Origin of the sequence: Pseudomonas sp. AP19, from assembly GCF_001728855.1 — a bacterium.
GTDB lineage: Bacteria > Pseudomonadota > Gammaproteobacteria > Pseudomonadales > Pseudomonadaceae > Aquipseudomonas > Aquipseudomonas fluorescens.
In genome coordinates this window covers 1-57,671 of sequence record NZ_LXJP01000009.1, presented here as the reverse complement: position 1 = coordinate 57,671, position 57,671 = coordinate 1, and the positions used below count along the sequence as shown (strand labels likewise).

Sequence of the window (57,671 nt, the reverse complement as noted above, 5' to 3'; positions counted from 1 at the left end):
TGGGTCAACCGCTGTGCATGTACTACTCCAGCCGCCGCCAGTCACAGCCGGGGTTGCGCCAATTGATGGACATGATCCGCCTGAAAACCATCGGCTCGTCGCTGATGGAGCAATACATCGAGCCTGCGCCCGCAGGCTGGCCTGGAAGGAGCGAAATATAGGGTAACCACATAATCGGCGGGCCAAGGGAATCAATCTGCGTTGGGCGTTACGCAAGGGCAATGCTTCGTTAGCCGCTAAGGCCGAGGCTGTGTTTCCATACGCCATAGGACTGCCCCATGCACCGTATATCCAATCAACTCATCGCCGCCCCTAACCCTGCTCCAGCCCTGCCTCTACTGCCGCCGCTTTCAAGACAAAAACGCGACACCGCTGCCCCGCTGGAAGAAGAGGCCACCACGCGTGCCGGCGGAGACCGGGCGTTGGCAGCGCAATACGCGATGGCCCTGAACCTGGCCGGCCGTCGTATCAAGGTTGATGACTTCGATTACATTCCTGCCCATTCCACCTTTGGCCAATGGTGGCGGCACTTACATGACACCTTCCAGTCACCTGACGTTCAGCAGTGGATTCGAGCCGAGGGTATCGACACCAGCACAATAAAAATCGACCCGGCGTCAGCTCAAATAACCTTCTGCCTGGAACGTTCCCGTGACCCGCAACGCACATTACACACCCTGGGCCAGGACGACAGCCAGTGGGCCGCTATCAGCGGGCCTATCCTTCAAGCAGCCCAGCTCATCGGCCTCAATTCGCACATTGCGCCTCCGGTCAATAGCCCGGACGTACCGGTGCCCTGGTGGCTAGTCGGGCGTTTTTATCAGGAATCGCAGACGCTGACCCTGGCTGGCATGCTCAAACGCGGCAACGAAATCAGCCGCAACCCTAACTTTGATCGCCTCGATCCAAGCCGCTGCGCGGATCAGATCAAGTCGACCAGCGAGGACGCCCTCCAGAATCAGCAAGCGATTCTGGGCGACATCCACAACCGCTACCGGGCAGGCGCTGTGCTGCAACGCCTGGCGATGGCGCTGGAAAATGGCAGCGCAGCGGTCGAGCAACTCCAGGCCGAGCTGCAACAAACGATCCCGCTTGCGGCCGTCAGTACCTACCGGTCAGGGGGCATTACCGCCGCCAATGAAGTCAGCCTGCAGCAATTTCTGCAGGACCATGGCTGGGACGTCCCCACCACCCCAGAGCAACTGCAGAATCTGGCCAGCGCCCTCCTCAGCACAGACCTCAAAGCCGCCGCCCATGGCAATCTGGGCGGCGCGCTGACGTGGCCCGAACCGCTTGCGCATGACCACCAGGCACAACTGAGGATGGCTATACGCGAAGGAACATTCGGCGACCTCACGCTGAAACCCTTCAAGCATGTCCTCGACTATCTGCTCAACGGCAGACCGATCAGCGCTGAAGAACAGCTCAACCCGCGGCCACTCATCGACAGTTTGGTCAGCTCCCCCAGAGGCAAGGCCCTGGGCGAGGCGATTCAAGCCACATTCGAGGCGCGCTCGGTAAAAGGCAGCGCCACCGACTGGTTGCTGGCGGCCTTGGGCGTGGGGAAATACAGCGACAGCCGCGGTGAAGCAAGTATTGACGGCTACCCACTGGTCTCAGCCAATAACAGCCACCAATCGGCATCTGCGGTGGTCAAGGCGCTGGAGGAGCATCTCTTCGCCAACGGCCTCGCCTCCTCCGTGCCGGCAGCATCAGTACAGGCCTACCTGATGCTCGCCAGTCGCGCGCCGCAGTTTCTGGTCAAGGGCATCCCGAAACAAGTGACGATCGGTTCCCACAGCTGGGTCAGCTTCACCACGGCGGTTGCTCGCGAGGAAGCCAAAGCGCCAGGCTCGACAGCCCTCCGGGACTACGCGCAAATCATGCTGGCGGCCAACGCGGCACCGATCTCGCACGAGGAACGCCAGATTGAATATGCCGCCCAGAACGAGGCGATCAAAGCCTGGGCCGTTCCCAATGGTCTGGGCTATCCGACAACGGATACCGCCCTGTCCGAGGTGCGCAAAGCGTTCGACCAGCATGTCAGCGAAATGAGCGAAGCGGCCGCACTGCCGGACCCCGAGACGCCGATGACGAAAAAGATTGCCCTCGGGCATTTGAAAAAAGCCTTCCCGACCATTGACCCCGCGCTGTTCGAGAACAAGTGCATCACTTCGCAACCCTACACCCACTGGTACCCCGGCCCCTATTCACTGTTGGACCTGTACATCGATGGCAGAGCGCTCAGGTCGCCGCCGCCCGATTCCGATACCGGAAAGCCTGGGGTCTGGGTTTCATCATCCGACCAGATAGATATCAACGACGTGCTGCCAAGGCTCAAACCCTTGCCGGATCCAATCAAGCAGTTCAATGAGGACTTTCGCAATTACGCTGACGCGGTCAAAAAGATCACCGGCGCGCAACTCAAACTATTGATTTCCAAACTGCCGCTGGAAGACCGCCAGAATCTGGAGTTTGGCGAAATCGCCGTGCGCAGAGAAATTGACTACGACAGCCCCGATCAACCCCTGCGTACTGAAGCCGGCGTGCTGCTGGTCGAGACCCGGCGCACCGTCAACGGCCGAGTCAGCGTCATGACGTATGCAATCGACCGACTGCAGGGCACTGTCACCCGGCGACCGGGCAAGGTCTATAAAGAAAACCGGCCGACCGAGGGTTGGTATCCTGCACGAGGTAAACGATACGACAGGATAAAACCCGAAGGTCAGTACCCCGCTGGAATCACCGATGAAAGCCAGGCTGGCAATGGTGTGCCGAAGAGCGTTGCGAGTGCCAGAACCCAGTACCTGGTCGACGCAATGATCATGGACATGGAACTGCCTGCGGTGGGCGCCTATGCCAGGGGCACCACGACCTATCAGACGGAACACGCGACATACGAAGCCATCGGCGAGGCTATTCTGGGCCTGATCCCGTTCAGGTCCGCGATCAAGAATTTCAGCGAGGGCAAGACGGCTGGCGGTGCGGTCGACCTGGCGTTCGATATTTTTGGTTTTCTGGTCGGTGTGGGTACCGCTGCCAAGGCCGCAAAAGGCGCCTTGGCGGGTGCTTCCGCGTTATCAAAAGCGGCCCAGGTGCTAAAGATTCTAGGGCGCGCGACCATTGGTGCGCTGAACCCGTTGGGCGGTATTGATGACCTCGCGCTGGGGGCCGCCAGGGGCGTAAAGTTTGTCGCCGGCAAGGCCCATAAAGGGGTCAATTACCTGCGCGGTTCGTACCGCAGTCTCAACCTGTTGGAATTGGCAAAAAAGGCCGATATCGCGGAAGGAACATTCAGGGCGCTCAACAGCACGCGCAGCAGCAAGGCCCTGGCTAAGTTCGATGAGGCAACCCATCAGTGGTACGCCTTGGATCCGCACACCAAACACGCCTACGGCAAACCACTGGAGAACTTCGTTCCGGATCTACCCAAGCCGGGCGACGCGAACAGTTTGCGCGCAATCGCCAGTGACGACGCAATCCAGACTGCAAGCGAACAGCACGGCCTGGCGGCAACCGGCACGGTCAAGGTGGGGCAAGAAACAGTCGAGCGCCAGGCGGTTATGTTTCAGGGCAATTGGCATGAATACGATACGGTAAAGAAACGTGCCATTGGCCCGCCCCTGAAAGACTTTAACCCCAACCGCATTGCGGCCAGTGGAGAAGTTCGCTCACTGGACGATCTACACGGCTATGAAAGCCGCTACATCGCGACCGATGAACTATCGCCCAAAGGCTTGCAGAACAACGTGTTTGTGGGCCGCAGTCGAAAGGAATATGTGAAGGTTGATGGCAGGCTGTTTGAGTCGCAGGTAAAGGACGGCCAGCGCGTCATCTGCCATCCGAAAGGCACGAGCCCCGATATACCTGTCACCGACCTGGGTTCGTCCGGGTGGGCACCCTCCTCCCGTGCCGAACGTCTGTTGGGCGGTGCGGGGGCTCCACCGACGCCTTTCAGGTTAGGGAATAGCACCTACGTCGTGCCGATGGATGATATCAAGCGTGTGGAAACCTCAGGCAGTCCATTCAGGATCAACTACAAAGGCGCCGATCAGGACGTTGCCTTCGACAGCGTGGCCGGCGCATGGAGAAGTACCGACGAACACGCTCCGCAGTATTTCTGGCGAAGTGGCAACGGCAAATGGCAAGGGGGAACACTTGAGGAATACAAAAAGGCTAAAAAAGTCAGCGCCCACCACTATCACTTTGTTGAGGTTTCCTCGATTCCCAGAATTCCAACACAGTTGGCGCCCGTGCCCAAGACCCTGAACTATTTTTGGGCAGGCCAGGAGCTGCCAGACAACCTGATCGATAACATCGCCAAAAACGCCACCCGCGCCCCCGCGTATAAATCAGTCCTGCACGTGGACGCCGACAGCCCGGCTGTGTTTGAACAGATAAAAAGCACACTCAAGGATAAAGTGCCTGGCGTGACGGTGCTCAACCTGAATGAAGATGCCGCATTCAAGCAGCTCATGAACGGCGAAATGTACAGCTACTTCCGACGCGGGCAAGGACAAAATCTGGCTGCAGCTTCGGATGTAGCCCGCTACCCAATCATGAATAAGCACGGTGGTTTTTACCTGGATACCGATGATCTTATCCAATCCAACGTCGATGCCGTCGCTGTAACTGCGGGCGCCGACGACGTGCTGCTCGGTGCGTCAGTGACGCACCACGTGACTGACTATAAATCCTTTTATAACACCAGCAACTTTGCTACTCGCCCCGCCAACCCAGTGCTTGACGAGGTGATCAAGGAGATGGCTAAACGGTTTGAGGCTAACAAAGCCTACTTTGCCGCCCATCGGCCAACGGCCACTCGAGGCCCGGATGGCGCTGTCCAATACACCCCGGAGTTCACAGAATATGAGGCGAACATATTCGATACCGTGGGGCCGAACCTGTTTAATGACATCCTTAGAACGAAAAGACCCGACATGTACGACCTGGGTTTGGATGGCCTCGGCAAAGAAGCAAAGCGCATCGATGGACAACTCGTCTCGCAGGGTCCGATCGTCAACATTGAACACAGCATGAGAGAGGCGTATACGCGTCAGGGCCTTGTGCCGCCAATCACACTGCGCTATCAGTTACTGAAGACCAAAGAGCATTACTTCCCGCTTAACTTAAAGTTCAGAGTCAAAATTGGCGCTAATCATTCCTGGGCCGATAAGTGATCGAACCCGATTGAACCTGCACCGCGCCGTGGTCCTCCAACGGAGATAAACCACGGCCTGGTGCACGCTCGATGACTTTTATTCTGTGGATGGCCGTACTGGGCACTGTGTTGCTCACGCTCGCCCTCACCTCTTCCTATTTGCGCTGGATGCCGGTGACCACCTCAGCGGTGTGCCTGTTGCTGGGCGTAGCCATCGGCCCGCTGGGTGTGGACCTGTTGCACCTGGATATCAAAAACTCGGCGCGCTGGATGGAACACCTGACCGAAGTGGCGGTGTTGTTTTCCTTGTTCGTCAGCGGTTTGAAACTGCGCCTGCCTCTCAGGCATCGCACATGGCGGATCGCGTTTGGTATGGCGGGCCCGGTGATGCTGTTGACCATCCTCGGGGTGTGCCTGGCACTGCATTACGTGTTCGCGTTGTCCTGGGGCGTCTCGTTGTTGGTGGGTGCGATACTCGCGCCGACCGACCCGGTGTTGGCGGGGTTGGTCCAGGTCAACAATGCGCAGGACTATGACGCACTGCGCTTTGGCCTGTCCGGCGAAGCCGGCTTGAACGATGGCACCGCCTTTCCCTTCGTGATCTTTGCCCTGCTGTTCATGCAGCACGCCGGGTTTGACGGTGACTGGTTCGGTGGCTGGGTGCTGAAAAACCTGCTGTGGGCGGTGCCGGCCGGGCTGTTGATCGGCTACTGGATGGGCCGTGGCATCGGTCGCGTGACGCTATGGATGCGCATCAGCAATGAAGACAGCACGCTGTCCCCGAACGACTACCTGACCCTGGCGTTGATTGCGCTGGCCTATGTGGCCGCTGAGGCGGTGGGCGGCTATGGCTTTCTGTCGGTATTCGCCGCCGGGCTGGGCTTGCGCCAAGCGGAGTTCAGGTCCACGGGCCACTCGGTGACCCCATCGGAACATCTGGCACTGCCGGTGGTGGGCCACCTGGAGGTGGCGCCTGAGCGCGCCCTGCAAGGCGATGTCAGCGAACTGGCGGATACGCAGATCGCCGCTGGCGTGATGATGGGCGACATGCTCTCGTTCGGCAGCCTGGTGGAGCGTTCGATGGAGGTGTTTCTGGTGACGGTGTTGGGCATTGTGCTGATCAGTCACTGGGATTGGCGCGCACTGCCGGTGGCCGCGCTATTGTTCTGCGTGATTCGCCCCGTGAGCGTGCTGGCGATGCCTTGGGGCCGTTTGATCGATTACCGACAACGCGGTTTGATCGGCTGGTTCGGCATTCGCGGGATCGGCAGCATTTACTACCTGTTCTACGCGCTCAATCATGGGCTGGGCGGCACCAACAGCGCGGTAGCGGTGAACCTGACAGTGTCGGTAATAGCCTTGAGCATCGTCGTTCATGGGTTGAGCACGCAGCCGATGCTGGCGTGGTATGAACGACGAGCCAAGGTGCACGCTGAATAGGCAACCGCTCAGCCAAGATGTTCGGTTTCGGTGTTGCCCACATCCGCCGCATCGTCCAGGTCATTGAGCGGCACTTCTGCATCATCCATCAATGAACCCGGGTCTTCGTTGCCCGGGTCATTGAGTTCTTCATCGTCAAGGTCTTCATCGTCGTCCAGTACGTGTGACATGACTGTCTCCTCTAACCGCCTTGGGTGTCGATATCAGCGTCGGTTTCAGGCTTGGGCTCGCGCTCGGGCTTGAAGTCTGGACTGTAGTCGTTTTCCTTGGCCTTGGGGTCGCTGGCAGGCTTCGGATCTTTCGGCGCGTCAGCCGCCGTGCCGGGTGCGGGCTCACCGCCGTCGATTGCCGGATCGTTACGGTTGCTGACTTGGGGATCGTTGCTTGTGCTCATAGGTCACCTCTCTTGAAAAACACCGCCTGTATAAAGGTAAGGTCTCGCGCAGGACGCTGAAGTTCCGCCGATTTAACCGGCGATGCTCAAGAGATCGGGTTATCGACCTGGATGTAAAACGCATACGCGCCGAGCAATACCCAAAACACCATAAACAGCCACGGCGCGCGCATGGAGAACAGCAGCGACTTGCGATAGCCCTTGTGGGACGACTCGGTCTCACAGAACAGCGGTGAATCGTCATAGGCCATGCCCATCACCGGCTCGCTGCGCAGCAGTTCACTCTGCTTGTAGTGCCAGTGGTCAATGATTTCATACGCCGCGCGAATGCCCGGCCAGGCATTCAGCGAGCTGAGCACACCGAGCATGACCAGGAACACCGGGACCACCAGGGTAAACAGCTTGCCCCACTCCGGGTTCAAGTTGCCCATGCCGGAGACGAAGGCGATGACCAGGAACGACTGTGCGCTGAGATAGGCGTCGGTGCGGTTGGCCAGAATGGTGGTTTCGTACTGAATTTCGCGGCGGTAGAAGTCAAGACGGTCCTTGGGTGAACCGAAAATCTTGGCGTTGTGTTCACTGTGTTCGTCCAGCGACGCTTCTGGCGTGTTTGGAGAGATGATTCTGGGCACGACGATGCTCCACAAGGTGACAAGCCTTGTTAGAAGAATCGGGGCTGAGTGAAGTTCAAGTTTGTTCATGCACCATTGTGAAACACGCGCCGCACTGTTGTGGTCATCGCATGAGGCGGGCGGGTGCTGGCGCGCGCAGCCCTCGGGCTTTTTTCGGCCCATTGCTCAGCCGGGCGTGCGTTGACTCGCTCGCCAGCGGGTCATTGGTCTGTTAATGACGGGTTTCGGCACAGGCATTGCTTAAACCATTCATCTGCCCGGATACAGGAGCATTCGTTACCCCCCGACCCAGAGCCGACCCCATAAGAAAGTAAGGACCAGGCTTGTTGGCACCCTCAGCCACAGGCTCATAAAACTATGCGTTTTTCAAAGCGGCAGTGCCACCCGCGCAACCCTCGGCACTGACAAGGTACTGGAATGGCTCGATCTTTCTTTGATGAAATGAATGACGCACAAGGCGCTTGCCGTGCGCACTATCAGGAATTCTCCCGCTGGCTGGCCAACACGCCGCCGGAACTGCTGGCCCAGCGCCGCCGCGAAGCGGATTTGCTGTTCCACCGGGCCGGAATCACCTTCACCCTCTACGGCGACGAGCAAGACACCGAGCGCCTGATCCCGTTCGACATCATCCCCCGCAGCATTCCTGCCAGCGAATGGAGCGTGATCGAACGCGGCTGTATCCAGCGGGTCAATGCGCTGAACATGTTCCTCGCCGACATCTACCACGACCAGCGCATCATCAAGGCCGGGATCATTCCGGCGGATCAGGTGCTGGGCAACGAGGGTTATCAGCAGGCGATGGTGGGCCTGGACCTGCACCGCGACATTTATTCGCATATCTCCGGGGTGGACCTGGTACGCGATGGCGACGGCACCTATTACGTCCTCGAAGACAACCTGCGCACCCCCAGCGGCGTGAGCTACATGCTCGAAGACCGCAAGATGATGATGCGCCTGTTCCCCGAAGTGTTCGCCAAACAGCGTATCGCGCCGGTGGACCACTACCCCAACCTGCTGCTCAAAACCCTGAAAAGCGCCAGCCGCCTGGACAACCCCAACGTGGTGGTGCTGACCCCGGGGCGCTTCAACAGCGCGTTCTTCGAGCACGCGTTCCTCGCCCGGGAAATGGGCGTGGAGCTGGTGGAAGGTGCCGACCTGTTCGTACACGACCTCAAGGTGTTCATGCGCACCACCGACGGCCCCAAGGCGGTGGACGTGATCTACCGCCGCATCGATGACGCGTTCCTTGATCCGCAGGCCTTCAACCCCGATTCCATGCTTGGCGTACCGGGCCTGGTGGCGGCGTACTGCGCCGGCAATGTGGTGCTGGCCAATGCAATTGGCACCGGCGTGGCCGATGACAAGTCGATCTACCCCTATGTGCCGGAAATGATCCGTTTCTATCTGGATGAAGAACCCATCCTGCAAAACGTGCCGACCTTCCAGTGCCGCAAACCCGATGAGCTGTCCCATGTGCTGGCCCATTTGCCCGAACTGGTGGTCAAGGAAACCCAGGGCTCCGGCGGCTACGGCATGCTGGTCGGCCCGGCCTCCAGCGCCGCCGAAATCGAAGACTTCCGCCAACGCATCAAGGCGCGCCCTCACGCGTACATCGCTCAACCGACGCTGAGCCTGTCCACCTGCCCCACCTTTGTCGAAAACGGCATCGCGCCACGGCATATCGACCTGCGCCCGTTTGTGCTCTCGGGCAAAGAGACCCGCCTGGTGCCCGGCGGCCTGACCCGCGTGGCGTTGAAGGAAGGCTCGTTGATCGTCAACTCGTCGCAAGGCGGCGGAACCAAGGACACCTGGGTGGTGGAGGGCTGAGTATGTTGAGTAGAACCGCCGCAGATCTGTACTGGATGTCCCGTTACCTGGAGCGCGCAGAAAACCTGGCGCGCATGCTCGAAGTCAGTTATTCGCTGTCATTGATGCCCCAGGCCGGGCGCAGTGATGGGCTGGATGAACTGGCCATGTCGTTGCTCAGCAGCGGCACCCTGGACAGTTACCTTGAGCGTCACAAACAACTGGACGCGATGCGCATGCTGCACTTCTTCGCCCTCGACGAAGAAAACCCCGCCAGCATCTATAACTGCCTGCGCGCCGCGCGGGGCAATGCCCACGCGGTACGCGGGCGGATCACCGCCGACATGTGGGAAAACCTCAACGCCACCTGGCTGGAAATGCGCAGCATCGCCGCCGGTGGCCTGGCCCGGCATGGCATCAGCCACTTCTGTGACTGGGTCAAGCAGCGTTCGCACCTGTTCCGCGGGGCAACCTCGGGCACCATCATGCGCAACGACGCTTACCGGTTTATTCGCCTGGGCACGTTTGTCGAGCGCGCGGACAACACCCTGCGCCTGCTGGATGCGCGCTACGAAATGTTTGGTGAGGAGTCGGAAGAGGTCAGCGACCTGTCGGCACGCGGGTATTACCAGTGGAGCGCCCTGCTGCGGGCCTTGTCGTCATTCGAGGCGTATACCGAACTGTACCCCAACGCGTTGAACGCGCGCTCAGTGTCCGAATTGCTGCTGTTGCGCAGCGACGTACCGCGTTCGTTGCACGCCTGTATCGAGGAGTTGAGCCACATCCTGGCGGACTTGCCCGGCAGTTATGGGCGTACGGCGCAGCGCCTGGCGGCCGAGTTTGAGGCGCGCCTGCGCTATACCGGGATCGATGAGATTCTGGAGGACGGCCTGCACAGTCGGCTCACCGACTTCATCGACACCGTACGCGAGCTGGCCCGGGCAATTCATAGCTCCTACCTGGAAGTGGTGTGAGTTCATTGCAGTCACTTAACTGTCAATTCGGGTGATTGACCCTGCTTTGTTACCGCTCTTATGTTGGCGAGGTGAACGACCTTTCCACCATAAGAACAGGTACACAGCATGTCCGAACTGAAACTGCACCCCGCCGCCGCCCATAGCCTGCAACGCTGGCATGCCATGCTGACGGCTCACGACCTCAAGCCGCTTCCTGAATTGCTCGCGCCCGACGCCGTCTTTCGGTCGCCCATGGCCCACACGCCCTACCCTGGCGCGCCTGTGGTGTCGATGATCCTCAACACGGTGTTCAAGGTGTTTGAAGACTTTGCCTATCACCGCGAACTGGCCACCGGTGACGGCTTGAGTGTGGTGCTGGAGTTCAGTGCGCGGGTCGGTGACAAACAGTTAAAGGGCATTGATTTGATCCGCTTTAACGAGCAAGGGCAGATTGTTGAGTTTGAAGTGATGGTGCGGCCAATGAGTGGCTTGCAGGCGTTGGGTGAAGAAATGGCGCGGCGGTTGGCGCCTTACCTGGCAAAAGCCAAATCCTGAACCGAAGTGGCGACGAAGGTCGAAGCGGGCGTGCTCGCGAAGGCGGTGTGTCCGGCACAGTATGAGTAACGGACCCACCGCGTTCGCGAGCAAGCGCACACCTTTTGGTTTGCGCTGACTATTGGTTTTTGACCAGCACCGGTTCTGCTCTGTATTGGTCCGGGAACAGTTTTTTCAGCTGCGCCACTTTCGGCAAATCATTGATCACGATGTACGGGTAGGAAGGGTTCTCGGTGAGGAAGTCCTGGTGATAGGACTCCGCCGGGTAAAACGCCTTGCCCATCTCGACCTTGGTCACGATCGGCCTGGTGAAGGCGTTGGCCGCGTCCAGCTGGGCGATATAGGCCTGGGCGACTTTTTGCTGCTCGGCATTCTGCGCAAAGATTTCCGAGCGGTATTGGCTGCCGCTGTCGGGGCCCTGGCGGTTCAGTTCCGTGGGGTTGTGGGCCACGGAAAAGTAGATTTGCAGCAACTTGCCGTAGCTGACCTGGCCTGGGTCGTAGGTCACCGACACCGACTCGGCGTGGCCGGTATCGCCTCCACTGACCGCCTCGTACTGGGCTGTGTCAGCCGCGCCGCCGTCGTAGCCGGACACAGCGTTTTTCACGCCTTGCACATGCTGGAACACCCCTTGTACGCCCCAGAAGCAGCCGCCGGCGAATACCGCCGTTTGCAGGTTGCCGGGCGCGGCAGGAAGGTCGAGGGCAGGTGGTGCGATCATTACCGCGTCTTCGGAGGCGCCAAAAGAGAATGCCGAGCTTTGGCCGACGAAAGCAGCGAAAGCGAGTGCGGGTAAACATTTGAGCAGTTTCATACCACTGACTCCAGTACTCGGTTGAAGGTGGCAGCAGGCAAGCCAGCGCCCACATTGACCGGGTTAACAGTTAATGAAGCGGTTAACCGAAGGTGAAGGCATAGGCCGCCACATGCGGGTCGAGAAATTCGATGCTGAAGGTGCGGTCCTGCACGGCGCCGCGCTGCCGCACCAACTGGTACAGGCGTTGTTCGGTCACCGTGCCGCGGCCATCCGGCGCCACATCCGTGCCGTGGGCATCGCCCGGGGCCTGGCCATCAATCGTCACCTTGAACCGCACCGGTTTGCCGTCAGCCGCCGGGCCCAGCACCAGGTGCAGGTCGCGGGCATGGAAGCGGTACACGATGCGCCCGCCGGCCTGGTCCAGGGTGGCTTGCTGGCCGCCGACGTTCCAGTGACCTTCCAGGGTCCAGTTGTTCAGGCCCAGCGGGCGGGCGGCCGGGTAATTCACCACGGTGTCGGTGGCCTGGGTGCCGGTGGTCACGAAGTGTTCGGCGCGCTGGAAGCCCAGGTAGGTTTCCGGCGACTGCACTTCATGCATGTCCGGCGCCTGCTCAACGCCCTTCGCATCCGCCTCGATCAACCCACCGGCGACATCTTTGGCCCCGGCTTCACGCAGCAATTGCTGGATCACTCGCTCCGACTCGGCGTAATCACCCTCGCCAAAGTGGTGGTAGCGAATCTGGCCCTTGGCATCGGCGAAGTAATGCGCCGGCCAGTACTGGTTGTTGAACGCGCGCCAGATCTTGTAGTTGTTGTCGATCGCCACCGGGTACGTGATGCCCAGGTCCTTCATGGCCTGGCTGACGTTGTTCACGTCGCGCTCAAAGGCAAATTCCGGGGCGTGTACGCCAATCACCACCAGGCCCTGGTCGTGGTACTTCTCGGCCCAGGCTTTCACGTAGGGCAAGCTGCGCAGGCAGTTGATGCAGGAGTAGGTCCAGAAATCCACCAGCACCACTTTACCTTTCAGCGCTTCGGCACTCAGTGGCGGGCTGTTCAGCCATTGCACTGCGCCATCCAGTGGCGGCAACGTGCCTTCGATCGGCAGCGCGTCGCTGTGGTTGGCAGCCATCATCATCGCGCCACCGGCCAGCATCGCGCCGCCCTGCTGCGCGGGTTTGGCACTCAGCGTGTCCACCAGGCTTTGTTCCAGGCCGCCCGTGGAGGCAGTCGACAAGCGCGACAGCACACCGGTGTCCAGGCCCAGGGCGATGGCGGCCACGCCGGCGAGCATCAGCGCACCGAGGCCACGGCGCAACCATTCACCGGCACCGAGCGAGCGCTTCATAACGCCAAAGACTTTACCGCCGACCAGCAACGCCAACGCCAGGGACGTAGCGGCACCGGCGGCATAAGCCAGCAACAGCAACGTGGTGCCGATGCTCGCGCCCTGCAGCGCCGCGCCGGTGAGCACCAGCCCCAGGATTGGCCCCGCGCACGGTGCCCACAGCAAACCGGTGGCCACGCCGATCAGGAACGAAGCGCCCGCACGCGGCTTGGCGTCCGTTCCAGCGGCTTGCGACAGGCGACTGCCGGCGGCCACTAAGGGACGCGTCAAGCGTTCCGACAGGTGCGGCAGCAACAGCGTGAGTCCGAACAGGGCAACGCACAGCAACGCGAGCCAGCGCCCGTACTGATTGACTTGCACCACCCAACCGCCGCCCACCGCGGCCAGTGAGGCCACCAGGGCGAACGTCACCGCCATCCCCGCTAACAGCGGCAAGCCACTGCGCATAAACGGCTGCCCGGTGCGAGCGAAGACAAAAGGCAGAACAGGCAGGATGCACGGGCTTACAATTGTCAGCACGCCGGCCAGATACGCGAGAACCAGAAGCCACATGGAATCTTCCCTTATCAATATGCAGAGACATCGGCTTAAGCCGCCGTGAACGTCATGGCCACGCCATTCATGCAATAGCGCAGGCCAGTGGGTGCCGGGCCGTCATCGAACACGTGCCCTTGGTGGCCGCCACACCGGCGGCAGTGAATTTCCTTGCGTACCACGCCATAGGACGTGTCGACATGGCTGGCGACAGCGTGGTCCAGCGGCTGCCAGAAACTCGGCCAACCGGTGTGGCTGTCGAACTTGGTGCTGGAGGCGAACAACGGCAACGCACAACCGGCGCAGGCAAAGGTGCCTGTACGGTGTTCATCATTAAGGGCGCTGCTGTAGGGGCGCTCGGTGCCCTCCTCGCGCAGCACGGCGAACTGCTCGGCACTCAGCAGGCTGCGCCATTCGGCCTCGGTATGGTTGACTTCGAACGTCTCGGCGGCTTGCACCTCGGTGACCATACTCAGCTGTTTCAGCACACCACCGGCCAGGACGGCAACACCCAGGCCACCACCGGCAAGCAGTATTTGTCGACGCGTGTACATGGCGTTCTCCTCATTAAGCACTGAGGCCATCTTGAACCCTTGCCGGTCGCGGAATCCTCACGCAGAGTTAAACAATTCGTGATAACTACACGGGTGCGAAACCCGCACAATGCGCGAACTACAAGCGAAGGTTTCTTTCCATGGATCAGCCCAAACGAGTCCTCGTCGTCGAGGACGATGCCCATATTGCTGACTTGATCTGCCTGCACCTGCGCGACGAGCAATTTGAGGTGGTGCACAGCGCCGACGGCACCGAAGGCCTGCGCCTGCTGGAGCAAGGCGGCTGGGATGCGCTGATCCTCGACCTGATGCTGCCGGGTGTGGACGGCCTGGAAATCTGTCGCCGGGCCCGCGCCATGGCGCGCTACACACCGATCATCATCACCAGCGCGCGCTCCAGCGAGTTGCACCGCATCCTTGGCCTGGAGCTGGGCGCGGACGACTACCTGGCAAAGCCGTTTTCCATGCCGGAGCTGGTCGCGCGGGTCAAGGCGCTGCTGCGCCGGGTTGACGCCATGGCGCGTAACCTGAAGATGGACGCCGGCAGCCTTGAACTCGGCCCGCTCTTCATCAACCCGCTGACCCGCGATGCGACCTTGCAAGGCCAGCGCCTGGACCTTACGCCGCGCGAATTCGACCTGCTGTATTTCTTCGCACGCCAGCCGGGCAAAGTCTTCTCACGCATGGACCTGCTCAACGCGGTATGGGGCTACAGCCACGAAGGCTACGAACACACGGTGAACACCCATATCAACCGCCTGCGCGCCAAGGTCGAGGCCGACCCGGCCAACCCGTCACTCATCCTTACGGTATGGGGCCGGGGCTACAAGTTTGCCGAGAGCGGCCCATGAAACTGACCCTGACTCAACGCCTGTCAGTCGTGTTTGCGCTGTTGCTGGTGGTTTGCAGCGGCACTTCGGCCTGGTTGCAGGTCCGTTCCAACCGCATGCACGAACTGGAAGTGGTGCAAGGCTTGTCCCGCGACCTCGCGGCGCACATCGCCCGTGATACGCAGCTGATGGACGCCGACGGCCTCAAACCCGACGCGGTGCGCACGCTGTTCAGCCAATTGATGCTGGTCAACCCGAGTGTCGAGGTGTACTTGCTCGATATCGACGGCCGCGTCGTCGGTAATGCCGCACCCAGCGGGCATTTACTGCGTGACCACGTCGACCTCACGCCGGTTCGACGCTTTCTCAGCGGCGCCATGCTGCCGATTCTCGGCGATGACCCGCGCAGCGTTGACGGGCGCAAGGTGTTCAGCGCCGCGCCGCTCAAGGCCAACGGCCAACAAACCGGTTTCCTGTACGTCGTGCTGCTGGGCGAAGCCCACGATGTGTACGACGCAAAGGACGCCACCGGCATGGCGCTGAAGATCGCCCTCTGGTCCATCGGCCTGGTGGCGCTGCTGTGCTTGATGGCCGGCCTGATCGCGTTTGCCTGGATCACCCGGCCCTTGCGCCAACTGACCGACAAGGTTGGCCGGTTCGACATCAACGGCGCGCCGAAACCTGTGCAGCCGCCACCTCGCGAGCTCGATAGCAGCGATGAAATCGCGGTGCTCGACCACGCCTTCGTGCAAATGGAAAACCGCCTGGGCGAGCAATGGCGCGCCATCACCCACCAGGACCAGGAACGCCGGGAAATGGTCGCGAATATTTCCCACGACCTGCGCACGCCCTTGGCCTCGCTGCATGGCTACCTGGAAACGCTGTCCCTCAAGGACGCCAGCCTCAGCCCAGAGGAGCGCCGCCGTTACCTCGGCATCGCCCTCGACCAAAGCCGCAAGGTCGGCGGCCTGGCCCAGTCGCTGCTGGAACTGGTGCGCCTGGAACATGGGTTTGTCCAGCCGGTGATCGAAGGTTTTTCGCTGCCGGACCTGGTGCAAGACATCTTCCAGAAATTCGAACTGACCGCCGAGGCCCGGTCCATCACGCTCACCGCCAGCTTGCCGCCACAGGTGCCAACGGTGTTGGCCGACCTGGGCTTGATCGAGCGGGTGCTGACCAACCTGCTCGACAACGCCCTGCGGCACACGCCGGTGAATGGCGAGGTCGAGGTGATCTTGTCACCCGAAGCGGATGGCATGGGCGTCACCGTCAGCGACAGCGGCCCGGGCATCGCCCCTGAGTTGCGTGAAGGCTTGTTCCTGCGGGCCTTCACCATCGGCGGCGCGCGCCGCGATGGCGGCCTGGGCCTGCGCATCGTGCACCGCATCCTGCAACTGCACGGGCGCAGCATCCGCTTGGTGGACCGCCCTGGGCATGGCGCGACCTTTACGTTCTGCCTAGAAACCCGAGCATCAGCGCGTTGACCCGCTGCGCCTGCTCGTTCTGGATCCAGTGACCGCAGTTGGCCAACACCTGCTGCTCAAGGTCGGGCACTGAGTCGGGCATGCGCTTGAGGGTGTGGGCTTCGAACACCCCGACCGGGTCACGGTCGCCAATCAGGAACAAGGTCGGTTGCAGCACCTGCCGGCCCGCCAGGAACTCGGTGCGCTGCCAGTTGCGTTCGAAGTTGCGGTACCAGTTCAGCGGGCCGCGAAAGCCGTGTTCGGTGAACGCCTGCAGGTAGATGGCCAAATCCTCCGGGGAACACCAGTGCGGCAATGTACTGGGGGTTGAGACGCCTGCGAACAGGCGGGCCTTCACCGATTTCTGCTGCAGGAACATGTCCTCATCCTGCATGAACAGCCGCAGCGTGCGTTCGATGTCGGCGTTCAGTTCCTGTTCGGCTACGCCGGGTTCCTGGAAATACAGGATGTAATTGAACCGATCGGCATACAGCTCGCGCATGATCTCAAGCACCGGGCGGCGGGCGCGCCCGGCAAAAGGCACCGACAGTGTGATCAGCCGTGTAATGCGCGTTGGCTCCAGCAACGCCAGGTGCCAGGCGAGCACCGCGCCCCAGTCGTGCCCAACCATGGCCACCTCACGGTGACCGAAATACTCCATGGCCTGCTGGATGTCGGCGCACAGGGTCAGCAATGCGTAGTCGGCAATGTCCGCGGGCGAACTCGAAGCGCCGTAGCCGCGCAGTTCAGGAGTAAATACGCGGTACCCGGCGGCGGTCAACGCAGGAATCTGCTCGCGCCAGGAGTGCCAACATTCAGGAAACCCGTGCAGCAGCCAGATTGGCCGGCCGTTTTCCGCGCCGTCGATGTGCACGCACAGCTGAATACCGTTGACGGAGAGTGTTTGCTGGCGCATGGGCGTAACCTTTCTGCGTGTTTTGATCAGCCTGCAGAATCGGCGGCGGGCATGCCAGTATCATTGATGACGGGAATAAGCCGAACGTACTTAATCGACGGCCCACCAGCGCGGCAACAACTGCCGCACCCGCGCCTCGCCAAAACGGTCATCAATCAACATCACCACGCCCCGGTCGTGTTGGCTGCGGATCACTCGACCCGCCGCCTGCACCACTTTCTGGATACCGGGATACAGATAGGTGTAGTCGTAGCCCGCGCCGAAAATCGCGCCCATGCGCGCTTTCATTTGCTCGTTGATCGGGTTCAGTTGCGGCAAGCCCAAGGTGGCAACAAACGCCCCGATCAAGCGCGCGCCGGGCAAATCAATACCCTCGCCAAACGCGCCGCCCAACACCGCAAAGCCGACGCCCTGGCTGTGCTGGGTGAATTGCTCAAGAAATGCCTGCCGCTCGGCCTCGGCCATGCCGCGTGATTGCAACCACAGCGCGACCTGCGGGTGCCGTTCGGCCATCAGTTGCGCCACTTGCTGCAAGTAATCGAAACTGCTGAAAAACGCCAGGTAGTTGCCCGGTTGCGCCGCGAACTGCCGGGCAATCAACTCGACGATGGGTTCCAGTGACGCTTGGCGGTGCACAAACCGCGTAGAGATCTCATCGACGATGCGCACCTGCAATTGCTCGGCCTTGAACGGCGATTCCACATCAATCCAGGCGGTATCCGCCGGCAACCCCAACAAGTCGGCGTAATAGTGACGCGGGCTGAGCGTCGCGGAAAACAACACGCTGCTGCGCGCCGCCGTCAGCCTGGGACGGATGAATTCGGCGGGCACCACGTTTCGCAGGCACAACGTTGACGCACTGCGCTTGCCGCCGAACTGACGCTTGCTGATATCGAAAATGAACTGCTCATTGAACAGCTCGGCCACTTTGGCAAATTGCAGCGCCTCGAAATAGAACGCTTGCAGGTCGCCGGCGAGGGCTTCGGGGTGCTCGTTGAAGTGGTCGCCCATGGCGCTGGTGCACAGGCTCAGGGCCTGGAGCAGTTTGTCCGGCTTGGTGGCATAGGCCTGGTACGGCGCGAGCTGCTCCTTGTGCAAGGCGTTCCATTCGCGGTTCAGGCGCTGCAAGGGTTTCTTCAACGGCTCGGGGGCAGCGTCGCGCAGGGTGTGGAGGCTGTATTGGTCGAGGCTGGCGCTGTACATCGCGCGGGCGCGCTCCACCAAGTTGTGGGCTTCGTCCACCAGCACTGCGGCGCGCCATTGGTTCAACTGGGCGAGGCCGAACAGCATGGCGCCAAAGTCGAAATAATAGTTGTAGTCGGCGACCACCAGATCAGTCCAGCGCGCCATTTCCTGGCTAAGGTAATACGGGCACACGTCATGGGCCAGGGCGACGTCGCGCAGGTTGCGCTGGTCCAGCAGCTGTACCTTCGAGGCTGCCGTGCGCGCGGCCGGCAGGCGATCGTAAAAGCCCTTGGCCAAGGGGCAGGAATCACCGTGACAGGCTTTGTCCAGGTGTTCGCACGCCTTGTCCCGCGCCACCAGTTCCAGCACCCGCAGCGCCAGCTCGGGGCTGCTGTCGAACAGCACCTGGGCCGCGTCGAGTGCCAGCTTGCGGCCCGGGGTCTTGGCAGTGAGGAAGAACACCTTGTCCAATTGCTGCGGCGCCAGGGCCTTGAGCATCGGAAAGAGCGTGCCGACGGTTTTGCCGATGCCGGTGGGCGCCTGGGCCATCAGGCAGCGGCCGGTGCTGACCGCCTTGTAGACGGACTCGGCCAGCGCGCGCTGGCCGGGACGAAACTCGGCATGCGGGAAGGCCAGGCGTTGTGCAGCGCTGTTGCGCGCGTCGCGGTGCTGCATTTCCTCGCGCGCCCAGCCCAGGAACAGCGCACATTGCTGGTTGAAGAACCGCTCCAGCTCGGCCGCGTGAAAACGCTGGTTCAGCAAGGTTTCACCCTCACCGACGATGTCGAAGTACACCAGCGCGAGGTCGATTTCATGCAGGCCGAGTTTCTGGCACATCAACCAGCCGTACACTTTGACCTGGGCCCAATGCAGTTGCCGATGGTTGGCGGGCTGGGCGTCGAGGTCGCCGCGATAGGTTTTCACCTCTTCGAGGCGGTTGCTGTCCGGGTCATAGCCGTCCGCCCTGCCCCGCACCCTGAGCTGTTGGAATTCGCCTTCCAGGGCCACTTCGTGTTGATAATGCGCACTGCGTCGCGAGGCGACCGTGCGATGGCCGACGATACCTTCCTGGGCGCTGGGCGACGGCGTGAAGCGCAGGTCGAGGTCGCCGACCTTGGCCGTGAACTCACACAGCGCCCGCACCGCAACGCTATAGCTCAAGCCGGTTCAGCCCAGCGGACATAGCAGACGGTCACCGGCATCTGGTACTCACCACAGAATTCCAGCCAGCGCAGTTGGTTGTCTTGCAGACGATCGCCGGGGCCTTTGACCTCGATCATGCGGTAGGTCTTTTGCGCCGGCCAGAACTGGATCAGATCCGGCATGCCCGTGCGGTTGGCGCGGATGTCCAGCAGCAGCCGTTCAAACCAATAGCGCAGGTGTTCGGCCGGCAAACACGCCAGTGCTTGTTCGAGCAGTTCTGCGCTGAGCAGGTTCCAGAACACGAACGGTGACTGGATACCCCACTTGTCTGCGTAGCGCTGGCGGATGGTGGCCTTATAGCGCTCGTCCTCCAGTTGCTCGAAACAGGCGGCGAACAACGCGCTGCGGCGCTGGTGAAAGTCGTCACTGTGCAGGTCCACCGGCCCACGCTGGAACGGGTGGAAGAACGCACCTGGCAACGGCGCGAAAATCGCCTCCCAGCACAACAGCCCGAACAACGAATTGATCAGGCCATTTTCGACATAATGCACCGGCCCATCGGGCTCGCTGAGATGCGCCTGAACACAATACTCCACCGACATCAGTGGCTGCGGGGCCAGTGCCAGGTCCAGACGGGTGACCTCGCGCGGCGTGGTCTTGGGCAACGCCGGTTCGCCGAGTTTGCGGCGCAGGCGTGGCAGCACGCGCAGCAGGTGTTGTTGTTCAGCGGCACTTTCCGGCGCCTGTTGCGCGGCACACGCCAGGGCCATGGCTTGCGCGTAGTGCGCCTGACGCTCCAGCACGCGAATCAGCCGTGCGCGCGCGCCAGGGTAGGCGCAATCACGGTAGATCTGCGCCGCCAGCGCCAATTCGGCGCTGCGCTCGCAATACTGGCCGACCTGGAACAACAGCTTGGCGCGACGTTTTTCCAGCCAGGGGTTGTCGGTGACAAGCGTAGCGATCCGTGGCAGCACCTCGTGCAGCGCCTCCCCCGCTTCAAAAGCCTGCTGGCATTGGTGCAGGAACAGAAAACCGACCACATCGTCACGGCTGCGCAGGCCACGCGACTCGGCGCAGAACTGGACTTTTTCGTAGGTGTAGATGCCCAGGTCGGCCAGCACGAACTCCGACCAGTCCTGATACAGATTGCCGAAGAACATCAGCCGCAGGCGATCGCACAAATCCATGATGGTCAGGCTGTAGAGCGCATCGCTCAGCTGCGGGCACCACTGGGCAAACCGGCGCTGTTCGCTGAACTGTTCCGTCAGTAACGCCAGCCAATCGGCCTTCCTGCCCTTGGGCTGCGCAATCCACGGTTTGAAGGCCGCAAGGATTTCGCCTTTTTGCAGCAGTGCAAACAGCTCTTCCACGCACAGCAGCCCTTGATCCTCAACCCAACCCTGTTCCACCAGTGCCAGCACGGCCGTGCGGGTGCAGCCAATCTCCAGATAATTGAGTTTGCTCGCCCGAAAGTGCACGCCCTTGCGCATCACCATGCGCACCAACAAGGCTTGGGACGCTTGCGGCAACCTGTCAAATTGCTGAATGAAATGCTGTTCTTCCGGATCGAGTAAATCGGCATAGCGTTGCCCCAGCCAATGCAGGACTTGGCGGAAGTTATGCAGGTAATACAAGGGATCGTCGAGGGGATTGGCCATGTCGCGCGCTGATCAAATACTGGTTATGCATACAGAGTGCCGCCAGCGGCGAGCTGTTGCAATCGGTAATAGATAAATGGCGCACGCAACTTTTTGTATAAAAATGATCAGATAGGACAGTTGATGGCGTAACATTTGCGGCCCGCAGCCCATGGCGCGGGACTTTTCAGGGTTAAAGGTAAGGGTTATGAACATGAAGAATTTGGGTCTTCCACTGGTTGCACTCACTTTTCTGCTGTTGGCGGGTTGCTCCACGCAAACCGTCGTGACACTGCAAAACGGCACGCAGTATTTGACCAAGGACACCCCCAAGACCAAAACGGCCGACGGTTTCTATGAATTCACCGATATCGCCGGCAAGCACATCCGCGTCAAGGCGGATGATGTCGCGACAGTGCGCAACGAAAAGTAAGCGCCCGCACACCAAAAAGCCCCGCCAATGCGGGGCTTTTTGTTTGGGCCGCTACCGATCAATACCGGTAGTACGGGTGGTAGTAGGGATGGTAATAGTACGAGTGGTAGTACGGGCGGTAGCAGCATGGGCCCGGATACGCCGGGTACACCGCGCACCCGCCAAGCCCCAGCACTACCAGCGCGCACAGCATCAGTCGAAATCGGGACATGCTCAGCTCCTCACATAACGCGCGAACCTTCTCGCAGGCAGTGATTAAACGCGTGAGCCCGGCCCAATCCGTCGCAGTGCTGCGCCGTTGATCCATGAAGATTTATTTACCGAAGGATTTTCGCCCTGCCGGCGTTTAACCGATAAGCCGCCTTCATTTTCGCGGGCGGTAGCACGGAGAACGACGACCATGGCAGTCATGTCCCGCACGGTACGCGCTCTTTTACTGATTCCGTTGACGCTGGTGGCCCTGGCCAGTGCGCCGGCGTTTGCCGACACCCTCATCATTCGTCAGCCACCCAGGGTGATCGTGGTGCAAGCCCCGCCTCCACCGGTCTATTACGGCCATTGGGGTTATGGCCCACGGCCCTATTACTATCCGCATCATGTCTACGGTTACGGCTATGGCAACCCCCACCGGCCGTATTGGGGCGGCGGCTGGCGGGGGCACCCTTGGCGGTGATCAGCCGATGCTGACGCCGTCCGCCCACAGGCCGCCATGGCCGACGCCAACCAGGGTCACCGAGTCGGCGCCAAACGTGAGCACCGTGTCCGCGCCGACCACTTTGGCATGGTCACGCAGGTCGGTGCTCCCCTGCACGTCCTGGAACACCAGCTTGTCGGTGGTCTGGTAGCCAATCACGCGATCGTTGCCGAACTGGCCACTGAACAGGAAGGTGTTATGCCCACTGTTGTCGCGGATCGTGTCATTGCCTTTGCCGCCTTCGATAAAGTCCGCGCCCTTGCCACCCTGGATCAGGTCGTTGCCGTCGCTGCCAATAATGAAGGTATTGCCCTTGTGCGGTTCGGCATTGCGGTTGAGGTCCTGCACCCACGTAGTCGCCCGCGCCGGGTCGGACAGGTTGGCGACGATTACCGTGGAGTCACGGGTCATCTGGTCATAGAACCCGGAGTCGAGGATGCGCGTCATGCCGTCGCCGTATGCGGTCGGCAGGTGCGAGACCCAGGTCGGCAGGTTGACGATGGAGAACGGCAGCACATTCCACAGCGTCGAGGCGTAGTGGTCGTTGAAGCTGACGATGTTATCGGTGGTCGACTCGTGGGGCTTGTCGTGCACGCCCAGGGACGACAGATTGAAGGATGAGCCGTCCAGCGCGCGAAACACCGGGTCGTTTTCATAGCCGATGTTGAGCACCTTGTCGCCGGCGCTTTGGGTCGGCGATGCATAGGCCACGTAGTTGGCGTCCGTGTAGAAGCCCGACCATTTGTTGGTGCTTAAATCCGCCATGCTGTTGACCGCCAGGCCGCCCAGGCTGTGGCCGCTGACCACCACGTCCTTGCCGGTAAGGCCATGGGCAGCGGCGTAATCGGCGACGTTTTTGAGCAGCCCGCCGAACGCTTCGCCGGCGTAGTTCTTTGCGTAATCCTTGGGGCCCAGCGCCGCAAGCAGATCGCTGACCAGGTCGCCGATGGAGTCGCTGATCAAGGTTTCCCGCGGCCCCGACGTGCCGCGAAAGCCGATGCCGATTTCCAGCAGTTTGCCGGCGTCATCGTACTTGCCCAGCACCTCGACCTGCGCCGTGGTGTAGCCGGCTTTTTCGCCAAAAAACGTGCCGCGCGCATCGACTTTGCCGCCGTAGCCGAGGGTACTTGCAGTGATCGGCGTCCAACCGGCTTTTTGCACCGCCTCCAGCGCGGCTTTTTCCGAATCCGGGTTCCAGGGAATGCCCGGAATGACACCCTGTGAATTCGTGCTGCCGAGCAGTGCACCCACCAGCGTGGCCGGCAAACCAAGCCCCAAGCCATTGTGCTGGTAACCCACGGCAAAGCCGTTATCCAGGTTGTGGTAGGTGTACAACGTGATCGCCATGGCGTCGGCGAACAGCGCTTTGGAGCCCTCGGTGCCGAGGTTTTTATAGTCAAAGATACCCATGGTAGTGCCTCTCTGTTGTTGGATTTGTAGAGAAAGCGAAAACACCCGTTGCCCCTGAGGGAACGGGCTTTATGTGGGAGCAGGCTTGCCTGCGATGATGGCCTCCAGACTGACGCAAATCTACCTGATGCCCGGCGATCCAAATGTGGGAGCGGGCTTGCTCGCGAATACGCTGTACCAGCCAATGAGGCCGTTAACTGACACACCGCTTTCGCGAGCAAGCCCGCTCCCACATAAAGTCCGGTTCCACATTAAGCAGGTCGTGCTTGTTTAGAACGCCCAGTCGAGGCTCAACCCCACCCCGTGGACTTTTTCCTTGCTGGCCAGCAGGCCGTTGTAATCAAAGTTCACCCGCGCGTCCTTGCTCAACGCCAGGCTGACCCGCGCGCCCACCAATGCCGCATCACGCACCATCGGTGCACTTTCCACCGCAAACGCCGGACCGCCCGAAGCAAACGCCAGGTGCTGTTCGGAATCGGTGCTGCTCAGGTTGTGCTGCCAGCCCAGCGTGCCGGACACCTCGAGTTGCTGGTGGTCATTGACGTTGAAGGTCTTCAACGCACGCATGCCCAAGGTGCTCAACACCCCATCGCGGCTGTCGTCGCGACCTTTCAGCGCAGCGGCATCACCCTTCTCGGTGAAACCGTCGGTGTCCAGGTGCACGTAAGCCAGGTTGGCGAACGGCTCCAGGGCCAACGGTTGCAGGTTGACGCGGTACGCCGCCTCGCCGAACACCTGGGTGCTGCTCGCGTCCACTTTGACGGTTTGCTTGCCGGCGACGGCGCCGTATTGCAGGTCGCGCTTCACGTCGGCGCGATGCCAGCTGTAGGTCGCACCACCGCTCAGACGCCAGGCACCGATTTCATGCCCGGCGTATGCGCCGAAGTGGTAGCTGTCGACCGACGCCCGTGAATGGGTGTCGTTGCCCATGTTCAACGAAGTGTCACTGTAGCCGGCGACCAGGCCGATTCGGGTCGCTTCATCCAGCGCGCCATCCACACCGGCAAGCATGCCGCCCAGTGACGTGGTGTAGCCTGCCGTGTCGCTGCGGCTGTCAGTCTTGCCCCACGCGCCCAACGCCTTGACCCACACGTTGCCACGGCTATCGAGGGTCTGGCTGCTGGCGCCCATCTCGCCATGGCGCAGGCGCTCGCCCACGGCTTCACGCACGTAACGGCTGTCATTGATCAACGCACTTTGCAGCGCCGGGTAGATTTCGCCGGAGAGCTGTTGGAACGCACCTTGCGCCGAGGCTGCAGTCGGCGCCAGCAACAGGCTTTCATACACCGCATTGCCCGCGCCCAATTGGTCAGCTGCGGCCGCCACAGCACGCTGGTTGGGCGTCACAGCCACACTGGCGAAGCTGTTGGTGCGCGCCACGTCGAGTTGCACGCCAGTGGCGGCGTAGTTCAAGGTGCCACCGACAAACAGGTAGTTCGGCACTACTGCACCGAAACTGCCGGTGACGCCACCAGCGGCTTGCAGGATGTTGTACTGGCGACCGATCAGGCTGCCAGCCTGCGCATTGGTCAGCAGCGTCGGGCTGTTTTCCAGGGCCAGGGTCACGGTGCCGCCATTGAGCGTGGCGGTCCCCCCGGCGACGATCCGGTCACTGCTGGTCGGCGACAACTCCACCGCGTAGGTCGACCCTGGGTCAAAGGTGACATTCCCGGCCACATTCAGCGTGCCAATGGAATTGCCCGGTGCCACGGTGCCGCCGCTTTTCGCGCTCAGCGAGCCAATGCGCCCGGAGCCGCCGAGCACACCGCGCTGGCCGACGGTCACGTCGGAGCTGACCGAGCCGTTGATCGCCAGCACGCCTTGATTGACCAGGGTCGGGCCGCTGTAGGTGTTAGCGCCGGTCAGCACCAGGGTGCCGATGCCCTGCTTGGTCAGGCCGCCATGGCCTGAAATATTGTTGCTCCACACGTCCAACCCGCAATGCACGTCCGTGCACAGGCGTTGGGTCGGTTTGCCGGCATCCACCACGGCGCCGATCCCTGGCAAATCCGCAACAAACTGCGCGCTGCCATACGCCCCGTCGATACGGAACTCAGCCGGGATATCTTCGGCGGTAATAAACATCGCTGGCCCGTTGACCGCCTTGCCCAGGTTGATCATGCCCCAGCCGTACAGCGCGTCGATGCCCGGCGCGCCGAGGTCGGTGGCGGTGGTTTTGAGCACGGTGGAGATCTGCTCGCCGCTCATGTACGGGAAGCGCTCCATCAGCACCGCCGCAGCGCCCGCCACATGGGGCGCGGCCATGGAGGTGCCGTTTTTGTTGGCCCAGTCGGTGGTGAGGTTGGCAAGGGTGGTGCCGTTGATGATCGAACTGAAAATCTTCGTGCCCGGCGCCGACACACAGAAACTCGCCGCATACCCGCAGCGCGACGAGAAGGTGCTGATCACGTACGGGTTGGGGCTGGTGGTATCCGGGTTTTGTTGCAAGGCCGCGACCGACAGCCAGTTCGGGGCAATCTCCGGCACAAAGTACGCCAGGCCCGACATTGCATCCGGGTTGTTGCGGTTGTAGTCGTTACCGGCGGCAAAGATAGTCAGCACGCCGCTGCGGGCCGCATCGATTGCGCCTTGATAAGCACCACCGGCCAGCGTGCCGAGGATCGGCCGGATGTTATTGAACTGCGCCTGCGCCTCATTGACCGTGAAATTCGGGAACGCCGGATCGCGGCCGCCCTTGGCGTATTGATCGCCAATGCCGATGCCCCAGCTGTTGTTGATGATCCGTGCGCCGCTGGCGACCAGCCCATCCCAGCCGGCCTTGTACACCGCGCCGTCGTTGCCGAGGATGATCCCGTCTTCCGGCCCCGGGTCGCCGTTTTCGGCGCTGAGAATTTGCGCATTGAACGCCACGCCATGCATTGGCCCGCCGTCACGGTTGCCTGCGGCAATGCCGCCGACGTGGGTGCCGTGGTTACCCAGCTTGCCGTTGGAGTCCTGGGACGGCGTGCCGTCATAACGGAACGCATCGCCCGCCTTCACCGGAATATACGGGTCGGTGTATTGGCGGATGCCTTCGGTGACAATCGTCACCACTTTGCCGGGGCTGGCGAATTCCGGGTGCTGGGCGTACACCGGCTGGTCGAAGATCCCCAGCTTGACGCCCTTGCCGGTGTAGCCGGCGGCATACGCGGTGTCTGAATGGATGGCGCCCAGCCCCCAGTCGGCCTTGAACTCGTTGCTGCGCCAGCTCGCGGCGTCGCCCAACTTACCCGTTTCCACATAGGGTGCGGCCTGGGCGGTCCCCAGGCTTGCCAGGCAGCACAGCAACGCGCCGTATGGCACGCAGCTCAAGGCCTTGAGCGGGTAGCCCGGGCCGGTGTGAGTGGCGGTAATTAACCCTGACTTGCGTTTTTTCACGGTGACCTTCCTTAGTTTTCTTATTGCCGGTATGTGAATCACTTTGCTTCAGCGCCGCAGTGCCAGTGTGGGAGCGGGCTTACTCGCGAAAGCGCTGTATCAGTCGTCGCATTCATCACTGACCCACCGTCTGCTCCCACCTGCTGACCTGCGCTGCCGTCTAGAACTGCCAGTTCAGGCTCAGCCCCACGCCCTGGGTTTTCTCGCGGCCACCCAACTGCCCGTGGTAATCCAGGTTGACCCGTGTGGCCTTGCTCAGCGCGAGGCTGGCCTGCACACCGACCAGTGCGGCATCGCGCAGCAACGGCGAACTGCGCACGGCAAATGACGGCCCGCCGGCGACAAACGCCAAGTGTTCTTCGGAATCGACCGTCGTGAGGCTGTGTTGCCAACCCAGGGAGCCGGACAGTTCAAGCTGCTGATGGTCATTCAGAGGCAGGGTTTTCAGCGCCCGCACACCAAGGGTGCTGAGCACGGCATCGCGTCGATCGCTGCCACGCTCAAGCGCTGCGGCAGCGCCTTTTTCGTGGAACGCGTCACTGTCCAGGTGCACATAGGCCAGGTTGGCGAACGGCTCCAGCGCCAGCGGTTGCAGGTGAAGGCGGTACGCGGCTTCGGTGAACAACTGAGCCGTGCGCGCGTCCAGCTTGGTCTTTTGCTTGCCGCTGACTTCGCCGTATTGCAGGTCGCGCTTCACATCGCCGCGATGCCAGCTGTAGGCACCGCCGGCGCTGACGCGCCAGTCGCCCAATTCACGCCCGGCATACGCGCCGAAGTGGTAACTGTCGATGGACGCCGACGAATGCGTGCCGCTGCCCATATTCAGCGAGCTGTCGTTGTAGCCGGCAACCACACCCACACGGGTCTGCTCGTCGAGTGCACCGTCTACACCGGCCAGCAGGCCGCCGATCGAGGTGTTGGCGCCAGCCGTTTCGCTGCGGCTGTCGGTCTTGCCCCAGGCGCCGAGCGCCTTGAGCCACAGGTTGCTTTCACCGTTCACCGGCCCATGGCGCAGGCGCTCGCCGACAGCGTCGCGCAGTTGCAGGCTGTCGTTGATCAGCATCGCGCCAATCGCCGGGTAGATTTCACCGGACAGTTGCTGCAAGCCTTGGCGGGCGGTGGCGACCGAGTCCGACAACAACACGCTCTCATACACCGGGTTACCGGCGCCGAGTTGCTCGGCGGCGGCCGCAACGTTGCGCTGGTTACGGGTGGCGGCGACGCTGGCGAATGTGGCGTTGTTGCGCCCCACGTCCAACTGCACGCCGTTGGCGGCGTAATCGAGGGTGCCGCCGAGGAACACGTAGTTGGGCAGCACCTGGCCAAACTGGCCCTGGATGCCACCTGCAGCCTGGAGGATGGTGTATTGACGGCCAATCAGGCTGTGCACCTGGTTCTGGCTAAGTAACGTCGGGCTGTTTTCCACCGCCAGGGTTACGGTGCCGCCGCCCAGCACGGCCTTGCCGTCCGCGACAATGCGGTCGCTGCTGGTGGGGGTCAGTTCCACCGCATACGTGGAGCCCGCGCCCAGGTTCACATCACCGGCCACCTGCAAGGTGCCTACCGAATTGCCCGGTGCCACCGTGCCACCGCTGTTCACCGACAAGGCGCCGATACGCCCGGAACCGCCGAGTGTGCCACTGGTGTTGACGGTCACGGCCGAGGTCAACGCGCCATTCACGGCCAACAACCCCCCATTAACGCTGGTCGCGCCACGGTAGGTGCTGTCGCCGCTGAGTACCAGGCTGCCGGCGCCGGATTTGATCAGGCTGCCTTCATATACCCGGTTTGCAGCGGCCTGGTCGCGGGCGTTGCCAACGGCGTAATCGGTCTTGTCCTGCTGGCTGGCGGTCGCGCCCACACCGTTTTGCCAGCCCTTGTCGACCAGGGTTTGCTGCCAGGCGCTGTGCTCGGCGCGGTCCTCGGCCTGGCGCTGGAGCAAGGCCTGATCAGAGATTGCATTGCTCCAGACATCGCCCTGCCCGGCGGCCAGGCTGACATTCATCGGGCCAAGCAATTGCCCCGGCCCGTGCATGGCCCGGCCGAGGTCCGGCACGCCCCAGCCCACGATAGTATTCGGTGCTTGAGTGATAGAACCGTCGAGCTGGGTGGCAGTGGTCAACAGCACCTGCAACGCCTGCTCATTGGTCATGTACGGGTAGCGCTCCATCACCAGCGCCAGCGCGCCCGTGGCATGCGGTGCCGACATCGAGGTGCCGGATTTGACCCCGTATCCGCCGTCGGGAATGGTGCTGTTGATCAGCGCGCCGGGGGTGGAAATGCACCAGTATTTGGCGATCCCGCACTTGTTGTATTTCTGGTTATTCGCCTTGTCCAAACCCGACACCGCCAACCAGTGGCCTTCCAGTTCCGGCTGGAAATACGGCAACGCCGAACGCACGCTCGCGTTCGCATAACCGCTGTTACCGGCACTGAACACGTTGATAACGCCGGCCTTTGCCACATCCGCTGCGGCATCCAGCCACGTGCCCTGGTTGTAGTGCTGGGCGTAAGCCGCGTGCAGGTCACCGAGGGTTTGGTAGCTGACGTCCTTGGGCTGGCTGCCCCAGCTGTTGTTGATGGCCCGCACACCGGAATCCACCAACGCGCTGTACACCGTCTTGAAATACTTGGGGTCCGGCGTCGGGCCAAACAAGAAGCTGTCGTTGGCGTTGGTATTGCCCACATAGATTTGCGCGTTGTAGGCCACACCGTGCATGCCTGCGCCATCTCGCGCGGCACCCATGGTGCCGGTGACATGGGTGCCGTGGGAGTCGTTATTGGGGTTGAGCGCACCGGTGGTGCTGAACGGGCGGCCATCGACGTAGGTGCCTGTGGCGGTGACGGCGTGATAACGGTCTTTGGCGGCCTCGGGGTGATTGGGATCGAAGCCTGAGTCCAGCGCGCCGACCTTGACCCCGCTGCCGGTGATGCCGGCGGCATAGGCTTCATCCGCCTTCATGCGCCCCAGGCCCCAGTCGCTCTGGAATTCGGCGGAGCGCCAACTGGCAGGGTTACCGGCTTGGCCGGTCTCGGTATACGCCGCCTGTGCCGCAACGGACAACAGGAGCAAAGAGCCTGCAGTAAACGGTTTGAAACGCGGTGAATCGGTGATCATCTAAATCATCCTTATTGTTTTTATAAGTGCTCATTTCACAGGGCCGAAGGCCTCATCGACTTTCGCAAGGTCGGTGTCGCGCAAGTTGCCCGCGTAGTAGTGCAATTTGGTCCAGGCCATCAGGTAGTCATACCGGGCCTGGGCCAGGTCGCGACGGGTGCTGTACAACTGCTGCTCGGCGTTCAACGCGTCGAGGTTGACCCGCTCGCCGCCGAGGATGCTTTGCTTGGTCGACACCACCAGCGCCTCGGCCGACGCCAGGGCTTTTTGATAGGCGCGCAACTTGCTCACCCCCGACAGGCAGGCGCTGAACTGGCGACGCAGCTCAATCAGGGTTTCGCGGGTTTTGCCTTCCAGCTCGTACTCAGCCTGCTCCATGCTGCGACTGGCCTGACGGGTGGAGGCCGAGACGGCACCACCGGCATACAGCGGCAGGCTCACTTCGACGCCGATGGTGTTGGTGTCGTAGCGCTGGTTGTAGGTGTTGCCGCTGTCGGACTCCTGCTGGCGTGTACTGGCAAACGCGGTGATCTTCGGCAGATGCCCGGCGCGGTTGCGCTCCACTTCATAGCGCGCGACTTCGACGGCCTGACGCTGGGAGGCCAGCGTGGGGTTATTGCTGATCGCCAGCTCATGCCAGGTGTCGTAATTGGCCGGGGTCAACGTGAAGGCGGCAAAGCTTTGGTTCAGCGGTGCCAGGTCATTGATGTTGACGCTCTGCACGCCGATCAACGCGCCCAACTCGCGTAACGACGCGTCTTGTTCATCCAGCGCCTGGATTTCTTCGGCGGTGGCCAGCTCGTAACGGGATTCGGCTTCGAGGATATCGGTGCGGGTGCCCTCGCCCTGCTGGAACAGGTGCCGGTTCTGCTGGAACTGCTGCTCGAAGGCCTTCTTTTTGGCGCGGGCAATGTCGATCTGGTCCTGGGCAAACAGCGCCTGGGTGTAATAGCTCAGCACCCGCACCAGCAGCGCCTGGCTCTTGTCGCGAAAGCTTTCATCGGCAAACAGCGCCTGGGCCACGCCCTTGCGATAGTTGGCATAGGCTTCGTAGTCAAACAGCGGCTGCTGCAAGCTGAGCGTCGAGCCATAGCTGTCGTAGTTGCGGTTGTCGTGATAATTACCGCCGCGCCCGTCGGGCAAGGTGGCTTTGGAGTTGTTGCGGCCCTTGTTGTAGTTGTACGAGAGCCTGGGCAGCAGCCCGGCGCGGCCGATGGTGCGGCTTTCCAGGCCGGCGTCGCGCTCCTTGATGGCCCCCAGAAACACCGGGTCGTTGCGCAGGGCCTGCTCGTAGACATCAAACGGGCCCATGGCGGCCTGGGCACTGGTGCAGCTCAATAGCAACGCGAGGAACACAGGCTTCATGCTCATTCCTCAGTCAACGCAGAGCCGGCGCGATCGAGCAGCGGCTTGAACAGGTAATTCAGTAACGAGCGCTCACCCGTGCGCACGAACATCTCGGCGGGCATGCCCGGCTTGATCACCAGGCCATGCAACTTCGCCAGCGCCACCTCGCTCACGGTGGTGCGCAGCACGTAATACGGCGCGCCGGTTTTTTCATCGAGCATCTGGTCGGCGGAGATCAGGCTGACTTCCCCCGGCACGCGCGGCGTGCGGCTCTGGTTGAAGGCGGTGAAGAGGATATCGACCGGCAAGTGCGTGCCGACTTTGTCCACCAGGTGCACCGGCAAATGCCCTTCGACTTCCAGACGCGTGCCTTGCGGCACGATTTCCAGCAGGGTCTCGCCCGCCCGCACCACGGCACCTTCGGTGTGCACGCCAAGGTTGACCGCAATGCCATCGGCCGGCGCATTGATTTCGCTGTGTTGCAGGTTGAAGCCCGCTGAGGTGAGCTGCTGCTCAAGGGTCAGGCTGCGCAGCTGCGCATCGGCCAGTTGGCTGCGGACTTCCTTTTGATATTCCTCGCTGTGTTGCTGCAACTTCAGGCGTGACTCCAGGATGCCCTGCTCTACACGCCCGCTTTCGCCGGTGTTCTGCGCCAGGTCTTGCTGCACCTGGGACAGTTGGCGCTGGTATTCCATAAGCCGGTTACGCGGGATGTAGCCGTTGTCGGCCAACGGTTGCAGGTTGCTCAGTTGGTCACGCAGCGACTGCGCCTGGGCGGTCAGGTCACTGCGGGCCCGACGCATGCCGCTCAACTGTGAGGTGGCGCCGTCAATGTTCGCGCGGATACCGGCTTGTTCGCGGGCAAACGCTTCGCGGCGGCTGCTGAACAGTTGGCGCTGGCCTTCCAGCACCAACGCCAGCGCCGGATCGGGATCGGCGCTCAGCTCGGCAGGAAAGGTAATGCTGGAGCGGTTGTCACGTTCACTCTGCCAGCGCGCCACACTGGCCCAGGCCATGCGGTACTGGGCTTGCAGGGACTGCACGTCGGCCTGATTCTGGGTCTGGTCGAGGCGAAACAGCGGCTGGCCCTGCTTGACCAGCTCGCCCTCCTTCACCAGGATCCGGCTGACCACGCCGGGGCTGAAGGTTTGCACCGCCTTGCGCTTGCCCGACACCACCACCGTGCCTTGCACCGGAATGCCCTGGTCCAGCGGGGCCAGGCTGGCCCAGAGGAAAAAACCACCGGCGCCGACCAGGGTCAGCAACCAGCCCATACGGACAAAGAAACCGGCGTCACGCTGTTCAAAACGGGGTTCAACAATAAGGCTGCTCATGCGCCTGGATTCCTTCCGGCTTGGTACTGACGGCTGAGGCTCACGCCGGCCTTTTCTCGCGGTGCTTCCTGCTGGCCCGACAAGGCGCGCAGCACTTCCTGGCTCGGCCCGAACGCCTGCAGGCGCCCTTCGTTGAGCACCAGCAACTTGTCGGCCTGGGCCAGCGCCGAGGAACGGTGCGTCACCAGCACCACGCTGCTGCCCTGGGCTTTCATCTGCACGATGGCGCTGGCCAATGCCGCTTCGCCGACGGTGTCGAGGTTGGAGTTGGGTTCATCCAGCACGATCAAGCGCGGGCCGCCATACAGCGCACGCGCCAGCGCCACGCGTTGTTTCTGGCCACCGGAGAGGCCGCCGCCGTTGTCGCCAAGCACGGTGTCGTAGCCTTGGGGCAGGCGCAGGATCAGTTCATGGACACCGGCTTGTTGCGCGGCCTTGACCACGCGTTCAGGGTCGGCATCGCGAAAGCGCGCGATGTTGTCGGCGATGCTGCCGCTGAACAGTTCGATGTCCTGGGGCAAGTAACCGATATGTGGGCCGAGGTCGTCGCGGTCCCAGCGATGAATATCCGCGCCGTCCAGGCGCACAGTGCCCGCCAGGGTCGGCCACACGCCGACCAGCACACGGGCCAGGGTGGATTTGCCCGAACCGGACGCACCGAGCACGCCGAGCACTTCGCCCGCGCCGAGGTTAAAGCTGACTTGATGCAAGGTCGCCAGGCGCCGCCCCGGCGGGCCTGCGCTGACGTGTTCGAAACTGACATGGCCCTTGGGCGCCGGCAACGCCATCTGCGCGCCTTCCGGTGGAAATTCGCGCAGCAATTCGTCGAGGCGCTGGTAGGCCAATTTGGCCGAACTCCACTGCTTCCACACCGCAATCAACTGGTCGATGGGGCTGAGCACACGGCCCATGAGGATCGAGCCGGCAATCATCATCCCGGCGGTCATCTCGCCCTTGATCACCAAAAATGCGCCCAGCCCCAGCACCAATGATTGCAGGCACAAACGCAGGGATTTGCTCAGCGAGGTGATCACCGAGCCGGTATCGCTGGCGGTGTTCTGATAGCCGAGAAATTGCGAATGCACGGCGAACCAGCGTTTGCGCAACGCACCGAGCATGCCCATGGCCTGGATCGTTTCGGCGTTGTGCAAATGGCTGGTCGCCAACTGCGTGGACTGCTGGGAGAACACACCCGCCTCGCCCAACGGTTTTTTGGTCAGGTATTCATTCAGGCACGCCAACGCGATCAGCAGCACCGCGCCCGCAGTGGCCAACACGCCGAGCCACACGTTGAACAGGAAAATCACGAACAGGTAGATGGGAAACCACGGCGCATCGAAAAACGCGAACAACGCCGGCCCCGTGATGAATTGGCGGATGACCGTCAAATCGCCCAGTGATTGCCCGGCATGCCCCTGGCCCCGTTGCAGGTTGCGTTCAAACGCAGCCTTGTAGACGCGCAAGTTGAATCGCCGCTCCAACTGGCTGCCGATACGAATCACGATAAAACTGCGCACGACTTCCAGGGTGCCGATAAACGCGAAGAAGCCGACGACCATCAGCGTCAACATCACCAGGGTGGTTTCATTCTGGGAGGACAGCACTCGGTCATACACTTGCAGCATGTAAATCGACGGCACCAGCATCAACAGGTTAATCAACGCCGTGAAGCAGCCAATGCTGATCAAAATACGCTTGTATTCACCCAACGCCCTGAATAAGGGCGCAACCGCATGGGACTTCGCCATATCTTCTTATCTTCCGTGAGCGAATGACGCGCAATAGTTGCCCAACCCCTGAATAAGGGCGGCCAACTATAAAAATCGAGTTATAGGCTTATAACTTTTTAACTAAGGTATTCGTTGCAGTACAACTTCCCCACCTGAAGGGGTGCGCCCTTTATATTCGCCTTCTTTCTGGCGGTTCAAATGGGTAATGCCCGTGCCTTCGGCATTCATCAGCCAGATCCCGTCCGGGGTGGGCGTCCAGGTCAGGGGTTTCTCGCCCAGCCATTCGGTGACACACGTGACATCACCGGCCAGGGCATTGGCCTGCTCCAGCAAGTCCAGCGCGCACACCCGACCCTGCTGGTGCAGCTGCCAATGGCCGGCCAATTGCGCGGTGGTGGGTAAAACAAGACTGCTCGCCATTGCGTGGGCTCCTGCCGAAACGAACAACACCTGTGAAGCACAGGCAATCAAATGAGAAAAACGCGGCATCTTTCGCTCCATCCTAGAGCGCGGCGCCGAAGCGCCGCGCGCTTTACATCACGCTACGATGTCGCTGACAGCGGCCTGGCCAACGGTGGTGACGAGGAAATCCGCCACGCCGTGCCCGGAGAAGTCCACGGCCAAGGTGCCCAGGTTGGTGCCCGAGGCATAACTCAGCACTGCGTCGCCGGCATGCCCGGAGAACGCGTTGACGAAGGTCAAGCCTGCACCTTTGGTGATACCGGACAGGTCGATCTTGTCCGAACCCGAGGTGAAGTCAAAGATCTTGTCGGCAGCGCCCGGCTTGGAATCGGAACTGGCACCGTACACGAAGGTGTCGTTGCCGGCGCCGCCCCACAGTTGGTCCGCACCGCCACCGCCGTAGATGATGTCGTTGCCGGCACCGCCCTTGATGACGTTGGCTGCGTTGTTACCAATGATCAGGTCGTTGCCTGCCCCACCGAACGCGTTCTCGACGGTAACGCCCTTGGCGATGGACACGTTGCCCACCAGGCCGCCAACGTCGGAGAACGAGGTCTCATTGAGGTTGATCTTCTGGTTCTGGGTAAAGCCCGAGAAATCCAGGGTGTCGTTGCCGCCACCGTCCCATACCGAAAACACCAGCTTGTCGGCATTGGATTTGGCGCTGTAGAAATCACGCCCGGTGTTGGAGTTGAAACCGTAGGTGGTGTCGCCGGCGCGGGTGCTGTAGTTGGCACCGTAGAGCTTCTGGATCGCGGCAATGTCGTCGATCAGCGGGCCCGAAGCATAAGCTTCGACGCCGCCTTTACTGAAGTTCTGGTTGGTGTTGCTCTCGCTCCAGTAACTCATGACGCTGTAGCCACGCGTGTCCTGTCCATAGGTCGCGTCGTTGTAGGTCGGGTTGCCATTCCCGGCGTTGTAGTCGCCAGGGTGAGCCAGGCCCAGGGTGTGGCCGATTTCGTGGGTCAGGGTCTGCCGGCCATAGTTGTTCAAGTCCGGCGTCTTGTTCGGCGTGTAGCTGTTGTTGGTCAGGTACCACGAAGTGCCGTCGTAGCCTGCGCCGGTGCCGGGCAGGTAAGCGAAGGCGGCTGCGCCGTCCTGGCCACCGCTGTAGTTGCCGAAGGTCATGTGTGCGTCACCGCCCGAGGCCTTTTCGGTAAAGGTCACGTTGGCAACATCCGACCAGGATTGCATGGCCAGCGCGGCCTGTGCTTTCTGCTGGGTGTTGAACTGGCTGAACCCGGAGATGCCATGTTTGTTCATGGTGGCCGAGGAAGCCGAGGTGAGGAAGGTGTAGGTCAGATCAATCTTGCCGTTGCCATCAAAATCCCGATACGCGGCGCCATCACGCAGCAGCTGGGTGGCTGCCTGGTCCACGGAATAGGACGGTTTGCCATTGACCGTGAGGTTGCCGCCACGGTCGTATAAATGGCTAAAGCTATCGATTTGCGAGTAAGCGGTGCTGGCTTGCGCGGCAGAAACAATAGCTTTGTCTTTTACTTTTGACATAAACGTACTTCCTTGTTTGCAAGTGCATCAGTCTTGGGTCGATAGGAACCTCGCGGGCGAGATCGTCCTATCACTCGCCTCTTTTGAAGGCGTATCGAAACTGACACAACTTGAAATCTTTCGTCTACAAATATTTCCGAACTGAAAATGTGACGTAGATTCAACTTAAAGAAGTCGCGCGTAGCATTTATTGGGCGGCATTGCTGTTGGCAGGCAAATCGCCAGCCACTGTTATTTAAATATTAAATAGACCGAGCGCCGCCCTAGTTGCGCGGCGCACTTGAAATATGGATCCAATATATTGTCACGGTGTCATTGGCGACATTAAAGAGCCATTACTTAGACTATTTAATTAACGCTGTCCCCTATTACCGGGACATGCCCCAACCCGACTTGCCTAATGCCGCCAATAACATCTCGCCCGCCAACCCGGGCACCTGGACGCCGTCATCGGTGGTCATGTCCTCGCCGGCCAGCATGGCGTTGATGATCGCCTCCTCCACCGCCTCGGCCGCAGCGCTGAACAACGGCGAAATATGGTCGTTATTGACCATGCGCAACACGGTGCTCAGCGGCAGGTCCTTGCGCGCGTAATCCGCCGGTGGTAGCGCGTGATTGCCGGTGGCGAAGGCCAGGAACAGGTCGCCACTGGAGTCCTCGGTGCCGCCACCGGTGCGGGCAATGCCGATGGCGGCGCGCTGCGCCAGGCGCTTGCATTGATGAGGCAGCAGCGGTGCGTCAGTGGCGATAATCACCACAATGGAGCCCATGCCCGGGGTGCCCCGTTCGGCGAACGGTGAAGCAATGCCCATCAACTGGCGGCCCACCGGGTAGCCATCCACCCGCAGCTCCTGGCGTTTGCCGTGGTTGGCCTGCACCAATACCCCCACGGTCCAGCCGCCCTGCGCTTCAGGCAAACGGCGGGACGCCGTACCGATGCCGCCCTTGAACTCGTGGCAGATCATGCCGGTGCCGCCGCCCACTGCGCCCTCCTGCACCGGGCCGCTCTCGGCAGTGTCCAGCGCCTGGCGCACGTGCTCGGGTTTGACGTGCTGGCCCCAGATATCGTTGAGCAGGCCATCGTAGGTTTCCATCACGACCGGCATGCACCAGTACACCGCCGGGTCCGCCAGGCGCTCGCGCTCCAGGGCGATCAGGGTGTCACGCACGATGCCGATGCTATGGGTGTTGGTGATGGCCATTGGCGTGGTCAACAACCCGGCCTCGCTGATCCACTCAAGGCCGGTGGCGTCACCGTTGCCGTTGAGCACGTGGTAGCCGGCAAAACACGGCTGGTGCCTGGCTTCGCCGGCGCGCGGCTGGATCACGGTGACCCCAGTGCGCACCTGCTTGCCGTCGATACGGGTGTTGAGCGTACTGTGGCCGACCCGGACGCCAGGAACATCGGTGATCGCATTCAATTCGCCAGGCGTGCCCAGCCCCAACGTGATGCCCAATTGACGTGCACGCATACCCACTCCTTACAATTTCTGATACGCCGGACTCGACCGGCCACTGATGCAATACAAAATCACCGACACGGCCAGCAAGCCGATGATAATCATGATGTCGCGCACGGACGCCGCCGCGATCAAGGTCACCAGCAGGTAACCGGCGCCCAGCACCGCCAGCAAGGCCGGCAGTGGCCAGAACGGCATGCGATAAGGATGCTCGCGATCGCGCAGCAGCACCCGGCTCATCAGCGCGCTCAACGCCACCACCAGATACACCAGCATGATCAGCAATACACTGAAGGACGTCAGGTCGGCCAGGTTCGAGCTGAAACTCAACAGCGCCGAAGGCACCGCCAGGAACAACGTCGCCAGCCACGGTGAATCCCAGCGCGGGTGAATGCGCGTGAACAGCGCGTTGATGCGCGGCGTCCACAGGGCATCACGGCCGCTGCTGAACACCACTCGACCAATCTGGATCACAATCGCGACGATCGCGTTGAACACCGACAGGAAGATCCCGGCGCTGACCAAGCGTGACAGGGTTTCATTGCCGTGGCTGGTCAGCAGATAGCCAATCGGGTCGGGGCTGCTGATCATCGCACTCAGCGACGGCGCGCCGATCAACAGCGCGGTGATCGGCACCAGCTCGATCACCACCACCAGGCCCAGCGACCATAGCACCGCCTTGTGCACGCCTTTGCCAGCGCATTTCATGTCTTCGGCCAGCAATACCGCAGGACCATACCCATTGAACGAGAACAGGCCGATGCCCACGGCGCCAATCACCAGTGCCCAGGGCGCCAGGTGCAGTACGCCATTTTCGACGATCTGCGGCTGGAACAGCACGCTGGCCGGCTGCACCGGGTTGCCAAAGCCGATACACACGATGACCAGCAACGCCGCCACTTCCAACAGCAGGCAGGTGCCGGTAATCCAGGCATTGAGCTTGATATTGAGGATGCCCAGCGCGTAGCTGCACACCACGATGACCAGGGCGACGGTTTGCGAGTCGAACTGTGTGCCCAGCGCGTTATTCAGGTACGTCGCCGCTCCGGTGGCCAACACCGGCGGGATAAACAACAGCATCACCAGCACCGTCAGAAATGTCGCGTAACCGGCCATGCCGCCAAACACGCGCTTGGCATACACATATTCACCACCGGCGCTGTTATGGGCGCGACCGAGTTCGGCGTAGCAGAAGGCGAACATCAGCGCGAGCAAGGCCGCCATTACAAACGCCAGGAACACACCACTGCCCGCCTGCTGGATGGCAAACGGTGCAATTACGAAGACGGAGCTGGCCGGCGTGACCGCCGAAACCGTAATGGCCACCACATCGAAAACACTCAGCGTTGGCTTGAGCACGCCGTCTGGCGCGGGGGAAGCACTCATGTCGTTATCCTCTGTCGTTGTTTTTGGTAGGAGGCAGAAACGAAAAGTCGGGCTTTTGCGGGATATGTTTCTCGCTGGACAGTGGCAAAACTAAACGTTGTGTTTATGCCAGCCAATTCCCCTATTGGCGTACTCCCCTTGACGGTACTCGTTAAAAGCCGAACCCTTGGCCGATCTTTTGCTGGCGGGAGCCTGATCCATGAGCCTGTTCAGAGAGGTCGGCATGCACGCCGGGCTGGGCCGTACCGTCGCACACCTCGGCACCGAGCGGTTTTGGAAGCAGCTGGTGCTGTTGCTGCACCAATGCCTGCCGTTCGATAACGCCCTGGCGATTTTCTATCCGCTGGAGGGCCCGCCCCAGGCCTTGGAGGAATACGACGCCCAGCCCAGCAGCAAACCGGCGTCGATGCTGGTGTACCTCAACGGCTTGTATTTGCTCGACCCGTTTTACCAGGCCTGTCGCGAGGGCTACGCCAGCGGCGTGTACCGCCTGGAGGAAGTCGCGCCGGACCATTTTCGCCAGAGTGAGTATTTCCTCAGCTACTTCCACGACAACGTGCTGGAAGACGAGGTGCAGGTCATCCTGCAACTGCCGGGCGCCGGCACCTTGTCAATGTCGCTGGGCATGCAGCGCCGGTTCACGTTTGAGGAGACTGGGCTGCTGACTACATTGGCGGCGTGGCTGCTGCCGTTGATGCAGCAGCATTGGCAGCAAAGCACCCAGCGGGCGCCGGCCATGGACAGCCAGATCAGGGATGCGCTGAGTCACTTCGGCAGCGGCGTGCTGTCGGAGCGTGAATTGGAAGTCGCGCGCCTGGTGCTGCGCGGGTTCTCGTCCAAGGCCATGGCCGAGCGCCTGAAGATCTCGCCGGACACCGTGAAGGTGCACCGGCGGCATCTGTACGCGAAGCTGGATATTTCGTCACAGCCGGAGCTGTTTTCGTTGTTTATCCAGTCGCTGGGGCATGACCTGGACAATCCCTGATTAATCGGCAAGCGTTGAGCGACCGTTTATGGCGCGCGGGCATTATTCAGCGGCCGGTACGAATGGTGTTCCACACCCGCGTACGCACTCGGTCAATGTTCAGCGGCATGGCCTCCAGCGCGAACAACTTGCCCATCATCTCCGGGCTCGGGTACACCTTGGTGTCGGCTTTGATCGCCGGGTCTACCAGGCTGTCAGCCGCCGCGTTGCCGTTGGCGTAGTGCACGTAGTTGGTGATGCTGGCCATGACTTCCGGGCGCAGCAGGTAGTTCATGAACGCATAGCCGGCCTTTTCATCCGGTGCGTCGGCGGGCATGGCGACCATGTCGAACCAGATCGCGGCGCCTTCCTTGGGAATGTTGTAGCCGATCTTCACGCCATTCTTGGCTTCCTTGGCGCGGCTTTCGGCCTGCAGGATGTCGCCGGAGAAACCGACGGCTACGCAGATGTCGCCATTGGCCAGGTCAGCGGTGTATTTCGAGGAATGGAAGTACGCCACGTATGGCCGTACTTTCATCAGCAAATCTTCAGCCTTTTTGTAGTCCTCGGCCTTTTTGCTGTGGTGCGGCAAGCCCAGGTAGTTCAACGCCGCAGGCAGCAGTTCCGGGCCATTGTCGAGGATCGCCACGCCGCATTTTTGCAGCTTGACCATGTTTTCCGGCTTGAAGATCAGGTCCCAGGAATCCACTGGCGCGTTGTCACCGAGTACCGCCTTGACCTTGTCGATGTTGTAGCCAATGCCAGTGCTGCCCCACAGGTATGGGAAGCCATGGGCATTGCCCGGGTCGTTGTTTTCCAGGGCCTTGAGCAGCACCGGGTTGAGGTTTTTCCAGTTGGGCAACTGAGTTTTGTCGAGCTTTTTCAGAGCGCCGCCCTGGATCTGCCGCGCCATGAAATGGTTGGACGGGAACACCACGTCGTAGCCGGATTTGCCGGTCATCAACTTACCGTCGAGGGTTTCGTTGCTGTCGTACACGTCGTAGGTGAAACCGATGCCGGTTTCTTTCTGGAAGTTTTTGGTGGTGTCCGGCGCGATGTAGTCCGACCAGTTGTAGATCTTCACGGTCTCGGCGGCCTGGCTGATAGTGGCCACCAACATCAAGGGCAACAGGGCAATGGCTTTCATGGTTCGATTTCCTGGCGGTTTTAGGGCTGTTTTTATGGCAGGCGATCAAGGATCAAAGCGTTACAGAATCAATACGTAGGTCTTGCGCACGGTTTCCTGGATATCCCAGATTCCGGTGCTGTTGGCCGGCAACATCAGTGCATCGCCGGCTTGTAGGTGGACGACTGCACCGTTGTCGGGGGTGAACGTGCAGCGACCCTGGATAAAGTGGCAAAACTCCTGGGCTTTGATTTGTCGGCGCCAGCGGCCCGGGGTGCATGCCCAGATGCCGGTTTCGACGCCGTCGCTACGTTCCACGCTCAAGGTCGAGGCCACGGCGATGGGCTCGCCCAAAGGCACGGCCACGGGTGATGAGTCCGGCAGGTGGGCGTTCAGCGCGTCTTTGAATTGAGTGATGCTCATGGGTCTTCTCGTTGTGAGTGAAACGTCTTAGTGCATGAAGCTTTCCATGAACCCGGCCACGCCAGTCGCCAGCTTGCGGCGCCACGGGGCGGTAGTCGGGTCGGCCAACACCTGGTCTTCATGGACAAAGCTGCGAATGATCGCGTTGTAACCCAGCCAGCGGCAGGGCTCGGGCTCCCAGGCTTTGAGTGCGTCCAGGCCGCGCTCGCGGATCACCCAGGGCTGCGTGGTCAAGGCGGTGTCGAGGCCGAGAATCAGATCGGCCAGGGTGCGGCCGCCGAGGTTGGTGGCGCCTACGCCCTCCCCGCCATACCCGCCGGACAGCGCGATGCCGGTCTTGTGGTCGCACAGCATGTGCGGCCGGAAGTGACGCGACATGCCGAGGTTGCCGCCCCAGGAGTGGGTAATTTTTACGTTCTTAAGCTGTGGGAAGAGTTCGCCAAACAGGTAACGACGCAGCGCCACTTCGCTGTCGGTCAGGTCGAAGTTGTGGCGCAACTTACCGGCGAACTGGTAGCCGCCACGGGCGCCGAATACCAGGCGGTTATCGGCTGAACGCTGGCCATAGGTGACTTGGCGGCTACTCTCGCCGAACGCCTGGCCATGGCTCAAGCCGATTTCATCCCAGGTGCTGGCGGGCAGCGGCTCGGTGGCGACAATCAAGCTTTGTACCGGCAACTGATAGCGGCCCAACGGCGGCAAGGTGGTGGCGTACCCCTCAACCGCCGGCACCACCCACGCTGCGCGCACGCTGGCATTCGCGGTGCGCAGGCTACCGGACTGCCACTGGGTGACTTGGCTGTTTTCGTAGATCTTGACGCCCATGCCCTCCACCACCTTCGCCAGGCCGCGCACTAGCTTGGCGGGGTTGATGGTCGCGACATGGGGGGCGTAGATCCCGCCGTAGGGCTTGGCGATGCGGATCTGTTCGGCCAACTGCTGCGGGCTCAACCAGCGATAGTCGGCTTCGGTCAGGCCTTGGGCATACAGCGTGTCGAGGTAACGCCGCAGGCTGCCTTCTTGCTCGGGGTAACGCGCGGCGCAGTACAGAGCGCCGCCCTTGCGGTAGTCGCAGTCGATGCCTTCGCGGGCCAGCACCTGGGCCACTTCATCGGGAATGCCGTGCAGCAGGTCAAATGACGCTCGCCGCTCTGGCGGTGAAAGCCCGGCCAGCAGGCGGTCTTCACCCAGCAAGTTGCCCATCAGCCAGCCGCCGTTGCGGCCCGAAGCACCAAAGCCTGCGGTCTGCGCTTCGATAATCGCGATGTTCAACTCAGGCGCCCGGCGTTTCAGGTAATAGGCGGTCCACAGGCCGGTGTAGCCGGCGCCGATGATGGCCACATTGACGTCCAGGTCGTGCTCAAGCGACGGCCGCGCATGCAGCGGGTCGTCCAACTGGTCCATCCATAAACTGATAGTGCGCCATGCCGGCATGCCAAATTCCCCAACCTCGTTTCGATAGGCTGGATCCTAGAGCGCGCTGTTACTAACTGTCTTGCGTGCGTGCACGCAGGGAAATGTGTTTGACGTAGGCTTTGGGCGATTGGCCGGTGTGCTGGCGAAATGCACTGTAGAACGCCGACAGCGAATTGAAACCGGCAGCGAATGCCAGGTCATCGACTTTAATCGGCGGCACGGCGGTGTCCAGCGCGGCCAGCAAATACTGGAGCCGGGCCTGGTTGACGTAGCGGTAGAAGCTCTGCCCCAGCACCTGATTCAACAGGTAAGAAATCTGATTGCGGCTGTAGCCACATTCCTTGGCCACCCGCTGCAAATCCAGTTCCGGGTCCAGGTAGGGTTGCCTGAGGTCGAAATAGTGCTGCAGGTCATTGGCCATATGCCCCAACTGCTGGGGTGACAGGCCCAGGCGGCTGACGGTTGGGCGCAGGGCCTGGGTGGGCTGCTCGTGGACCAGCGACGCATACTCATTGACCCGCCAGATCAGCCCATCGCGCACGGTGATGGCTTCGCTGGTGCGAAACGACACCAGGCCCTGCCCGCCGCGCAAGGTGATGCGGTACTGGATAAAGGCAGTGTCGCCGTCGGCGCGGATACGGTCGGTGTGTTCAATCGCCTCATCGGCGCCGCGAGGCATGCTGGCTTGCAGGTAATCACGCAACTCGGCGTAACCGACGACGCGGTTCTGGAAGAAGTCGTGGTACTGGATGTCGGGGTGGTAGTAGGCCATGACGCCATCGAGGTCACGATTTCGCCAACACAAATGGTGGCGCAAGACCAGCTCGCCGGTGGCTTGAGTGTTTTGGCAAGCATCGTCGGGGGCGATGTCGGGCATGTCAGGCTCGGTAAGGGATAAACCACTGAGATTGCCGAATTTTAACCGGCCCGACAATGGCCAAACAGCCGTTCTCAGTAGTGGCCTTTTGCCTGGGCTGTGGCAGGACATGACCCACATCAACCTAATGGACGAGAACCGCCCAACGGGCGCAAAAAACTCACCGTCGGGGTGCGAACGGATGCTATTTTTAAGGTCGTCAATGCCATGACCAGTGACGGTCCTGGCCCCCTGCCGCGAGCTAAAGGAAGCGCTCAATGAACAAGGTGGGCAACATGAACAAAGTGACGTTCCCCAACGCCTGCCAGCTGATGCGCTGGCATTTTCATCCAATGGGCTTTGAGGGGAGCATGGACGCCCCTGGCAGTATGGTTGCCCGCCTGTTCGACCGTGGCACCGGCGAGACATTGATTGCGATTGCCGGCATCCCCTGCGCGACGGTGATGAACGCCGCCGATGTAGAGCGAATCATCGAGGCGGTAGAGGATGAACTGGAGAGTTTCGTGCCACCGCTGTCGTTGCGGGCTTGAACTCACCGATCAAACACAATGCACCCGCCTGTGGGAGTGGGCTTGCCGACGCCCACAGGCGCACTGCGTGGCGCTACTGATTACGCTGATCGTCAAAAAACGCTTTTTTGCCGTCGACTCGCTCTGACGCCCTGGGCACATTCACGCCCTGGCCTTCCGGCTTCTCCACATACCAATAGCAATGGCTCACCGCGCGGGTAATCCCGACATAGGCCAGACGCAGCACTTCGTCTTTTTGTGCGGTGTCATACGGTTCGCTGTCACCCTCATTGCCCAGGCCGGCCATGCGGTACACCTGGTTCTTATACGGCGAACTCGTCACGTGCTGGCAATCCCCAAGCAGGAATACCGCGTCCGCTTGCAGGCCTTTGGCGCTGTGATAGGTCAGCTGCTTCAACCGGCGCGCGTGTGGCGGCAAACTAGAATCCACATTAACTACAGACTGAATATGTTCTTGAATCAGTAACTTATCGCTACTTTTTCGATAAAGCATTAACACGGATTGGCCGTTTTGATAGTGCTCCAGCAACCGGCGGCCCAATGCCGCGTCGTCCCGCTCCTGCACGGTGACCGCCACCGGCACCTTGGGTTCGCCGCTGGCTTTGGCCTTCTTGCCGGGGATCGCCGGAGCGGCCCGCACGATATGCTCGGCAGCGTCGATGATGTGCTGATGGCTGCGGTAATTCTCACTGAGCATCACGCGGGTGGTGCTTGGCGACGGGAATTCCGTGTTGAACGCCATAAAGTACTTGGGCGAGCTACCGCGCCAACCATAGATCGACTGCCAGTCATCGCCCACGCACAGCAAGGAAGAGCGTTGTGCGCCACGCCCTACGTGCATCGCCGGGCCACGGCTACGGATCTCGCGCAGGCTGGCCCGCAGCCACGAGACGATCTGCGGTGAGACGTCCTGAAACTCGTCGATCATCAGGTGCGACATCGGCCGCAGCAGCGGGTCGCTGAGCAACTTGAGGTTTTCCGGGGTGTTTTCGCCGAACAGCGAGAACATCCGGTTGTAGGTCATGATCGGCGGCGATTGATCGAGCAGGTGATCTTCCAGGGCCTTCCAGAAAATACTCAGGGCTTCAAAGAAGAAGCGGTCCGGGTCATCCTTGGCGAAGCTCATTTGGCCAACCGCCGTCGGTACGTCCAGCCCGAGGTTCTCGATAAACCCGGCGGCCATGACAAAACTGTCCAACAGCGGCGCCGAGGACAGCTCACCTTTCACCTTGTAATCAAAACCGGGTCCGGCGGCGGCGTCACCGGCCAAGCTGCTTAAAAGGCGCTTTGAAGATTCGTAACTATCCAACCATATCAGAGGCTTGCGACAGAAAGCTTGAAACAAGGTGCGCTTTACCGCCCACTCCGCGCGCACCGATAGCTTCGCGTTTGGCCGACTGATCTGAGCGTTTTCCCGCGAATCGAAGCCCAGCACGACCCAGGCATCCAGCTCCGCGATATAGCCGTGGCAATGGAAGTGCGCGCCATTGATTTCAAACGTCTGCCGGCTGGGCTCGATGCCCTTGATCGGCCAGGCGCCGGCGCGAAACCACAGGTCCTCGATCACATCGCAGAGTTCTTCATCGCGCTTGGCGGCCAGTTCGGTCACGGCCACCCGCTTCTGGACGTCCGGGTGGTCGCGCTCCAGTTCCTTGAGTTGCAGGCCGTGACGCGCTAATGGCGCAATCAGCTCGCGGAAGCGCGCGTGGCGGCCATGCAGCCGGTGATAGCAGGCATTCATCTGTTGGCGCTGAGCGTCGCTGATGCGCAGGTCGAACGGATTGCTGTCGGCGTCCTCGACGCCGCTGCTGAGGTTTTCGAAGGCTTGCAGCCGCTCAAACCCCGGCAGGCTGCGGACCATCGGCAAAATGCGCGAGTGAAAGGTGCGCACCACCGCCTGAGCGTCTTTAAAGCCAAGAGGTTGGCCCCACAGTTGGAGAATTTCGATTAACTTGTTGATGAAATCCTTGCGCGACTCGCGGGTGAACGTCACCACGGTCATCGAGCTCAGCTCAAAGCCCAAGTAATGGGTCAGCAACAGGATCCGCAGCACCAGCGAGGTGGACTTGCCGGCACCCGCGCCAGCAATCACTGAGGTTGACGGTGTGTCGCTGAAGATCATCTTCCATTGCGCGGCACTTGGCTGTGCATGGGCCGGCAGCAAGCGCGCCACATCAGCCTTCATGCGCTTCTTTACCTCGGCGCTGAGTGGCAGGCGCCAGTCGTCGAACAAACTGTCATCCACGCCAGGGGCGCGGTGCTCCTCAGGGCGAAAGTCGCGGATCAGCAACACCTGCCGACCTTCCTCGATGCCGTCGGCCTTGCCCTCGCGATAACCGTACTCGACGCCCGCCTCATGCCCACTGCGGAAGCCATCGGCCTGGCCGTGCAGCCACGAAAACCGATGCTGCGCACGCAGGCGTGTGAGGCCATGGCCAAACAAACGCGCGGCAAGGCGCTTGAGCAAGGGCATTTCGTTTAACGGGCGCAGTTCGGGGGGCAGATCAGGCGTTTGTTGCGGCACGCGGACTCCAGTGATGAGGTTGGTTTTGGCGGAGCCGCCATGGTGGCCGGAATCGGCGCTCAGTTCCAGCCAATTGCTTTGACGTCATGCAGTTAGGCGACGAAGTAAAAGTTAAAACGCCAGCAACCAATCGATTCAACTGATAGGAATCAGGCATTTTTTACGCTTTTTATCGATCTTGCACTGCAGGATGATGAGCCCATCAACAGGAGACGATCATGCTTGAACTTCGACCTTTCAATTCCCTGGGCGGCGCGCACCATGGCTGGCTCGACGCCCATCATCACTTTTCATTTGCCGAATACCACGACCCCGAGCGCATGCACTGGGGCAACCTGCGGGTGTGGAACGACGACATCATCGCGCCGGGCACCGGCTTTGCGCAGCACCCGCACCGCGACATGGAAATCATCACCTATGTGCGTGAAGGCGCCATCAGCCATGCCGACAACCTGGGCAACAAGGGCCGCACCGAGGCGGGCGACGTACAGGTAATGAGTGCCGGCACCGGGATTGCCCACAGCGAATACAACCTGGAAGCCACCCCGAGCAAGATTTTTCAGATCTGGATTATCCCGAATGAAGCCGGCCTGCCGCCCTCCTGGGGTGCCAAGCCATTCCCGAAAGGTGATCGCGAGGGGTTTGTGACATTGGCCAGCGGCAAAGCCGGTGACAGCGAAAGCCTGCGCATTCGTGCCGATGCACGCCTGGTGGCAGCCAACCTGAAAGCGGGTGAAAGTGCCGAGTATCGGCTCGACAGCGGCCGTCGGGCGTATCTGGTGCCGGCGACGGGGGTGATTGAAGTCAATGGCTTACGGGCGCAAGCGCGCGACGGTGTGGCGATTGCGGATGAGCAGGTGTTGCGGGTGACGGCGCAGGAAGACAGTGAAATCGTGCTGGTCGACCTGGCCTGACGTGACGCGTTGCTTCAACCGACACGGTGGGAGGCAGCAAGCCCCCTCCCACAGTGGGTTTGGCGTGGTTATTGGCTGATAGCGCCGTCTACCAGCACCTGGGCTTCTTCCACCAACTGCTTGAGGTGATCTTCGCCAATAAAGCTCTCGGCGTAGATCTTGTAGATATCCTCGGTGCCCGATGGCCGCGCGGCGAACCAGCCGTTCTCGGTCATCACTTTCAAACCGCCGATGGCCTGGTTGTTACCCGGCGCATGGCTGAGGATTTGTTGGATGCTCTCCCCGGCCAATTGCGTGGACGTGACCTGCTCCGGCGACAACTTGCCCAACAAGGCCTTCTGCGCCGGAGTGGCTTTGGCATCGACACGAATCGCGAACGGCTCGCCCAGGGCGTCGGTCAGGCCACGGTAGATCTGGCTGGGGTCCTGGCCTTTGCGCGAGGTCATCTCTGCCGCCAATAAAGCCGGAATCAAGCCGTCCTTGTCGGTGCTCCACACGGTGCCGTCTTTACGCAGGAACGAGGCGCCGGCGCTTTCTTCGCCGCCAAAGCCCAGCGAACCCTCGAACAGGCCATCGGCAAACCATTTGAAGCCGACCGGCACTTCGTACAGGCGACGGCCGATGCGCGCGGCGACGCGATCAATCAAGCCGCTGCTGACCACGGTCTTGCCGACGGCCGCGTCGGCGCGCCAGTCCGGACGGTTCTGGAACAGGTAATCAATCGACACGGCCAGGTAGTTGTTCGGTGCCAGCAGGCCACCGGACGGCGTGACGATGCCGTGGCGGTCGTGGTCAGGGTCGCAGGCGAAGGCTACGTCAAAGCGTTCTTTGAGGCCGATCAAGCCTTGCATGGCGTAGCTGGAGGACGGGTCCATGCGGATTTGGCCGTCCCAGTCGACGCTCATGAAACGGAACGTGGCGTCGACTTCGGTGTTGACCACGTCGAGGTTCAAACGGTAGTGCTCGGCAATCGCCGACCAGTAGCGCACCCCTGCGCCGCCCAACGGATCGACACCCAGGCGCAGATCGGCGCTGCGGATCGCGTCCATGTCGATCACATTGACCAGGTCGGCCACGTAGCTGTTGAGGTAGTCATGGCGATGGGTGGTATCCGCCTTGAGCGCCTGGGCGTGCGTGATGCGTTTAACCCCGGCCAGCTTGTTGGCAAGCAGCTCGTTGGCCTTGGCTTCGATCCACTTGGTGACGTGGGTATCGGCCGGGCCGCCGTTGGGCGGGTTGTACTTGTAGCCGCCGCTTTGTGGCGGGTTGTGCGACGGCGTAATCACGATGCCGTCGGCCAGGCCGCTGGTACGGCCACGGTTGTAGCAAATGATCGCGTGAGAAATGGCCGGGGTCGGTGTGTACTCATCGCCTTCGGCGAGCATGACGTGTACACCGTTGGCAGCCAGCACTTCCAGGGCGCTGGCACCGGCAGGTGTCGACAACGCGTGGGTGTCCAGGCCAACGAACAAAGGACCATTGATGCCCTGGGCTTCACGGTACAGGCAGATGGCCTGGCTGATGGCCAGCACATGCCATTCGTTGAAGCTCAGCTCAAACGAGCTGCCACGGTGCCCGGAGGTCCCAAAGGCCACACGCTGTGTGGAGATCGCTGCATCAGGCTGGCCGGTGTAATAGGCCGTGACCAGTCGCGGGATATCCACCAGCAACTGAGCTGGGGCCGGCTTGCCCGCAAAAGGACTGATTGTCATGCATAAACCTCGAGAAGGAAGGATTCGGAAAAAATGACAGTTTACTGAGAGTTGGACTGCTGCGCGACGGTATCGATCCTACAGCAGCGAGAGAAATTTCATGCGCTTAGGCTATCTGTGCCTGTCGCAGCGCCTCGCCGAGTGTCTCCAGGGCACTCTCCAGGTTGGGCTGGCCATGGAAAGTATGACTTAACCGCAGGTGCTGGTGATGCAGGCCGCCGACGCTGAACAGTTCTCCCGGTGCCACCACCACCTGCCGCGCCAGCAAATACTGGAATGCCTGGCGCATGTCGACGGGGTGCGTGGAGCCTAACCAGAAAGCGCCACCCCCTGCGGGCATCCGATAGCTCACTTGATCCCCCAGGTACCGGTCCAGGTACTGGCTCATTTCGCCCGCCTGTTCACGCAGCAACCGGCGCAAGTCGTGCAGGTGCTGGTCGATGCGCCCACTCTGGTACACACGGGCAATCGCACGTTGGCGAATTGAGGACAACCGGAACGCGCGCAACAGGAACTGGCGTTGCAATTCGCCGCTGCTGTGGCGCGCTAATGCGTAGCCAAACGGCGCCTCTGGCCCGAGTATTTTCTCGAATGAGGAAAACACCACCAATCGCTCGGGGTTGACGAGGTCACGCAGGGGCGCCTGGGGCTGCTTGAACCCCAACTCACCACAGCTGTCGTTTTCGAGCAGCCAGCACGCGTACTGGTCCAGCAGTTTCGCCACGCCCTGGCGGTCGCGGGGCTGCATCGCGACCGCCGAAGGCAGGCTGACCGACGATGACAGCAACACCAGGTGCACCGGTTCACTGCGCAGCATGCCTTCGAGCCTCACCAGGTCCAGACTGCCCTCGTCCGACCAAGGCAGCTCGAGGATGCGCACCCCGGCATCCCGTAGCACACGCAGGATCAGCCAGTCGCAGGGTGACTCGACGATCACCGTGGAGCCGCGCAAGCCCAACACCTCAATGAGGATGTCGAGCACACCGCGCAGGTCGGCACCGATATACACGTCGTCGGCGTGCCAACAACGCGTCGGCGACGTGGTATAACGTGCCGCCAACGCCGCTCTCAGCTCCCAAACGCCACAGGGTTGGGACCACGGTTGCAAATGGCGCGGGTACTGGCGCACCAGTTCGCGCTCCAGGCCCAGCAATGTGCCGTCCAGCGACGCCAGCAACGCAGGCTCGTCGCCGCTGAGTACCACCATGCCCGGGCGCCGCGCGGCCACATAGAGGCGTTCAAGTAAATCGCCACTGGGCCAGCTCACCGGGCTACCCGCCAGCGGCCATGCGTAATAGCCCGACTTCGACACCGAGTACACCCGGCCCTCTTTCTCCAACAGCGAGTACGCGTATTGAATGGTGGAGATCGATACATTCAAACGCTGGGACAACTGCCGCAAAGACGGCAGTTTCACCCGCGTATCGCTACTGACCTCATTGATCAGGTTGATCATGTAGCGATAGACCGCCTGATAAGCGAAGTCTACTTGCCGCGCCCCCCGCAGCGTCATCGCCCGGACAGCTGACAGGCCATGCTGCCACTGGCCAGGGGCCGTTGCGTTGGACCGTTGCGTACGCCACCGGGGGCAAGCGTCATCGGCCGTTTGCGGTACAGATGCTGAAGCAAAGGCAGTGGCAGCCCGCTGGCATCGGTCACCCATTGCTGCAACATCTCGGCGGCCGGCTTGCCCTGCAGCACCTTGTGCAGTTCAGGCAACGCCACCAACATTCCCGGGTGGCACTGGCGCAAGTAACCTTCCAGTCGCTCGCCGTGATGGATAAACGGCGAAAACAGCAGGCAGATCAGCTGGCTTTCATCCAAGCCGAAGAACTGCTGCGCGTACGTGCTCGACACGACGCGCTCCTCGCGGTTGACGGCCCGAGTCACCAGTTCCTCGGGAACGTGCCGCCGACGCAGGTACTCACGCGCCAGCACCAGGAACTCATCGACGCCTTCCTCATAACGCAATTCGCGCAGGCACTCGGCCTGCAGGCCGCGCAGGTGGGCCATCAGCAGCGGATTGGCAAAGGCTGGGTGGCTGAAATGAAAGCCCAGCGGGTCGGGTGTGTAGGCCATGAACTCGGTGAGCAAGGGCGCGCGGGGGCGATCGATCCCCTCAAGCAGGTCGGCAATACCGATGTACGCCAAGTGGCGGTGCCCACCCGGGCTGATGTCGGCCTTCGGCACATAATGCTCACCGTACAGGTCGCGGTAGAAGTCGCCGCTCCATTCATCCATGCGCGTGAACAGGCCGTTGAGCGAAGCTGGCTGGCCCTTCGAAGGGCTGACACCTTTGGCTTGAGCGGCCTTTTTCAGCCAGGCGAGGAGTTGGCTCTGTTTGCGCGTAGAGTCGCCGCTGACCAATGCATGTACGCCGCCTTTCCAGGCGGTGACGCGCTGATAGAAATCACCCAGCGCCAAGTAGGTCTCGTTGCACAGGGTGGCGCGAATATCGCCGGAAGTCAGATGCCCCACCATTAGCATGTTGCGCTGGTGGGTATCACAGGCCCGGCCAGATACCGGATGTTGGTGATTGAAGGGCAGCACGTGTTGATTATCGACCATCAACAACTCGACCCGGGGGTCGTCATGGAAAAACAGTCGGCTGTAACCGCGATGAATCGCGTCAAGGGTGTCTTGAGTCATGCCCGCGTGGCACAGCGTGGCGACCCGTAGCTGAAATGTTCTGGGCGAGCGCCCGGCGATACTCAGTTGTGCGGCGCGCAGCATTGCCAGGGTGTAGCTGCTGACTTCGCCGCCGCCATGGGCCACCAGCACCTTGTAACTCCCTACTTGCTCCATACCACCGGCGGCCACGACGATACGCTGAATCAACAATTGAAGTGCTGTGCGTTCTGCACGGGTGAAGTACCCAACTAAGCGTTGCTGAACTTGCTGGTATACGTAATTCATAGCCTGTTCGTGAATAGCGCTCATAGCTCTACTACCTGAGTTGAAATATCAGTTTCAAACAACTACCGAGCGTAGCTGCCCGATCTATTGCATGTGTAATAACGTTGCCCGCAGCGCAGTGTTCGGGATAAATAAACACCAGCATCTTGCAACAAATCGACGGACTGCGTACTTCCCACGTCCGAGCGCATTTGCGGCACCGAACGTCCGTACGACAAGCATCCAGAGCACTGCGGCAGTGCTCCTAGGAACATTCAGACAAGTTCCTACAACGCCTTAACAATAAGTTCAAAGATCTATCCGACAAACAAAACTCACTAAACTCCGATCTTCGCTTGGGTGTGGATTGATATCTGCCGTGAAAATCTACCCGTCCGCGGGGGCCTGCAAACACTGCACCCTGCGCAATGACAGAAAGTACCCACTGCCACTTCAATTGGTCATTCATTACTCAGTCCTTGAGTTGAAAGTGAAGCACCAATTATCAGGGCTGAAATAATGAATAACAGATACAGAACCTGACCGAAAACCAGTTCAGTTAGTTATCGGGCACTGCGTTGGAGACGCGCGCACAAAAACGCCGCGCTGAATTTCAGGGCGGCGACGGGGAGAAAGGTATCGTTTACAGGACGGAACGGCCCCTGCGCGCTTCAGTCAACGCGCAGGTTAAACCCTGTCAAATGGCGCATTTGCCCCATGCGTCCAGGGTTTTGAAGACGAATTTGCGAATCCTCCTACAACTCAAACAGCTTCAACCTGCAACGCAACACGCTCGCGGCACGGACATTCGTCCATATAACGGTGCGCTTCAACGAACTGATTGAACGCAAATACCGTGGTTTTCAGTGGCACCAGCACGCGATCGGCGGTCAATTGGTTGATATCGCGCAACGCACGTTGCAGCGCCACATGGTCCTGAATGATGCCCAGCTCCGGCTTACCGGTGAAGTTGCCGATACAGTGCACGAAGAACTGGATGTTCTTCTGGAAGGCTGCACACGCCGGGAATGGCGTCTGGTTGCCGCCTTGCAACCCGTAGAGCACGAGGCTGCCACGCGGGGCCAATACGTCGCCCAGCAATGACATCTGCGGGCCACCCAAGCCATCGAATACCACATCAACGCCGCGGTTATCGGTGTACTTGTTGATCTGCATGAGCAGGTCCTGCTCTTCGGTGACGATGACCTTCTCCGCCCCCAGGGACAGCAAATACTCACGCTCGGCGCTGTCCTTGGTCGCAGCAATCACCCGCACCCCAAGGGCCTTGCCCAGTTGTACGAACGAGGGGCCGGCACAGTGGCTGGCGTCGGTGACCAGCGCAAATTGGCCGGGCTTGACCCGCGCCAGATCCATGTAGGCAAAGTAAGCAATCAGCAGCGGCGTGTAGTGCACGCTGGCTTCAATCGGGCTCAAGACATCCGGGTAGCGGGTCAAGGCCGAACGGGGCAGAACGATCAGCTCGCCATACACCGGGTAATCATTGGGGCTCTCGGCCGGAAAACTGGCCACTTTATCGCCCACGGCCAAGTCATCCACGCCCTCACCGAGGGCGACAACCACCCCGGCCATCTCATGACCAAGGCCGGACGGCAGACGTGCATGCGAAGACGCCAGGTTCTGACGCCACAAAATGTCATACCAGCTGATGCCAATCGCCTCGACACGCACCTGCACTTCGCCCGGTGCGGGCTGCGCGGCTGCATGCTCTTCGCATTTGAGCACCTCGGCCGGACCAAACTTGTGAAAACGGATCGTGCGGGACATCGCAAACCTCGTCAAAGTAACCTCTAATGCCATGAACTCTATCTGGGCTTTCCAGCGAAGGCCATCGGTCGGCGTTAATAGTCGACATGCCTGTCATTGATTCCGCAACCGAGGAATAGACCTCAACTCTTATAGGAAAACTCAATTATCTTGTGCAGAGTACCAGCCTTTCCCCGTAAGATTCATGCCGGTCATGCGTCTAAGTGGAACCTGAGGGTTCTGAATATGGCCGTTCACGTCAAGTTTGCTGACTCTTCCAGGACACAAGATGAACCGTAACGACCTGCGTCGTGTCGACCTTAACCTCTTGATCGTATTCGAAACCTTGATGCATGAGCGCAGCGTGACCCGCGCCGCCGAGAAGCTGTTCCTCGGCCAGCCGGCCATCAGTGCGGCGTTGTCGCGTCTGCGCGGGCTGTTTGATGACCCATTGTTTGTGCGCACCGGGCGCAGCATGGAGCCGTCGGCACGCGCCGTCGAAATCTTCGCCCTGCTCTCCCCGGCCCTGGACTCGATTTCCACCGCCGTGAGCCGTGCCGCCGAGTTCGACCCGGCCACCAGCACCGCGGTGTTCCGTATCGGCCTGTCCGACGACGTCGAGTTTGCGCTGCTCCCCCCATTGCTCAAACGCCTGCGTGCCGAAGCTCCGGGCATTGTGCTGGTGGTGCGCCGCGTCAATTACATCCTGATGCCGGGCCTCCTGGCCTCCGGTGAGATCTCCATCGGCGTCAGCTACACCGCCGACCTGCCGGCCAATGCCAAGCGCAAAGTACTGCGTCGCAGCCTGCCGAAACTGCTGCGGGCCGACAGCGTACCCGGCTCGCTGAGCCTGGACGACTTCTGCGCACGCCCCCACGCCCTGGTGTCCTTCGCGGGCGACCTGAGCGGGTTTATTGACGAAGAGTTGGAAAAACTCAATCGAAAACGCCACGTGGTACTGGCGGTGCCGCAGTTCAATGGGCTGGGCACCTTGCTGGCGGGCACCGACATTCTGGCCACCGTGCCGGACTACGCAGCCGAGGCACTCACAGCGGCGGGCGGCCTGCGGGCCGAGGACCCACCGCTGCCGGTGCGCACTTTTGAACTGCATATGGCCTGGCGCGGGTCGCAGGATAACGACCCTGGGGAGCGCTGGCTGCGGTCGCGGATCCAGATGTTTTTTGGGGACCCCGATAGCCTGTAATGGAGCTCCATTAAATTCCATAAAATTGTTTTATAACAAACGCTTATTGGAAATTTCAGTCCATTGCCGCCTGTCTAAAGCCAATGGATTCCACGACTCATGGGGGCATAATTGGCGGCCAATTTCGGTTCCTTAAAAAGGATGCCCCCACCGATGCCCCCAGATAATGCGGTTGTTTTCAAACGAAAACTCAGCGATGCCTTGATCCGCTCGCTGACCGAATGTAGTGGTCAACTAATCCCGGACACGACGTTAAGTTTTTCTTCGGCCCGAGCTGGCGCCAGCCCACCGTTGAATTGATGGGGTCGAATCCAGTTGTACTGATGCATCAAGAAATGGCTGATATCGCGCTGGGCTTCTTGAGCAGTTCTGTAGCCCACGCTCGGTATCCATTCAGTTTTCAGGCTGCGGAACACGCGCTCCATCGGCGCGTTGACGCTCCTATGTCAACAAGATCGAGCTGAATCGGCTAAATCTGCCAGGATCAAAGGGTATAGCTCCCTGACGATATAGCGCTTTAAACAGCGCTGGATTTCTTTGGAAGACAAACCTTCAGCACTACGACGGGCGACGTAGCTTTGGGTTTTGGGATCACCTCGCATGCGTACCATCGCAATGGTCCATAGGGCGTTGTTCGCAGACCGATTCCCACCTCTGTTTAAACGATGTCGCACCGTTTTACCCGAGGATGCCGGTAAAGGACTGACCCCACAGAGGGCGGCGAGAGCTGCTTCACTTTTTAACCGCTCCGGGTTATCACCTGCTGTCGAAAGCAGCACGGCCGCCGTTTGAGGGCCGACGCCGAATTGTTCACGTAAACGGCGAGCATGTTGGCGAGTCAGGTTTTCTAGAATGACATCGAGCTTTTCAACTTCCTCTGCCAATGCCAGCCAGCGCTTGCCCAATAGACACAGGGAGGTCGTTAAGATGTTCAGGAATTCAGTCGCGCTCCGTGAGCGAAGACGTGCACATCCCTTGGCGCAGTCGCCAGGTTTGGTTTTCCAGAGCCGTTCACGAATGTCTTGCGGGGCACTGACGAGCAAGGCTCTCAATTGATTGATCGCTTGGGTTTTCGCTCTGACTGCGCTGCGCCGAGCAACCGAAACCACCCGCATCGCCTCGGCCACACCCGATTGGGTCTTGGCGATCGCCGTGGCGTTTCCTGAAAGAACGGATCGAGCCGCGCTCTCGGCGTCGGTGGGATCGGATTTCCCCTGGAGCCGGCGTTTGGAGCGATCAGGGCGGTTAACCTCCAGCACCTCGATGCCATGATCACGCAGGACACGGGCTAAACCCGCGCCATAAGTTCCGGTGCCTTCCACGCCGGCACGCTTCAACATACCGAAGGAGTTGGCCCAGGTAACGAGCTTGAGATATCCGCTGGTATCGGTTGTTACCGCCAAGCAGCCAAGCAGGTTTCCATTCGTGTTGATCAAGACCCCTACGTGGGTATCCAGATGTGTATCAACTCCCAAGATGACTTCGTTTTCGTCCATGGGGCTGTTCATGACTAATGCCTCCGATGAGAACGCATTACCAACCCCATACGCAGGACAGGACACTCAAGATGCAGGACAAGGCTCCTATCAGGTCACAGACGCTGGGCCCGGCAATGCCAGGGAACGTCAGCGTCCAATCGACAGGTCAACGCAAAGGCACTCTATTGGCCAATCCCAGCACGGGTCAGATTGGGCCGACGCTCTTGAGCATAGTGAACTGAGTGTCCCAGCAGTTTCCTCGGCGGCTCATA

44 protein-coding genes and 1 pseudogene (1 of these 45 running past the window's edge) are annotated in these 57,671 nt (G+C 60.9%); 14 read left to right on the top strand and 31 right to left on the bottom strand.

Annotated elements, in window-relative coordinates; all coding sequences use genetic code 11:
* The 3 genes from A7D21_RS09325 to A7D21_RS09315 all read left to right on the top strand — a co-directional run.
* On the top strand, positions 1 to 161 hold the 3' portion of the coding sequence (locus tag A7D21_RS09325; protein WP_069551565.1) for a LysR family transcriptional regulator. Its footprint begins 808 nt before the window's first position; 161 of the gene's 969 nt are visible here — the last part of the coding sequence; its start codon lies beyond the left edge, outside the window; its stop codon occupies positions 159 to 161.
* Positions 162 to 278: 117 nt separating this feature from the next.
* A complete protein-coding gene (locus A7D21_RS09320) occupies positions 279 to 5,180 on the top strand; it encodes a glycosyltransferase (RefSeq protein WP_083272173.1) in 4,902 nt (1,633 codons plus the stop codon).
* A gap of 71 nt (positions 5,181 to 5,251) precedes the next feature.
* Complete coding sequence (locus tag A7D21_RS09315) at positions 5,252 to 6,601, top strand: sodium:proton antiporter (RefSeq protein WP_069551564.1); 1,350 nt, start codon at positions 5,252 to 5,254, stop codon at positions 6,599 to 6,601.
* An 8-nt stretch (positions 6,602 to 6,609) separates the two neighbouring features.
* Here A7D21_RS09315 and A7D21_RS35765 read toward each other — a convergent pair whose 3' ends face one another.
* The 3 genes from A7D21_RS35765 to A7D21_RS09305 form a co-directional block, all read right to left on the bottom strand.
* Positions 6,610 to 6,771: a hypothetical protein gene (locus tag A7D21_RS35765; protein ID WP_169875393.1), complete on the bottom strand. Its 162-nt coding sequence runs from the start codon at positions 6,769 to 6,771 to the stop codon at positions 6,610 to 6,612.
* Positions 6,772 to 6,782: 11 nt separating this feature from the next.
* Positions 6,783 to 6,995, bottom strand: a complete 213-nt coding sequence (locus A7D21_RS09310; RefSeq protein ID WP_053256150.1) for a hypothetical protein — start codon at positions 6,993 to 6,995, stop codon at positions 6,783 to 6,785.
* Between the two features lie 86 nt (positions 6,996 to 7,081).
* Positions 7,082 to 7,627: a hypothetical protein gene (locus A7D21_RS09305; protein WP_053256524.1), complete on the bottom strand. Its 546-nt coding sequence runs from the start codon at positions 7,625 to 7,627 to the stop codon at positions 7,082 to 7,084.
* A 417-nt stretch (positions 7,628 to 8,044) separates the two neighbouring features.
* Between A7D21_RS09305 and A7D21_RS09300 the strand changes: the two genes are divergently transcribed.
* The 3 genes from A7D21_RS09300 (at position 8,045) to A7D21_RS09290 (ending at position 10,944) form a co-directional block, all read left to right on the top strand.
* Complete coding sequence (locus A7D21_RS09300) at positions 8,045 to 9,454, top strand: circularly permuted type 2 ATP-grasp protein (protein ID WP_053256151.1); 1,410 nt, start codon at positions 8,045 to 8,047, stop codon at positions 9,452 to 9,454.
* A 2-nt stretch (positions 9,455 to 9,456) separates the two neighbouring features.
* Positions 9,457 to 10,407, top strand: a complete 951-nt coding sequence (locus tag A7D21_RS09295; protein ID WP_053256152.1) for an alpha-E domain-containing protein — start codon at positions 9,457 to 9,459, stop codon at positions 10,405 to 10,407.
* 108 nt (positions 10,408 to 10,515) lie between these two features.
* Positions 10,516 to 10,944 (top strand): nuclear transport factor 2 family protein, encoded by a 429-nt coding sequence (locus tag A7D21_RS09290; protein ID WP_053256153.1) that lies wholly within the window; start codon positions 10,516 to 10,518, stop codon positions 10,942 to 10,944.
* 118 nt (positions 10,945 to 11,062) lie between these two features.
* Here the strand turns inward: A7D21_RS09290 and msrA are convergent, their stop codons facing one another.
* From msrA to msrB, 3 genes are all read right to left on the bottom strand, one after another.
* Positions 11,063 to 11,758 carry a peptide-methionine (S)-S-oxide reductase MsrA gene (gene msrA / locus A7D21_RS09285; RefSeq protein ID WP_069551563.1) on the bottom strand — a complete coding sequence of 232 codons (696 nt, stop codon included), beginning with the start codon at positions 11,756 to 11,758 and terminating at the stop codon, positions 11,063 to 11,065.
* Between the two features lie 82 nt (positions 11,759 to 11,840).
* A complete protein-coding gene (locus tag A7D21_RS09280) occupies positions 11,841 to 13,601 on the bottom strand; it encodes a cytochrome c biogenesis protein DipZ (protein WP_069551562.1) in 1,761 nt (586 codons plus the stop codon).
* A gap of 35 nt (positions 13,602 to 13,636) precedes the next feature.
* Complete coding sequence (msrB, locus tag A7D21_RS09275) at positions 13,637 to 14,137, bottom strand: peptide-methionine (R)-S-oxide reductase MsrB (RefSeq protein ID WP_053256156.1); 501 nt, start codon at positions 14,135 to 14,137, stop codon at positions 13,637 to 13,639.
* A 140-nt stretch (positions 14,138 to 14,277) separates the two neighbouring features.
* Between msrB and A7D21_RS09270 the strand changes: the two genes are divergently transcribed.
* Together A7D21_RS09270 and A7D21_RS09265 are read left to right on the top strand one after the other, a co-directional pair.
* Positions 14,278 to 14,988, top strand: a complete 711-nt coding sequence (locus tag A7D21_RS09270) for a response regulator transcription factor (protein WP_053256157.1) — start codon at positions 14,278 to 14,280, stop codon at positions 14,986 to 14,988.
* Entirely contained in the window at positions 14,985 to 16,451 is a 1,467-nt protein-coding gene (locus A7D21_RS09265) for a HAMP domain-containing sensor histidine kinase (RefSeq protein ID WP_069551561.1), read from the top strand. The genes A7D21_RS09270 and A7D21_RS09265 overlap by 4 nt, the downstream gene beginning before the upstream one ends.
* Here A7D21_RS09265 and A7D21_RS09260 read toward each other — a convergent pair.
* From A7D21_RS09260 to A7D21_RS09250, 3 genes are all read right to left on the bottom strand, one after another.
* Positions 16,414 to 17,346: an alpha/beta hydrolase gene (locus tag A7D21_RS09260; protein ID WP_069551560.1), complete on the bottom strand. Its 933-nt coding sequence runs from the start codon at positions 17,344 to 17,346 to the stop codon at positions 16,414 to 16,416. The genes A7D21_RS09265 and A7D21_RS09260 overlap by 38 nt on opposite strands.
* Before the next feature lie 90 nt (positions 17,347 to 17,436).
* The gene (locus A7D21_RS09255; protein WP_053256160.1) at positions 17,437 to 19,692 is read right to left on the bottom strand and encodes an ATP-dependent DNA helicase; all 2,256 of its coding nucleotides are present in this window, start codon (positions 19,690 to 19,692) and stop codon (positions 17,437 to 17,439) included.
* Positions 19,689 to 21,332 carry a VRR-NUC domain-containing protein gene (locus A7D21_RS09250; protein WP_069551559.1) on the bottom strand — a complete coding sequence of 548 codons (1,644 nt, stop codon included), beginning with the start codon at positions 21,330 to 21,332 and terminating at the stop codon, positions 19,689 to 19,691. Before A7D21_RS09250 ends, A7D21_RS09255 begins: the two co-directional genes overlap by 4 nt.
* Positions 21,333 to 21,519: 187 nt before the next feature.
* On the opposite strand from A7D21_RS09250, the gene A7D21_RS09245 reads away from it, so the two are divergent.
* A complete protein-coding gene (locus A7D21_RS09245) occupies positions 21,520 to 21,744 on the top strand; it encodes a YgdI/YgdR family lipoprotein (protein WP_053256162.1) in 225 nt (74 codons plus the stop codon).
* Between the two features lie 58 nt (positions 21,745 to 21,802).
* Here the strand turns inward: A7D21_RS09245 and A7D21_RS35760 are convergent, their stop codons facing one another.
* Positions 21,803 to 21,955 (bottom strand): hypothetical protein, encoded by a 153-nt coding sequence (locus tag A7D21_RS35760; RefSeq protein ID WP_167422760.1) that lies wholly within the window; start codon positions 21,953 to 21,955, stop codon positions 21,803 to 21,805.
* 189 nt (positions 21,956 to 22,144) lie between these two features.
* Here A7D21_RS35760 and A7D21_RS09240 point away from each other — a divergent pair, with 189 nt between their 5' ends.
* The gene (locus A7D21_RS09240; RefSeq protein ID WP_053256163.1) at positions 22,145 to 22,417 is read left to right on the top strand and encodes a hypothetical protein; all 273 of its coding nucleotides are present in this window, start codon (positions 22,145 to 22,147) and stop codon (positions 22,415 to 22,417) included.
* Here the strand turns inward: A7D21_RS09240 and A7D21_RS09235 are convergent, their stop codons facing one another.
* The 10 genes from A7D21_RS09235 to A7D21_RS09185 form a co-directional block, all read right to left on the bottom strand.
* Positions 22,418 to 23,848 (bottom strand): lipase, encoded by a 1,431-nt coding sequence (locus tag A7D21_RS09235; protein WP_069551558.1) that lies wholly within the window; start codon positions 23,846 to 23,848, stop codon positions 22,418 to 22,420.
* A 270-nt stretch (positions 23,849 to 24,118) separates the two neighbouring features.
* A complete protein-coding gene (locus A7D21_RS09225) occupies positions 24,119 to 27,226 on the bottom strand; it encodes an autotransporter domain-containing protein (protein WP_069551556.1) in 3,108 nt (1,035 codons plus the stop codon).
* A gap of 160 nt (positions 27,227 to 27,386) precedes the next feature.
* Complete coding sequence (locus tag A7D21_RS09220; protein WP_069551555.1) at positions 27,387 to 30,344, bottom strand: autotransporter serine protease; 2,958 nt, start codon at positions 30,342 to 30,344, stop codon at positions 27,387 to 27,389.
* A 30-nt stretch (positions 30,345 to 30,374) separates the two neighbouring features.
* Positions 30,375 to 31,709 carry a TolC family outer membrane protein gene (locus A7D21_RS09215; protein ID WP_069551554.1) on the bottom strand — a complete coding sequence of 445 codons (1,335 nt, stop codon included), beginning with the start codon at positions 31,707 to 31,709 and terminating at the stop codon, positions 30,375 to 30,377.
* 2 nt (positions 31,710 to 31,711) lie between these two features.
* A complete protein-coding gene (locus A7D21_RS09210; RefSeq protein WP_069551553.1) occupies positions 31,712 to 33,025 on the bottom strand; it encodes an HlyD family type I secretion periplasmic adaptor subunit in 1,314 nt (437 codons plus the stop codon).
* Entirely contained in the window at positions 33,022 to 34,773 is a 1,752-nt protein-coding gene (locus A7D21_RS09205) for a type I secretion system permease/ATPase (protein ID WP_069551552.1), read from the bottom strand. The genes A7D21_RS09210 and A7D21_RS09205 overlap by 4 nt, the downstream gene beginning before the upstream one ends.
* Positions 34,774 to 34,875: 102 nt before the next feature.
* The gene (locus A7D21_RS09200; RefSeq protein ID WP_069551551.1) at positions 34,876 to 35,244 is read right to left on the bottom strand and encodes a protease inhibitor Inh/omp19 family protein; all 369 of its coding nucleotides are present in this window, start codon (positions 35,242 to 35,244) and stop codon (positions 34,876 to 34,878) included.
* A gap of 48 nt (positions 35,245 to 35,292) precedes the next feature.
* The gene (locus tag A7D21_RS09195) at positions 35,293 to 36,726 is read right to left on the bottom strand and encodes a serralysin family metalloprotease (RefSeq protein WP_053256171.1); all 1,434 of its coding nucleotides are present in this window, start codon (positions 36,724 to 36,726) and stop codon (positions 35,293 to 35,295) included.
* Positions 36,727 to 37,094: 368 nt separating this feature from the next.
* Entirely contained in the window at positions 37,095 to 38,198 is a 1,104-nt protein-coding gene (locus A7D21_RS09190) for a P1 family peptidase (RefSeq protein ID WP_053256172.1), read from the bottom strand.
* A gap of 9 nt (positions 38,199 to 38,207) precedes the next feature.
* Positions 38,208 to 39,572 (bottom strand): APC family permease, encoded by a 1,365-nt coding sequence (locus A7D21_RS09185; protein WP_069551550.1) that lies wholly within the window; start codon positions 39,570 to 39,572, stop codon positions 38,208 to 38,210.
* A gap of 199 nt (positions 39,573 to 39,771) precedes the next feature.
* On the opposite strand from A7D21_RS09185, the gene A7D21_RS09180 reads away from it, so the two are divergent.
* Positions 39,772 to 40,557, top strand: coding sequence for a helix-turn-helix transcriptional regulator (locus A7D21_RS09180; protein ID WP_053256174.1), 786 nt, complete (start codon positions 39,772 to 39,774; stop codon positions 40,555 to 40,557).
* A gap of 46 nt (positions 40,558 to 40,603) precedes the next feature.
* Here A7D21_RS09180 and A7D21_RS09175 read toward each other — a convergent pair whose 3' ends face one another.
* The 4 genes from A7D21_RS09175 to A7D21_RS09160 are packed head-to-tail and all read right to left on the bottom strand — an operon-like array spanning position 40,604 to position 44,378.
* Entirely contained in the window at positions 40,604 to 41,683 is a 1,080-nt protein-coding gene (locus A7D21_RS09175) for a polyamine ABC transporter substrate-binding protein (protein ID WP_069551549.1), read from the bottom strand.
* A 60-nt stretch (positions 41,684 to 41,743) separates the two neighbouring features.
* Positions 41,744 to 42,085 (bottom strand): cupin domain-containing protein, encoded by a 342-nt coding sequence (locus tag A7D21_RS09170; protein WP_053256176.1) that lies wholly within the window; start codon positions 42,083 to 42,085, stop codon positions 41,744 to 41,746.
* A 27-nt stretch (positions 42,086 to 42,112) separates the two neighbouring features.
* A complete protein-coding gene (locus A7D21_RS09165) occupies positions 42,113 to 43,519 on the bottom strand; it encodes an FAD-binding oxidoreductase (RefSeq protein ID WP_069551548.1) in 1,407 nt (468 codons plus the stop codon).
* Between the two features lie 52 nt (positions 43,520 to 43,571).
* On the bottom strand, positions 43,572 to 44,378 hold the full coding sequence (locus tag A7D21_RS09160) for an AraC family transcriptional regulator (RefSeq protein ID WP_053256178.1): 807 nt from the start codon (positions 44,376 to 44,378) through the stop codon (positions 43,572 to 43,574).
* Positions 44,379 to 44,635: 257 nt separating this feature from the next.
* Here A7D21_RS09160 and A7D21_RS09155 point away from each other — a divergent pair, with 257 nt between their 5' ends.
* Entirely contained in the window at positions 44,636 to 44,908 is a 273-nt protein-coding gene (locus A7D21_RS09155) for a DUF1652 domain-containing protein (RefSeq protein ID WP_053256179.1), read from the top strand.
* A 73-nt stretch (positions 44,909 to 44,981) separates the two neighbouring features.
* On the opposite strand, the gene A7D21_RS09150 is transcribed toward A7D21_RS09155, so the two are convergent.
* A complete protein-coding gene (locus A7D21_RS09150; protein ID WP_069551547.1) occupies positions 44,982 to 47,432 on the bottom strand; it encodes a UvrD-helicase domain-containing protein in 2,451 nt (816 codons plus the stop codon).
* A 218-nt stretch (positions 47,433 to 47,650) separates the two neighbouring features.
* Here A7D21_RS09150 and A7D21_RS09145 point away from each other — a divergent pair, with 218 nt between their 5' ends.
* A complete protein-coding gene (locus A7D21_RS09145; RefSeq protein WP_069551546.1) occupies positions 47,651 to 48,346 on the top strand; it encodes a pirin family protein in 696 nt (231 codons plus the stop codon).
* A 68-nt stretch (positions 48,347 to 48,414) separates the two neighbouring features.
* On the opposite strand, the gene pgm is transcribed toward A7D21_RS09145, so the two are convergent.
* From pgm to A7D21_RS09125, 4 genes are all read right to left on the bottom strand, one after another.
* The gene (pgm, locus tag A7D21_RS09140; protein WP_053256182.1) at positions 48,415 to 50,058 is read right to left on the bottom strand and encodes a phosphoglucomutase (alpha-D-glucose-1,6-bisphosphate-dependent); all 1,644 of its coding nucleotides are present in this window, start codon (positions 50,056 to 50,058) and stop codon (positions 48,415 to 48,417) included.
* A 106-nt stretch (positions 50,059 to 50,164) separates the two neighbouring features.
* Positions 50,165 to 51,571: a PLP-dependent aminotransferase family protein gene (locus tag A7D21_RS09135; RefSeq protein ID WP_069551545.1), complete on the bottom strand. Its 1,407-nt coding sequence runs from the start codon at positions 51,569 to 51,571 to the stop codon at positions 50,165 to 50,167.
* Positions 51,568 to 52,998, bottom strand: coding sequence for a hypothetical protein (locus A7D21_RS09130; RefSeq protein WP_069551544.1), 1,431 nt, complete (start codon positions 52,996 to 52,998; stop codon positions 51,568 to 51,570). Before A7D21_RS09130 ends, A7D21_RS09135 begins: the two co-directional genes overlap by 4 nt.
* A 717-nt stretch (positions 52,999 to 53,715) precedes the next feature.
* Positions 53,716 to 54,738, bottom strand: a complete 1,023-nt coding sequence (locus tag A7D21_RS09125) for a zinc-dependent alcohol dehydrogenase family protein (protein WP_053256185.1) — start codon at positions 54,736 to 54,738, stop codon at positions 53,716 to 53,718.
* A gap of 268 nt (positions 54,739 to 55,006) precedes the next feature.
* On the opposite strand from A7D21_RS09125, the gene A7D21_RS09120 reads away from it, so the two are divergent.
* Positions 55,007 to 55,921 (top strand): LysR family transcriptional regulator, encoded by a 915-nt coding sequence (locus A7D21_RS09120; RefSeq protein ID WP_053256186.1) that lies wholly within the window; start codon positions 55,007 to 55,009, stop codon positions 55,919 to 55,921.
* Positions 55,922 to 56,151: 230 nt separating this feature from the next.
* Here A7D21_RS09120 and A7D21_RS09115 read toward each other — a convergent pair.
* Both A7D21_RS09115 and A7D21_RS09110 read right to left on the bottom strand, forming a co-directional pair.
* Positions 56,152 to 56,355, bottom strand: a pseudogene (locus tag A7D21_RS09115) (integrase core domain-containing protein); the annotation flags it as partial.
* A 12-nt stretch (positions 56,356 to 56,367) separates the two neighbouring features.
* Positions 56,368 to 57,429 (bottom strand): IS110 family transposase, encoded by a 1,062-nt coding sequence (locus A7D21_RS09110; RefSeq protein ID WP_069551542.1) that lies wholly within the window; start codon positions 57,427 to 57,429, stop codon positions 56,368 to 56,370.
* Positions 57,430 to 57,671: the final 242 nt, after the last annotated feature.

Coding starts and splice junctions, on each gene's coding strand:
- A7D21_RS09290 (WP_053256153.1), top strand. CDS start 10,516: ATGTCCGAACTGAAACTGCACCCCGCCGCCGCCCATAGCCTGCAACGC.
- A7D21_RS09265 (WP_069551561.1), top strand. CDS start 14,985: ATGAAACTGACCCTGACTCAACGCCTGTCAGTCGTGTTTGCGCTGTTG.
- A7D21_RS09135 (WP_069551545.1), bottom strand. CDS start 51,571: ATGACGCTGCGGGGGGCGCGGCAAGTAGACTTCGCTTATCAGGCGGTC.
- A7D21_RS09270 (WP_053256157.1), top strand. CDS start 14,278: ATGGATCAGCCCAAACGAGTCCTCGTCGTCGAGGACGATGCCCATATT.
- A7D21_RS09170 (WP_053256176.1), bottom strand. CDS start 42,085: ATGAGCATCACTCAATTCAAAGACGCGCTGAACGCCCACCTGCCGGAC.
- A7D21_RS09145 (WP_069551546.1), top strand. CDS start 47,651: ATGCTTGAACTTCGACCTTTCAATTCCCTGGGCGGCGCGCACCATGGC.
- A7D21_RS09155 (WP_053256179.1), top strand. CDS start 44,636: ATGAACAAGGTGGGCAACATGAACAAAGTGACGTTCCCCAACGCCTGC.
- A7D21_RS09250 (WP_069551559.1), bottom strand. CDS start 21,332: ATGGCCAATCCCCTCGACGATCCCTTGTATTACCTGCATAACTTCCGC.
- A7D21_RS09280 (WP_069551562.1), bottom strand. CDS start 13,601: ATGTGGCTTCTGGTTCTCGCGTATCTGGCCGGCGTGCTGACAATTGTA.
- A7D21_RS09130 (WP_069551544.1), bottom strand. CDS start 52,998: ATGAGCGCTATTCACGAACAGGCTATGAATTACGTATACCAGCAAGTT.
- A7D21_RS09125 (WP_053256185.1), bottom strand. CDS start 54,738: ATGTCCCGCACGATCCGTTTTCACAAGTTTGGTCCGGCCGAGGTGCTC.
- A7D21_RS09195 (WP_053256171.1), bottom strand. CDS start 36,726: ATGTCAAAAGTAAAAGACAAAGCTATTGTTTCTGCCGCGCAAGCCAGC.
- A7D21_RS09110 (WP_069551542.1), bottom strand. CDS start 57,429: ATGAACAGCCCCATGGACGAAAACGAAGTCATCTTGGGAGTTGATACA.
- A7D21_RS09165 (WP_069551548.1), bottom strand. CDS start 43,519: ATGCCGGCATGGCGCACTATCAGTTTATGGATGGACCAGTTGGACGAC.
- A7D21_RS09210 (WP_069551553.1), bottom strand. CDS start 33,025: ATGAGCAGCCTTATTGTTGAACCCCGTTTTGAACAGCGTGACGCCGGT.
- A7D21_RS09235 (WP_069551558.1), bottom strand. CDS start 23,848: ATGGGTATCTTTGACTATAAAAACCTCGGCACCGAGGGCTCCAAAGCG.
- A7D21_RS09190 (WP_053256172.1), bottom strand. CDS start 38,198: ATGCGTGCACGTCAATTGGGCATCACGTTGGGGCTGGGCACGCCTGGC.
- A7D21_RS09215 (WP_069551554.1), bottom strand. CDS start 31,709: ATGAAGCCTGTGTTCCTCGCGTTGCTATTGAGCTGCACCAGTGCCCAG.
- A7D21_RS09260 (WP_069551560.1), bottom strand. CDS start 17,346: ATGCGCCAGCAAACACTCTCCGTCAACGGTATTCAGCTGTGCGTGCAC.
- A7D21_RS09220 (WP_069551555.1), bottom strand. CDS start 30,344: ATGATCACCGATTCACCGCGTTTCAAACCGTTTACTGCAGGCTCTTTG.
- pgm (WP_053256182.1), bottom strand. CDS start 50,058: ATGACAATCAGTCCTTTTGCGGGCAAGCCGGCCCCAGCTCAGTTGCTG.
- A7D21_RS09245 (WP_053256162.1), top strand. CDS start 21,520: ATGAACATGAAGAATTTGGGTCTTCCACTGGTTGCACTCACTTTTCTG.
- A7D21_RS09300 (WP_053256151.1), top strand. CDS start 8,045: ATGGCTCGATCTTTCTTTGATGAAATGAATGACGCACAAGGCGCTTGC.
- msrB (WP_053256156.1), bottom strand. CDS start 14,137: ATGTACACGCGTCGACAAATACTGCTTGCCGGTGGTGGCCTGGGTGTT.
- A7D21_RS09200 (WP_069551551.1), bottom strand. CDS start 35,244: ATGCCGCGTTTTTCTCATTTGATTGCCTGTGCTTCACAGGTGTTGTTC.
- A7D21_RS09320 (WP_083272173.1), top strand. CDS start 279: ATGCACCGTATATCCAATCAACTCATCGCCGCCCCTAACCCTGCTCCA.
- A7D21_RS09240 (WP_053256163.1), top strand. CDS start 22,145: ATGGCAGTCATGTCCCGCACGGTACGCGCTCTTTTACTGATTCCGTTG.
- A7D21_RS09315 (WP_069551564.1), top strand. CDS start 5,252: ATGACTTTTATTCTGTGGATGGCCGTACTGGGCACTGTGTTGCTCACG.
- A7D21_RS09295 (WP_053256152.1), top strand. CDS start 9,457: ATGTTGAGTAGAACCGCCGCAGATCTGTACTGGATGTCCCGTTACCTG.
- A7D21_RS09185 (WP_069551550.1), bottom strand. CDS start 39,572: ATGAGTGCTTCCCCCGCGCCAGACGGCGTGCTCAAGCCAACGCTGAGT.
- A7D21_RS09160 (WP_053256178.1), bottom strand. CDS start 44,378: ATGCCCGACATCGCCCCCGACGATGCTTGCCAAAACACTCAAGCCACC.
- A7D21_RS09120 (WP_053256186.1), top strand. CDS start 55,007: ATGAACCGTAACGACCTGCGTCGTGTCGACCTTAACCTCTTGATCGTA.
- A7D21_RS09180 (WP_053256174.1), top strand. CDS start 39,772: ATGAGCCTGTTCAGAGAGGTCGGCATGCACGCCGGGCTGGGCCGTACC.
- A7D21_RS09175 (WP_069551549.1), bottom strand. CDS start 41,683: ATGAAAGCCATTGCCCTGTTGCCCTTGATGTTGGTGGCCACTATCAGC.
- A7D21_RS35765 (WP_169875393.1), bottom strand. CDS start 6,771: ATGTCACACGTACTGGACGACGATGAAGACCTTGACGATGAAGAACTC.
- msrA (WP_069551563.1), bottom strand. CDS start 11,758: ATGAAACTGCTCAAATGTTTACCCGCACTCGCTTTCGCTGCTTTCGTC.
- A7D21_RS09310 (WP_053256150.1), bottom strand. CDS start 6,995: ATGAGCACAAGCAACGATCCCCAAGTCAGCAACCGTAACGATCCGGCA.
- A7D21_RS35760 (WP_167422760.1), bottom strand. CDS start 21,955: ATGTCCCGATTTCGACTGATGCTGTGCGCGCTGGTAGTGCTGGGGCTT.
- A7D21_RS09205 (WP_069551552.1), bottom strand. CDS start 34,773: ATGGCGAAGTCCCATGCGGTTGCGCCCTTATTCAGGGCGTTGGGTGAA.